This is a genomic window from Dokdonella sp. (genome assembly GCF_019634845.1).
GTDB lineage: Bacteria > Pseudomonadota > Gammaproteobacteria > Xanthomonadales > Rhodanobacteraceae > Dokdonella_A.
Map to the genome: position 1 here is coordinate 1 of NZ_JAHCAQ010000003.1, position 57,671 is coordinate 57,671.

Sequence of the window (57,671 nt, forward strand, 5' to 3'; positions counted from 1 at the left end):
GCGCTGGACAGCCCACTCATCGTTCTGCTCGAGCAGCACGGCGCCGATGAGGCGGCGGATGGCCGCCTCGTTGGGGAAGATGCCCACCACGTCGGCGCGGCGCTTGACCTCGTGATTCAAACGCTCGATGGGGTTGGTGCTATGCAGCTTGGTGCGATGGGCGCACGGGAAGGTCATGTAGGCGAGGACGTCGGCTTCGCTCTCGTCCAGCAGCGCCGCGAGCTTGGGCACGGTGGGACGCAGCTGGTCGGCGATACGGCGCCATTGCTCCTTGGCGGCCTTCGGCGTGTCTTGTGCGAAGGCGGTGGCGATGAAGGCGGCCACAACGCGCTTGCCGCGTTTGCCTGCGTACGCCAGGGCATTGCGCATGAAGTGCACGCGGCAACGCTGCCATGCGCAAGTCAGCACTTTGGTCACGGCGGCCTTGATGCCGGCATGGTTGTCGGAGATGACCAGCTTGACGCCGCGCAGCCCGCGCCGGGTCAGGCTGCGCAGGAACCCGGTCCAGAACGGCTCGGCCTCCGAGGCCCCGACGTCCATGCCCAACACCTCGCGTCGACCATCGGCATTGACGCCCACCGCGATGATCGTGGCGACGCTGGCGATGCGACCTTCCTGGCGTACCTTCACGTAGGTGGCGTCGATCCACAGGTACGGCCAGTCGCCTTCGATGGGGCGGCCCAGGAAGGCGTTCACGCGCTCGTCGATCTCCGCACACAGGCGCGACACTTGGCTCTTGGAGACACCGCTGCCGCCCATGGCCTGCACCAGGTCGTCCACCGCCCGGGTGGACACGCCCTGGATGTAGGCCTCCTGGATCACGGCAGTGAGCGCCTTCTCGGTCATCCGCCGCGGCTCCAGGAAGCTCGGCAGGTAGCTGCCTTGCCGAAGTCGCGGGATCCTCAGCTCCACCGTCCCGGCGCGCGTCTGCCAGTCGCGCTCGCGGTAGCCATTGCGCTGGACAAGCCGCTCCGGATTCTTCTCTCCGTAGCCGGCCCCGGTACGGGCGGCGACTTCCAGTTCCATCCGCCGCCTCATCGGCGCCGTGCTGCTCGAGCAGAACGATGAGTGGGCTGTCCAGCGCGCCCGCTACATGCCGCGCGACACCATGAACGAGCTGCTTGCCGACCCGTCCACTGCGCAACTGTCTGACATGGCAAACTGAGCCCCGTAGCTCCGCCTGCACCCGAGTCCATCGGAACTGGAGTTACACCACGGAGTGGGACACGATCCGGACCCGTCCAATCGCACCACCCAAAAGCCGGAGTTGCTCCAGCCCGTTCCTGTGTTCAGGCGCCGTTCGAAGTGGCCGATCTGGCCACAACCCTTCGCCGGCTCACCAACCTGGTCAAGAATCGGGTCATATCGCTCGATGAGCGCAACGAGGTCGGCGTGGTCCCCTGGTTCAGAGATGCGATCATCGTCCTGGTAACGGTGAAGCAGGGCCTTGTAGTGGTCCAGTGCGCTTTTTTGGGTCCGGAAGCTGTGGGGGCCGATCTCGACGGGTTTTGCCATGCCTTCCTCTCCTCACCACTGATTCCAGAGATCAACCGCCACTTCGACCAGTGCATCACAGTCCGTCTGAGACCAGCAGGTGTGGTAGCCATCACGAAGCAAGTAATACTGTTCGTTGGCGCAAACCAAGTCTGTCTTGGCTGCATCCTGCCGATACCAGTTGAGGATGTTGGCCACGCAGTCCTGATAGCTGGTTGTGAACTCCTCATTCGGTACGTTGTACAGCAGGCCCTCGATGTAGTACGAGGGCGCAATACCGGCCTCGATCAAGCCACTTTCGACCAGTCTGCTGCGCATGTTCTTGAACACGCGGGCCATCGGCTTTAGCCACTTCGATGATGCCTGATGCTTCGCCGTCAGATTCGCCGAATGCTGCTTCGGGTAGTTCGCAATTCGTTCGCCGGCAGCGTTGAAGAAGCAGATGCCTTCGACGTACTCGGAGTCGCTCGCTGACCGGAACTTGAAGTACCGCCGGAATTGCGTCGCGACAATCACATCCGACTTGCGCCGTGAACCGCTCGCATCGATGGCAATTGCCTTGTCGCCAGTTTTCACCGCTGATCCGTATTGGTCTTCAAGCACCGACAGCACGTCCCGCTTGAAGTCGGTGTGCGTGTAGGTCGCGTCGCTGAATGCCTGCTTGTAGGCTGATTTTTCGTCATCGGACAGCGATTCGAGATCGCTATGGAAGCAGTCATCGAGCCGAATGACGATGTCCACGTCGCTCTCGGCATAGATATTCGTGTCGTTGCCGTATGAGCCTTGAAGGAACACCTTGAAATTCTTGCCGGCGTAGGGCGTGGTGCTCGCCTCCAAGACGCTTTTGATCGCGTTATAGGTGTTGCTCGACTGGGTAATTGATCCCTGATGGGACCACGTTTCGAGCTGTGATTCTGGAATAGGCATCTTCCCCCCCTGGCTATATCAAATACTCGCGAAGCTGATGCTCCCGTGACGCGAACGACTCCCGCCCTCGCTGGAACAAGATGTCCAGCTTATTGATGTCGTGCTCCAGAAGATCGGTCGCCATTTCAGGGGTGACATAGGAGTCACTGATCCGAATGGTCGGTATGTCATGGAAAAGGATCTGCCGCAGTTGGTCCATCGACTGCGTGTTGATTTCCAATGTTTTCTGCAGCAACTGCACGCTAACGAGATATTTCTTCGCGAGCCTCATCAGGAAGCTCGGCTTCGGGTCGGGGTAGACACCCACGCCAACGCTCACCAGCCGGATGTCCTTGCGGTCACTTTGCAGTGCCTGGACTGCGTCGGCGATCGCGTACAGCGTCGGGTTATTTGCGCAGTACCCGCCATCGATCAGTTCGATATCCTCGCCCATTGATGTTCTTACGATCGTCCGCTCAAAGAACGGGTAAGCCGAGCACGATGCCTTGACGGCGTCTGCGATGCTTACACCAAAGCCTGGGACGAACGTGCCGACACGCCCGTGCGCTTGGGCAACGCTGCCCTTGAAGATCATTGGGCGCTCGGTCAGCCACTTGGCTGTGACGATCCCTACGCCTGTCTTCACGTCACTGAACGTTGTATTGCCGAAGACATCGCTCGCCAGATTTTTCAATGCCTGCGACCTGGCCGGAGCGGTCTTCTGTGACATCACGGTAGGCACGTGCTTGCGGTAAAGCTGCAGGATGGAATCGATGTCGTGGCCGAGCGCAATCAGTGACGCGATGATCGCGCCTGTGCTGGTCCCAAAAACCAGATCGAATTTCTGGTGAAGTGGGCACCCGACCATAGCCTCGATTTCCTTGAGTACCCCCAGTGTGTAAAAGCCCTTGGCACCGCCGCCGTCTAGCGTCAGGACGCGCAGCAAGGTAGGTGACGTCGAGTCCTTCTTCGATTCCACCATTTTCAACGCCCTCACCAAAACTGATGAACACATGCAATGCCGGCGATCATCAGCGCAATCTCGGGCTGAAATCGTGCCGCGCCAGCGTCTCTGGCTTGAGGTGAAGCTCTGCGAAATCTTGCATGGCGCCCGTACCGATCCTTTTATCGCTGCGCCGCTTGTAGTTATCACAATACGACGCACACACAAATCAAAATGGAGTCATAGACAGATTCTATGGCAGACCATATACTTTCCGCAATAACCCGCACAAGCATTCGCTAACCCGAACGAGCCAGCCAGGATGTCGAACGAACAGCTTGCAGATCTAACCCAGCCACAACGCGACCGGCTCGCGTTCGTGGAGTTGCGCGTGCGCTTCATCGGGGAGATACGCCGCCAGGACTTGGTCACGCGGTTTGGCATCCAGTCCGCCGCCGCATCCAGGGACCTGGCGCTGTACAAAGAGTTGGCCCCGGGCAATATCGACTACGACCCCAAGGGCAAGTCCTACGTCCTGGGGCCGGACTACCGGCCCGTCTTCGACTTTCCACCGGAGCGGGTGCTGTCGTGGCTGACCCAGGGCTTTGGCGACGGTGAGCCGATGCGGCTCAAGGCGTGGGTGGCCAGCGAGAGCCCGTCACGGCTCACGCATCCGGATCTGGATGTGCTGGCGAGCGTGACCCGGGCGATCCACCAGGAGTGTCCGCTCGGCATCGAGTACCACTCCATCTCCAGTGGTCGCACCGAGCGGGAGATCGTCCCGTTCGCGCTGATCGACAACGGTCTACGCTGGCATGTCCGCGCCTTCGACCGGAAGTCCCAGGAGTTCCGGGATTTCGTCATCACCCGGGTCAAGCGCCCGGTCCTCATGAGGGATGCAGATGTGCAGCCCCATGAGCGCAGTGATCAGGACATCCAATGGACCCGAATCGTGGAGCTGGAGATGGTGCCGCACCCGGACCAGCCCCGTCCTGAAATTACGGAGATGGACTACGGCATGGTTCGTGGGTCACTGCGGATGAAGCTGCGTGCCGCCACGGCTGGATACATCTTGCGGCAGTGGAGTGTGGACTGCTCTCCGGACCACAGCATGCGCGGTTACGAATTCAGGCTCTGGCTGAAAGATCATCTGGCGCTGTACGGCGTCAAGAACGCTGTGTTGGCGCCTGGCTACAAGGTTCCTAATGGCATCAATTGTGATGTTAAAAATGGTGGTTATTGAATGAGCGACTTCTTTTCGGAAAAAACGCAGATAAGAATAGGCGAATACATGCTCGTCGTAACTCCCAGAAGTTACGATTCTGACTCATTCAGCTGGACCGACACCAGTTTGTCGTGTGTTAAATACGATATAGGCGAAGTGGTTTCAGATCTGGTCATTTCTCCTGGCTCAGATTTCGTGAAAGTGATCACGTCAGACGACAGCAATAACATTGCCGTCGTTTGCGAATCGCAGTGGTATGAAGACCTTTATGTTCTTAGGTTTCCATCTCTGGAAATAATCACGTGCTACGAGGGAAATGATTACAAAGATGGTTCTTCAGAAGGTTTTTTTGATGGTTCATATTTTTTTGCGTTACCTACATTTTCGTTTGAGGGCGGCTGCGGCGGGTTGCGGAGAATCTCACTAATAGATGGCACTGCAGTTGAGCTTTTGCCGCCAAAAATTTTGGATGATCTACGCGTTTGGCTTCGGCCAGTAAACGCTCTTGCTGAACAGGGAGAGTCGTCTCGAGTAATATTGCCAACACCCTATGGCCTGCTTGGATACTCGTATGACAGAAATGAAAAAATACTAGACTTGGACTACGTTCCTGGTCGATTGCGAGTATTCATTGGCGGTTTTTCTTATTCGACGAATAAGTGTGTGTATGAATTCACTGCCAAACCTGGCGGCACAAGGTTTCTTGATTCGGACGGCCAAGAATGGGTCACCACTCGCCCGACCAAAACAAGGGAGAGCAATAAGGTGGCCTACGACCCAAGACGCGCGCTGGAACTGCTGCGGACCGGCTCCGGACGCGCCGATGCCACTTTCCGCGACGGCCAAGAAGATCCCGTTCGTCACATCGTCGAAGGCAAAGGCCGCTTGCTGGTCGTGCAGAAGACCGGGTGGGGTAAGAGCTTTGTCTACTTCATCGCGACCAAGTTGCTGCGGGAAGCGGGAGCCGGCCCGGCGTTATTGATTTCGCCGCTGTTGGCGCTGATGCGCAACCAGATCGCTGCGGCAGAGCGCATGGGCGTTCGCGCCGCCACGATCAACTCCGACAACGTCGACGACTGGACCCAAGTCGAGGCCACCCTTGCGCGTGGGGAAGTCGACATCCTCTTGATCTCACCCGAGCGCCTGGCGAACGAGCGCTTCCGCACGCAGGTCCTGGCCGGCATCGCCGCACAGATCTCGATGCTGGTCATCGACGAAGCGCACTGCATTTCCGACTGGGGCCACGACTTCCGTCCTCACTACCGCCTGCTGGAGCGGATCGTCAAGACGCTGCCGCAGAACCTGCGGCTGCTGGCCACCACGGCAACGGCGAACAACCGCGTGATGGAGGATCTCGCTGCTGTGCTCGGTCCGAAACTGGACGTCTCGCGCGGCGACTTGAATCGGACGTCGCTCACCCTGCAAACCATCCGCCTACCCAGCCAGGCGGAGCGCCTTGCCTGGCTGGCAGAGCAACTGACCACACTGCGGGGCCACGGCATCATCTACGCGCTGACGGTGCGTGACGCCAATCAGGTCGCCGACTGGCTCAAGACCCGGGGATTCAACGTCGAGGCCTACACGGGCGAAACGGGCGATCGTCGGGAGGCGTTGGAACAGGCGCTGCTCAACAATGAGGTCAAGGCGCTGGTCGCCACAACGGCGCTGGGCATGGGTTACGACAAGCCCGATCTGGCCTTCGTCATCCACTACCAGATGCCAGGCTCGGTCGTCGCCTACTACCAGCAAGTCGGCCGTGCCGGGCGCGCGCTTGACTCCGCCTACGGCGTGCTGCTCAGCGGCCAAGAAGAGTCTGACATCACTGACTGGTTTATCCGGAGTGCCTTCCCAACCCGACAAGAAGTTGCCGACGTCCTGGGAGCGCTTGAAGACGAGCCCAATGGGCTGTCTGTCCCCGAACTACTGAGTCGAGTCAATCTGAGCAAGGGCCGCGTCGACAAAACGATCGCGCTGCTATCCCTCGAAGCGCCGGCACCCATCGCCAAACAAGGCAGCAAGTGGCAGCTCACCGCCGCCACCCTGAGCGAGGCTTTCTGGGAACGAGCCGAGCGCCTCACGGCCCTGCGACGCGACGAGCACCAGCAGATGCAGTACTACGTCAGCCTGCCGTTTGGTGAGCACATGGGCTTTTTGATTGGCGCGCTCGACGGCGATCCAAGTGTTGTCACAGAGCCTGCCTTACCGCCATTGCCTGCAACCGTGGATACCGAGCTGGTCAAAGCCGCCGTCGAATTTCTGCGTCGAACCAGCTTGCCCATCGAGCCCCGGAAAAAATGGCCCGATGGTGGAATGCCCCAGTACGGTGTCAAGGGATTCATCGCCCCTGCCCATCAGGCCGAATCCGGCAAGGCGCTATGTGTCTGGGGCGATGCCGGTTGGGGTGGCTTGGTTCGACAGGGCAAATACCACGACGGCCACTTTTCCGATGACCTCGTTGCTGCGTGTGTGAAGATGATTCAAGAGTGGAATCCACAGCCGAGCCCGACTTGGGTGACCTGCGTTCCTTCACTTCGGCACCCCGAATTGGTACCGAATTTCGCGCAACGCTTGGCTGCTGCGCTGGGTCTGCCGTTTCATATGGTCATCGCAAAAACAGACGCAAGGCCCGAACAGAAAACGATGGCAAACAGTACACAACAGGCGCGCAACATTGATGGTTCGCTCGCACTCAACGGTCAGCCCATTCCTCCCGGACCAGTCCTCTTGGTGGATGACATGGTCGACTCGCGCTGGACGCTAACGGTGTCTGCATGGCTGCTGCGCAAAAGCGGCAGTGGCGCAGTTTGGCCTATGGCCCTTTCACAGACGGGGCACGACGAATGACGCCAGTCCTCTCACCCAACACCCAGGCGATCCTGCTGCTGACTGCGCCACTCATTGCCGGACGAGGCACTGCTTCATCGGATCTGCTCTCGCCTGGTGAGTACAAACGTCTCGCGCGTCATTTGCGCGAAATCCAGCGTCAGCCTGCGGATCTCCTCTCGCCGGATGCAGCTGAGATCCTGCGTGCGTGCCAACCGGTGATTGACGAGAGCCGCCTGCAGAAATTGCTGGGGCGCGGATTCCTGCTGAGCCAAGTGATCGAGCGCTGGCAGGCACGTGCCATCTGGGTAGTTAGCCGTGCCGATGCAGAGTACCCACGCCGCCTGAAGGCCCGCCTGCGCGAAGACGCCCCGGCAGTGCTCTACGGCTGTGGCGACATGGCTTTGCTCGAAACCGGTGGGCTTGCCGTCGTCGGATCGCGCCATGTCGACGACGCCCTCATCGACTACACCATGGTAGTCGGCCGGCTCGCTGCTCGGGCAGGGAGAACGCTTGTCTCCGGTGGCGCCAAGGGCATCGATCAGGCCGCCATGCGGGGTGCGCTTGAGGGAGGTGGAAAAGTTTGTGGCGTGCTGGCAGACAGTCTGGAAAAGACCGCCATGAACCGCGAGCACCGCAATCTGCTGCTCGATGGTCAACTGGTGCTGATTTCTCCCTACGACCCGAGTGCCGGGTTCAATGTTGGCAACGCCATGCAGCGGAACAAGCTGATTTATGCATTGGCAGACACCTCACTGGTGGTCAGTTCCGACCTCAACAAAGGTGGTACCTGGGCAGGCGCTGTCGAGCAACTCGACAAACTCAAGTTTGTCCCGGTCTTCATTCGATCAACGGGCGAGTCTTCCGCCGGATTAGATGGTTTGCGAAAGAAAGGCGCACTTCCCTGGCCTAACCCGCAAGACGTGGATTCGTTCGAGGATGTGTTCAACGTGGCGATGCCAACGCCGACGGCATCCCCACAGGTTGGTTTTGCGCTGTTTTCAAACGAAGAGCCAACGTCGGCTGATGCCAAGCCAACGGCGCCCGTGCCACCCGACGCCGCGCCATTGCCTCAGGCCGCGAGCGAGCCATCGGCGCCGGTCGACATTGTTTCCGATGCGCAGCCACCCGCTGCGGTATTGGAAGAACTGCCGCCAGTCACACCAGAGGCTGTGGCGCCGATAGACGAGGCCAAGGAATCTCCGCAGCTGGAATCGACCCCTGCTGAAGTGCTCTTCGCTGCCGTGCGCGCTGCGATTCAACAACTCTTGAGTGTGCCGATGAAGGACGCCGAAGTGGCCGCCGCGCTGGACGTGTCAAACGCGCAGGCCAAGGCATGGTTACAGCGTCTGGTTGACGAAGGCGTACTAGAAAAGCAGAAGAAGCCAGCGGGCTATGTCGTCAAGCAAAAACGGTTGTTCGAGTAAACCATGACGATGCATCGATTTAGTTGCCGCGCCCCGCACGCACCCGAAATAACTAAAGATCGGAGGCGTAGGTGATCGCAAAACTCGAACGACTCATCGGCGAAATCGGCGACCTCAACAGCAAGTTGATCCTGCTGGTCGGCCCCAGCCGCAGTGGCAAGACCCAACTGCTGCGCCAGCTCGGCGCCAAGCTCAACATCGAGCTGCTCAACGTCGGCCTTGAACTGGGGCGCAGGTTGGCTGCCACACCGAACAACAAGCGCGGCTTCTCGGCGGGCGAACTGCTGCGGGAGATCGCGGACAAGGAACGAACTGAAGATCCGCTGTTGCTTGACAACCTCGAGTTGTTGTTCGAGCCCAGCCTGCAGATCAACCCGCTTGACCTCGTCAGGCGGCTGGCTCACTCCAAGCGCGTCGTGGCCGTCTGGCCTGGCGAGCTGCGCGGTGATCGCTTGGTGTACGCCGACATGAGCCATCCAGAACATCGTGACTACAGCCGTGATGGCGTGGTCGTACTCGAAATTTGACCGAATTAAGAAACGGCGGGGAAGAGAGAATCATATGGCCAAGAACATGAAATACGGAGATCTGATCCAGTTCGAGCAGATCGAGTCAGTCATTCAGCTGCTCGATGCCGGGCGTCCGGACGAGGCCAAGAAGCTCGTCGCGACCTACGTCATCTCCGACGACATGGCCGAGCGGATCTCCAAGCTCATGGTTCCCCAGCTCAGTTTTGACGACTCGGTCGATCACAAGGGCGTGCTGATCGTCGGTAACTACGGCACCGGTAAATCGCACTTGATGTCGGTACTGTCGTTGGTGGCTGAAGACGCCGCCTACGCATCGATGATCCGCCACCCCAAGGTCGCCGAGGCGGTTGCCCCGATCGCTGGCCGCTTCAAGGTGCTGCGCATCGAGGTGGGCGGGCTGCAGATGCCCCTGCGCCAGATCATTACCCTGCAGCTTGAGCGCTTCCTCGAAAAGCTCGGTGTTGACTACACCTTCCCGACGGCCGACAAGGAGCTCAACAACAAGGACTCCTTCGAGGAGATGATGGCCGCGTTCGCGGAGAAATTCCCCGCCCAGGGCGTGCTGCTGGTGGTCGACGAGTTCCTGGAGTATCTGCAGTCCCGTCGCGACCACGAGCTGGTGCAGGATCTGGCCATCCTGCGTCAGATCGGTGAAGTCACCAAGCACCTGAAGTTCCGCTTCGTGGCTGGTGTGCAGGAAGCCATTTTCGACAGCGTGCGCTTCCAGCATGTGGCCGACAGCATGCGCCGGGTCAACGAGCGCTTCACCCAGATCCTGATCGACCGTCAGGACGTCAGCTTCGTCGTCTCCGCGCGCCTGCTCAAGAAAACGGCCGACCAGCAGAACAAGATCCGCGAATACCTCACGCCGTTCGCCAAGTTCTACGGCTCCATGAACGAGCGCATGGATGAGTACGTGCGGTTGTTCCCGGTTCACCCGGACTACCTGAAGACCTTCGAGCAGATCCACTTCACCGAGAAGCGAGGCGCGCTCAAGACCATCGAGACCGCCATGCTGGCCATCCTCGACCAGGAAGTGCCCGCAGACAAGCCGCTCTTCATCAGCTACGAGAGCTTCTGGAACACCATCAAGGCCAACTCGGTCCTGCGCGCTGACCCGAACATCAAAGAAGTCATGCGCGTGTCCGAGGTGCTGGAGTCCCGCGTGCAGCAGGCCTTTACGCGCCCGGCCTATAAGGCCATGGCGCTACGGGTCATCAACGCGCTGGCCGTCCACCGGCTGACCACGGGTGGCGACATCCATGTGCCCATCGGCCCTACGGCCGCCGAGCTACGCGACGCCCTGTGTCTGTTCCAGCCAGGCGTGGAGGACATGCCGGGCGATCCGGCCGAGAACCTGTTGTCGATGGTGCAGACCGTGCTGCGGGAAGTGCTCAAGACCGTCAACGGCCAGTTCATCTCCAAGGCACCTGACACCGAGCAGTACTACCTCGACCTGAAGAAGGACATCGACTACGACGCGCAGATCGAGAAGCGCGCCGAAGCCCTGTCCGACAACGCGCTGGACCGTGCCTACTACAGTGCCATCAAGGCGCTGATGGAGTGCAGCGACGATCTGCGTTACCCCGGCTTCCAAATCTGGCAGTACCAGATCGAGTGGCAGGAGCGCCGCGTCGAGCGCATGGGCTACCTGTTCTTTGGCGCACCGAATGACCGACCCACGGCCCAGCCTGAGCGCGACTTCTACATTTACTTCATCCAGCCCTTCGACAAGCCGAAGTTCAGCGACAACAACCTGGCCGACGAAGTGTTCTTCCGCCTGAAGTCACCGGACGAGGACTACAAGCGCTACCTGTCGCAATACGCGGCAGCACTGGATCTGGCGTCCACCGCCAGCGGTGGCGCGAAGGCCATCTACCTGTCGAAAGCCCAGGACTCGCTGCGATCCATGAGCAAGTGGCTGCAGGAAAAGCAGATGACCGCGTTCGAGGTCACCTATCAGGGCAAGACCAAGACGCTGCAGGACTGGTCCAAGGGCGTGTCCCTGCGCGACCGCGCGCGTCTTGGTCCTGACGAGCGCATCAACTTCCGCGACGTGGTGAACATCGTCTCCGGCCTGGCACTCGGCCAGCGCTTTGCCGACATCTCACCCGAGTACCCCACCTTTTCTGTGCTGATCACCGAGGCCAACCGCAAGCAACTGGTGGGCAATGCCCTGCGCGCACTGGCCGGCGGCACACGCACCAAGGACGCCGCCGCCATCCTCGATGCCCTGGAGCTGCTCGACGGTGACCGTGTCGATCCCGCCACCTCCCGCTACGCGCAGGAGGTTCTGAACCGACTCAAGGCCAAAGGGCACGGCCAGGTACTCAATCGCAGCGAACTGTTGTCGGGCACGTCTGATGTGGAGTATTTCGCCCCGATCAAGTACCGGCTGGAACCCGACCTGCTGGTTACGGTGCTGGGTGGCCTGGTCTATTCCGGCGATATTGTGCTGTCGATCACCGGCGACAAGATCGACTCCGGCAAGCTAGTGCAACTCGCAGAGCGTTCGCTGGAAGAGCTCAAGCAGTTCAAGCACGTCGAGGCGCCCAAGGAGATCAACCTCGCGGTCCTGCGCGCCTTGTTCGAGTTGTTCGACCTGCCGTCCGGCCTGGCCCAGAAGGCCAGCCAGGGCGATACCGAGCCGGTCATCAAGCTGCAGGAGAAAGTCAGCGCGCTGGTACCGCGTGTGCTCAAGGCTGGCTCCGACCTGCAGCAAGGCAAGCTCGGCTTCTGGGGCCAGAACCTGCTGCGTGAAGAAGAAGCCAAGGACTGGCACGCCCGGCTGGATTCGCTGAAGAAGTTCACCGAGTCGCTGGCGCCATACAACACCGTCGGCAAGCTCAAGAACCTGCGCGTCACGCAGGAAGACCTGGACAGCCAGAAGAAGAATCTGGAGATCCTCGCCGCCGTCGAGCGTCTGCTCGAACTGGTGGTCGAGCTGGGCAGCACAGCGTCCTACCTCTCGCAGGCCGAGATGGTGCTGCCCGCCGAGCACCCTTGGGTGAAGCAGGCCGAGGCGGCGCGCAAGGCGCTGCAGGACAAGCTGAGCCAGGACCGCACAGCCGAGCACGCCTCCGAGTACCGGCAGACGCTCAACCAGCTCAAGAAGGACTACATCACCGCCTACATCGCCAGCCACAGCAAGGCGCGGCTGGGTGTGGCCGAGGACAAGACCCGCAACGCCCTGCGCAAGGACGATCGCCTGCTGGCGCTGCGCGTGCTGGCCGGCGTGTCGCTGATGCCCACCAGCCAACTCACCGCGTTCGAGGAGTCGCTCAACGGTCTGAAGAGCTGTTCCTCACTCGATGAGCCGACGCTGGTCACGGCCGCCGTCTGCCCGCACTGCCAGTTCCGCCCGTCTGCCGAGCAGTTGGAGTTGATCCCGGCGGCCAACCGCCTGCACAAGCTGGATGACGATCTGGACGAGCTGCTGGCCAATTGGCAACAGACCCTGCTGGAGAACCTGGAAGACCCGTTCACGCAGGACAGCCTGGGCCTGTTGCCGCCCGCGTCCAAGAAGCTGATCGACGCCTTCCTGACCTCACGCAAGCTCCCGGACCCGATGACCAGCGAGTTTGCCAACGCCGTGCAGGAGGCGCTGTCGGGGCTGGAGAAGATCGCGGTCAAGGGCGACGAGATCAAGCAGGCGCTGCTGCAAGGCGGCTCGCCGGCCACGCCGGACGACCTGCGCAAGCGCTTCGACACCTTCATGAACGAGCGCTGCAAGGGCAAAGACGCCACCAAGCTGCGCTTCGTGATCGAGTGACACAAAGTGATCGCCCGACCATGACAACAAGAATTTGAGGACCGACTGATGAGCGATCTTTTCCAGAACCATGCGGCCAAGTCAGGCCCGGTTGAATGCCTCGGGCAAACGTTCCCGAGCGATGAGGCTCGCCGCGAGCACTACCTGAAGCTGCTTGCCGAGAAGCTCAAGGACCCCGCATTCCGGAAGATCGAAGGTTTTCCTGTCGGCTCGGACGAAGACATCCTGGCGCTGTCTGATCCGCCGTATTACACGGCATGTCCGAATCCGTTTATCGGGGTCTTTGTCCAGCACTACGGCAAGCCTTATGACTCGTCTGTTCCGTACAGCAAAGAGCCGTTTGCAGCCGATGTTAGCGAAGGTCGAAATGACCCGATATGTAACGCTCACAGCTATCACACCAAGGTTCCGCCAAAGGCTGTAATGAGGTACATCCTTCATTACACAAACCCTGGCGATCTCGTATTTGATGGCTTCTCTGGAACTGGGATGGCTGGGGTTGCTGCCCAGCTGTGTGGCGACCAATCCGCAGTCCAATCCCTTGGCTACAGGGTGGATGCTAACGGGGATATTTTTGGAGAGACCCGGAACGAACAGGGCGAAACAAAGTGGGAGAAAGTTTCAAAAATTGGCGTTCGCAAATCGATCCTGAATGATCTTTCCCCAGCTGCGACATTCCTTGCACACAACTTCAATTCCGCGTCAGACCCGATTGCATTCGAAGCCAAGGTCAAGAAGATATATGACGAGGTAAGAGCAGAGTGCGCCTGGCTTTATGAGACCTCTCATACGGATGGCGTATCGAAGGGGCAGATTAATTACGCTCTTTGGTCGGACGTCTTTAACTGCCCTGAGTGCGCAGGGGAAATAGTCTTTTGGAATGTGGCAGTTGACCCGGATGCTGGCGAGGTCAGAGAGCGATTTGATTGCCCTCATTGCTCAAAGAATCTAAACAAGAAAGCGCTTGAGCGCGTCTGGATCACGAAACACGACCGGTTAATCGGTGCGACCGTCAAGCATGCAAAACAGATCCCGGTGCTAATTAATTACACCCTTAATGGACGACGGTACGACAAGAAGCCAGACCTGGGTGATTTTGCGTTACTCGAAAAAATAGAAGAGAAGGACATCCCCTATTGGGTTCCAATAGATGAGTTGCCAGATGGTTTTAACACCAGGCAACCGAAGTACTCCCACGGGATTACGCATGCCCACCATTTTTTCTACAAAAGAAATTTATGGGCGCTAGCGGCATGCTGGAGTCGAGCCGATTCGCCAGAGTTGAAGTTTATGTTCACATCCATGATGTACAAGTCAACTCAACTCTGTGCGCCGCTCATGTCGAATTATTTCGCTGCGCTTAAAGGACAGAATCGGGGAGGCTGGGTAGGAAAGGAAAGAACGGGAACACTCTATTGCCCCTCAATTCACAGCGAGGTTCCTATATTTCCGCAGATTTCTTCGAGGTCATCTTCGGCATTTGTCAATGTTGGAAAGATTGAGAACGTTGCGATTGGCACATCATCGACATCAGTCTTGGATATCGATTCCAACTCTTTAGACTATGTTTTTATTGACCCACCTTTCGGCGCAAACATCAATTATTCAGAAATGAGCTTCCTCTGGGAGGCATGGCTAAAGGTGCGGACGAACAATAAGACTGAAGCCATTGAAAACGACATTCAGGGAAAAGGTGCCAACGAGTACCGTCAAATAATGACGACTTGCTTCAAAGAGGCTTATCGCATTCTGAAGCCAGGAAGGTGGATGACTGTTGAGTTCTCTAACACGAAGGCTTCGGTTTGGAACAATATTCAAACCGCTATATCTGAGGCGGGATTTATTGTTGCCAATGTCTCCGCGCTCGACAAGAAGCAGGGAAGTATCAACGCATACATTTCGACAATTGCAGTCAAGCAAGATCTTGTTATTTCTGCATACAAGCCGAATGGTGGACTGGAGAATAGATTTGAATCCTCCGGTGGAACAGAGGACTCAGTTTGGGACTTTGTTCGAACTCATTTGAGTTATCTGCCAACCGTAAAGGTAAGAAATGGCAGTTTGGAGTTCATCGCCGAGCGAGATCCAAGGATCATTTTCGATCGAATGGTCGCGTGGTTTATTCGGCACAATGTCCCGGTTCCCATGTCCACGCATGAATTTCAAGCAGGCCTGCTGCAGCGCTTTGTTGAGCGGGACGGGATGATTTTTCTGCCTGATCAGGTTTCTGAATATGACAAGAAGAGGATGCAGGTCTCAGTCGCTCCTCAGATGGAAATGTTTGTTTCCGATGAGCGCAGCGCAATTGATTGGTTGACCGATTTCTTGAAACGGCGTCCTTCAACATATCAGGAGATTCATACTGATTTCATCAGCCAGTTGGGTGCTGGTTGGAAAAAGCACGAATCAAAACCTGAGCTTGCCGCCCTTTTAGAGGACAACTTTATCGAGTACGACGGTACTGGCGAGGTTCCGAGCCAGATACACAGTTATCTGTCTACCAATCACAAAGATCTTCGCGGGCTGGAGAAGAACAGTCCGGCGCTTGTGGCCAAGGCCAAGGATCGTTGGTACGTCCCAGACCCTAACAAGGCGCAGGACTTGGAGAAGAAACGCGAGAAGGCGCTGCTCAAGGAGTTTGACCACTACCGAGCGTTCACGGGGCGCCGTCTGAAGGAGTTTCGCCTGGAAGCGCTGCGCGCTGGCTTCAGGGCCGCGTGGGGTAATAAGGACTACCAGACGATCATCGACATTGCGAAGAAGGTTCCCGATGAGGCACTGCAAGAGGACGAGAAGCTGCTCACCCTCTATGACCTCGCGCTGACCCGTACCGAAGACGGGATCTGATCGTGGCCGGTAGCGGGTTCACCATCGGCGATTGGTGCTGGTTGACGCGGCAGGCATCGCCATGCCGCGTGATCGAGCGTCAAGACGTGTGGGGTGAGGTGGCATATCGCGTCTGGCTGCCGGCCAAGGACGCGGTGGTGCGTGCGCGGGCCGTGGATCTGGCCTCGTTGGAAAGCGTGCGCCCGAGCGTGGAGCAGATCCTGCACACCACAGCGGCCGCCAAGCTGCTGGATGCGCTGGAGGACAACCTGCTGTTGGCGCCCATCCAGTCCAGCGTGGTGCCGCTGCCGCACCAGCTCTACGCGTTGAACCGCGCCATCAGCCGCGACCGCATTCGCTACCTGCTGGCTGATGAGGTGGGCCTGGGCAAGACCATCGAGGCAGGCTTGGTGCTGCGCGAGTTGAAATTGCGTGGCCGAGTGAAGCGCATCCTGGTGGTGGCGCCCAAGGGTCTCGTGCGGCAGTGGCAGGCCGAAATGCGCCTGCACTTCGGCGAAAAGTTCCAGTTCATCGAACCGTCCGAGCTGGCGGCCTTCCGCCAATGGCGCAGCGGCGGCGCGGGCGAGGAAGAGAACCTGTGGCGCATGCACGATCAGGTGATCTGCTCGCTGGATTCGGTGAAGCCGCTGGAAGGCCGTCGCGGCTGGAGTCTGGAGCAACTCAACACCTACAACCGCGAGCGCTTCGAGGACCTGATCTCGGCGTCGTGGGATCTGGTCATCATCGACGAAGCCCACCGCATGGGTGGCAGCACCGAGCAGGTGGCCCGCTATAAGCTGGGCGCCGCGCTGGCAGAGGCCTCGCCCTATCTCTTGCTGTTGTCGGCCACGCCGCACCAGGGCAAGACCGACCAGTTCATGCGGCTGATGCAGCTGCTGGACCGCGAAGCCTTCCCGGATGAAAGCAGCGTCAGCCGCGACCGAGTGCGTCCCTTCGTGATCCGCACCGAGAAGCGCGCATCGATCAACGCCGAGGGCCAGCCGCTGTTCAAGCCGCGTGCCACCCGGCTGCAGGCGGTGGCGTGGCAGGCACGGCACGGCTCGCAACAGCGCCTGTACGAGGCGGTGACCGACTATGTGCGCCACGGCTACAACCAGGCCATGGCCGCCAAGCAGCGCCACATCGGCTTCTTGATGATCCTGATGCAGCGGCTGGTGACGTCCAGTACGGCAGCCATCCGCACCACGCTGGAAAAGCGTCAGGCCCTGCTTGAAGCACCGCAGCCGCAGGCCAACCTGTTCGAGAACACCAGCGCCGACGAGTGGGCAGATCTGGACGGCCAGTCCCAGGTGGATCTGGCGATGCAGTCCAGCGGCTGGGAGCTGGAGAAGTCGGAAGTCGAGATGCTGCTCGACTTGGCGCGGGAAACCGAAGCCGCCGGCACCGATGCCAAGGCCGAGGCGCTGCTGGAGCTGATCTACAAGCTGCAGCAGGAGGAAGGCGATCCGGCGCTGAAGGTGCTGATCTTCACTGAGTTCGTGCCCACGCAAGCGATGCTGGCCGAATACCTGGAGAGCCGTGGCTTCTCAGTGGCGACGCTCAACGGCAGCATGGATCTCGAAGCCCGCACGCGCGCCCAGCAGGTGTTCTCCAAGGATGTTCGCGTGCTGATTTCGACGGATGCGGGCGGTGAAGGTCTGAACCTGCAGTTCTGCCACGTCATCGTCAACTTCGACATGCCGTGGAACCCGATGCGGATCGAGCAGCGGATTGGCCGGGTAGACCGCATCGGGCAGAAGCACGTGGTTCGCGCCATCAACTTCGTGCTCGAAGACACCGTGGAGCACCGCGTGCGCCAGGTGTTGGAGGCAAAGCTCGAGGTCATCGCGCAGGAGTTTGGCGTCGACAAGGCGGCCGACGTGATGGATTCGGTCGAAGCCGACCCGATCTTCGACGAGCTGTTCGTGCATGGCCTGCAGAACCCGGATGCCATCGAACAAGAGTGCGACGCGGTGGTGTCGCAGCTGCGCTCCACGCTGGCGGAGTCGAAGAAGAACAGCGATCTACTCACCACAGAGCACGATCTGGACGCTGACGACGCCCGCAAGTGGCGCGACCACCCGGCGCAGTTCTGGCTGGAGCGCGCCATCACCAGCGGGTTGGCTGCGCGCGGCGGCTCGGCAGCAAAGGTTGGCAAGGCGTGGCGCGTAAAGTGGGCGGACGGCAGCGAGTCGGCACAGGCTTGTTTTGACGCCCGCACGGCGGATGAGAACCCGGAGTTGGAATGGGTCACGATGGAAGACCCACGCGCCCGGGCAGTGATCAGCGAGCTGCCGCGCTTTGTTGCCGGCCAGCCACTGCCGGTGATACGGGTGACCGGGTTGCCCGACTCTGTGCGCGGCATCTGGTCGCTGTGGGAGATCAGCCTGGCCGCTGAAGGCTTGAGCCGGAAGCGCTTCCTGCCGGTGTTCGTCAACGAGGAAGGTCGCCCCTTCGTACCCACTGCCAAGCGCGTGTGGGACCTGCTGCTGACCGAGACCGTGGATGTTCATGCCGTGACCGGCGCCGAGGAGTCGGTGAAGTGGTTCGAGGCCTCGCACGCGGCCGCCAGCGCCCAAGGCGAACGGATCTTCACCGAGTTGCTGAACGAGCACCGTGCCCGACTGAAGGAAGAACGCGAGCGTGCGGTGTATGCCTTCGAAGCCCGAGGTCAGGCGATTGGACGGATCGGCCTGCCCGCCGTGCGCGAGCATCGGCGCAAGCGACTGCAACAGGAACACGATGCGCGCATGGCCGCTCTCGATGACATGGAGGCCAGCGTGCCGGATTTGAATGCCGTGATGATGGTGCGCGTCTCCGGCGATGTGATGCCCGGAGGACAGGTGGGATGAGCCAGTGGTCAGAACGCATTCTCAGCCACTTCACGGCCGATCTTACCCAGCTATGGGTGGCGTGCGACCCTGATGATGTGTTGCTCGACGAGAAGCTGCTGACCGAGCTGCGCGGTCGCGGCTTCGAGTTGATGCTGTACGAGGACCCGTTTGCCTTTCGCGCGGAGTATGAGGAGCGTTACCGCGCCGCATGGGATCGCGGTGAGCAAGGGCCTGCGCCCTCGCTGGTTCTGCATCTGCGCAGCGCCGATGCGAATGTCTTGCCGTGGGACATCGTGCATCACGGTCGTGTGGTCCGGCTCAGCCTTGCGGAGCTATTCCCGAAGCTGGCTTACAGCGCGGTACAGCAAGTCGAGCCGGAGCACTTTGCCGGGCTGTTTCATGCCCATCAGACCGAGCTGCAGTCGGCCAGGGGCGAGAACGAGTCGAAGGACTTCATCCTCGAACACGTCTACCAACTGGCGCCCAGGTCGATTCGCAACCCAGTGGACTTCTGGCGCGAGCTGCTGCGGATGCACTTCGCCAACCGCTCGTTGCCACCCCTGTTCGCCCAGCACGCGGCAGGCATCATTCAGGGCAAGGGGCTGTTCACGGATCTGCCCGTCGCCACATGGCTGGCATCCAAGAGCGCGCTGCTGCGCGTGGTGCAGGATGCGTGGTACCGCTATCTGAAGACCCAGGGGCTGGACGGAACCCGCACTGGCGAACCGCCACCACCAGACTACGTCGCCAAGATCGAGATTCCGTTCGATCACTCCGATGTGCAGGTGCTGGTCGATTCCATGTTCCTCGACGGCAGCTTGCATCCGTTGGCGGTGCACAGCGTTCCGGCGGGGATGCCGAGTTGGATCAAGGCCGGGATCGTCCAGGACCCGGCGGCACTGCAGGCATTGGTGCTCAAAGGCATCGATGGCCTGATCGAAGCGACACCAACAGCGACCTCTTCGCACAAGGACTGGAGCGAGTTCGCCAAACGCTACGGTGAAATCCTGGCCCGCACGCATGGTTTGCCAGGCACGGAAGGCAGTGAACACCTGCCGGTGATTCGGGAGCGGATCAAGACCTTGCAGGCGCAATCAGACGAGGGTCTGCGAGCTTGGGTCGCAGCCAAGCATTACGCCGACCTGATCCTGCAGCCGGTAACCAAAGGCCCGGTGATGGTGCACCACGTGCCGCGCTTCTTGCGGCATCGGCGGTCCGCAGGGGAAACCAAGGTGGCTCTGCTGGTATTCGACGGGCTGGCCTTCGACCAGTGGGTACAGATCCGCGAGCGCCTGATCGCCACCACGAAACGTTTCGCGTTCGACGAGGGAACCGCGTTCGCATGGCTGCCGACCGTGACATCGGTGTCGCGCCAGGCGCTGTTCTCCGGCCTGAAACCGCGCGAGTTCGACGACTCCATCGACAGGACGGACAAGGAGGAATCCTTGTGGAAGACGTTCTGGCAGAACGAAGGCGTCAACTCGAATGAGGTGATGTATCGACGTGCGCTGCGTCAGACCCATCAGCTCGACGCGCTGGAAGCGGATTTGATCGACCGGCGCCCGAAGGTGGTGGGCCTGGTCATCGATGAGGTTGACGATCGGCTCCACAAGGAGCGGTCCAAGAAGGATGTGGCGATGTGGATCGGCAACTGGCTGACGACCGGTTTCGTCGACCGGTTGTTCTCGCTGCTGCTGGACAAGGGATACCACATCTATCTCACGGCTGACCACGGCAACGTGGAGTCCACCGGCGTCGGCAGACCCAGCCAGGGCGTGATTGCCGAGACGCGCGGCGAGCGTGTTCGGGTCTACCGGAGTGAGTCATTGCTGGCCGATTCCGCTGCGGCCTATCCCACCACAGTGAGGTTGGACATCGCTGGACTACCCGCGAACTTCATGCCCCTATTCGCAGGCGGACGAACCGCCTTTGTGCCGGAGGGCGAGCAGGTGGTGGTCCACGGCGGGGTGTCGATCGAAGAGTTGATCGTGCCCTTTGTGAAAGTCAGTTATGTGATTGGTACCGAATGAATTCATCAGCCCCAAAAATAGGCTTTGATCGGTTCATTCAGCTTGATTGGGCGGCTGCGGCACTGAATGTTCGTGCAGGCGTGGCTGGGCTAGATGATCTGAATGCACTGCTCGATGCAGCCGAGCTTGGCGTGGAAGCCAAGAAGAAAACACGCACCGTCCTGAATCGGTTGTGGCTGGAGCCGCGCGCTGAACTGGTTGACTTCGCGGATCGCGGCGCGGCCATCCACCAGGCGCAGCCGGACATTCCGGTCGCCGCGTTGTGCTGGGGCATGTCCGTGGCGACGTACCCGTTCTTTGGCAAGGTGGCTGAGCTGGTGGGCCGCCTGTCCGCCATTCAGGGCGACTGCGCGTCCGCCGAGGTCCATCGGCGCATGAGTGAAACCTATGGGGAGCGCGAAGGCACCCGGCGCATGACCAACATGGTCATCCAGAGTCAGGCGAGCTGGGGCGCAGTGGAGCGGGTCGAGAAAGGCAAGCGCGTTATCCGGCTGGCAGCAACGGCCGTCGACAACGACGAGCTCACTGCCTGGTTGATCGAAGCGGCGGTGCGCTACGCCGGCAAGCCCGTTTCCGTCCCGAGCCTGCAGTCGCTGCCAGTGCTGTTCCCATTCACCCTGACGCGGCCCCTGGCCTACGTGGTGTCGAGCAGTGCGAACCTGATCCTTCGGTCGGAAGGACCGAGTAACCAGTTCGTCGCTCTGCGCAGCACGATTTGAAGAAGAAGGAAGAATATGGCTCGCATCGAAAACCACAAATACAGTATCGAGGAGGCATTCAGGGAGTGCTTCTATCGTCCCGGACTACCAGCGCGAGTACGTCTGGACGGATAAGGAAGTGCATCAGCTGCTGGAGGATATCGGCGAGCAGATCGATGCGGGCACCACGCGGGAATACTTTATCGGTACTGACCTGCTCCCCATTTTCAGGGCCAGTCTGATTTAAGTAGAGTCCGCCAACCCAGCGAGGCGGACATGAAGAAGCGGTTGACCGAAGAACAGATCATTGGTTTCCTGAAGCAGGCGGCGGGCGCGCCGATCAAGGAGCTTTGCCGCAAGCACGGCTTCAGCGACGCGTCGTTCTACCTGTGGCGTCGGAAGTTCGGCGGCATGGACGTACCTGATGCCAAGCGTCTGCGGGCGTTGGAGGCAGAGAACTGCAAGCTCAAGAAGCTGCTGGCCGAAGCGATGCTGGACAACGAGGCATTGAAGGTCGTCGCGCGGGGAAAATTCTGAGCCCGCAGGCACGACGCGACGCCGTCGTTGTCATGCGGGCCGAGACTCATGTGTCCGAGCGGCGCGCCTGCCGCGTATTGGGCCTGTCGCGCAGCGTGCTGAAATACACCTCCCAGCGAAAGGACGATGGCCTGCAGCAGCGCCTGATCGAGCTGGCCGGCGAGCGACGGCGTTTCGGCTACCGGCGGCTGCACATCCTGGTGGAGCGCGAAGGGTTCGAAGTCAATCACAAGCGCGTCTGACCTACAGCGATGCTGGACGTGGGTGTATCTCTCGCAGTTGGTCGGAACGGATCTGACTCGGGACGCGCACTACGCCATCAACGAGGACGGTTCGGACTACGACGATGGCGTCGGCGGTCCAGCCTACGTCGCAGGTCGAGACGGGGTAGATCTTGAACCGCTTGCTTCGGCGCAAGACGCCGCTGCCAGGCTCGCTGCGCAGAAACTGTTTGAACAGATCGAATAGAACGCACGGTAAGACTGCTGGCTTTGCGCTAGGGACGTTTGCCCACTCCGATAGCCAATGCTGCAATCCAACCGCTTGATTCGTCCGCGCGTAACTCTTTGATCTGTATGGCGCTGACTTATGGCCACTGCGGACTTCGGGCCAGTTTCAGGGAGTGAGGTCGGAGCGAGGAATGGCCAGGAGAGAGTGGAATATGGCCCGGAACGGGCTGGAAGGCTGACCGGTGCAGTCCGCAGGCTTCCGCAGGAACCCCCAAGAACACGCGGGAACCGGCGCGATCGGGCAAGAAAAAACCCCAACCGAGAACGGTTGGGGTTTCATTATTGGTGGAGGCGGCGGGAATCGAACCCGCGTCCGAAGGCGCTCCGCGCCAGGCGCTACATGCTTGTCACGCTGTTTGGTCTCATCCGGCGGCAACACAACGTGCGAGGCGCACCGCCGGACCAGCCTCTTGGATTTGATCCGCGACCGAAAGGCGCCGGTGCGGACGATCCCGTGATAGTGACCCTACATCCACGAGCACGGGCACAAGTGGGTTCGGGGCTAGGCCTTAAGCGGCCAGAGCGTAGACGTCGTCGTTCGCGTCTAGTTTTTTGCCATCGGATTAACGAGGAAGATGACGCCCTCGGCATGCTCCCAGCTACTTCACGTCCCCCGTCGAAACCAGGTCGCCCCCGGGGTCGTCCGATGGTGGTGGCGATCGTGGCGAAAATCAAGTCGCGGCGTCAGGCTTCGCGGTTCCTGGCGCGCATCGCGCGCTGCTTCTCGCGTTGCCAATCGCGCTCGCGCTCGCTGTCGCGCTTGTCGTGCTCCTGTTTGCCGCGGGCGACGCCGAGGTCGAGCTTGACGTGGTTGTTCTTCCAATACATGGCCAGCGGAACCAGGGTGTAACCCTTGCGCTCGATCGCGCCGATGATCTTGTCGATCTCCTCGCGATGCAGCAGCAGTTTGCGCGTGCGGCGGTCGTCGGCCACGACGTGGGTGGAGGCCGAGATCAGCGGCACGATGGAAGCGCCGAACAGGAAGATCTCGCCACTCTTGACGATCGCGTAGGCATCGCCGAGATTGACGCGGCCGGCGCGCAGGCTCTTGACCTCCCAACCTTGCAGCGCGATGCCGGCTTCGACATGCTGGTCGATGTGGTATTCGTGGCGCGCACGCTTGTTGAGCGCAATCGTGGCGCTGCCGCGTTTGTCCTTGTCGTTTGCTTTTGCCATGGGGAAGTACGGGGCTTGTTCCTGTGATCGGGATGCGTCGCCAGTTCGTGGAACGCCTTGCGTGCGCAGCACGCTGCGCCGGGCGCAGTATTGCCGCAGCATACCCGAGGCGGTGTGCGGGCGAGGGCGGGGTGGTCAGCTGATGGCGGCTGTCGACGACATCCTGGTCGAGGTGGCCTATGCCGAACCCGGGCGCCAGTTCCTGCGCGCGCTGCGGCTGCCGGTTGGCAGCACGGTGGCGGCGGCGCTTGCGGCGTCGGGTGTGGCCGAGGTCTGTAGCATCGATCCGGCGCACTGCGCGGTCGGCATCTGGTCGCGCCGCGTGACGCTGCAGAGCGTGCTGGCCGATGGCAACCGCGTCGAACTGTACCGGCCGCTGCGGATCGATCCCAAGGAGGCGCGCCGGCTGCGCGCGCAGCGCAGGCGCTGAGCCAGGTCAGCCCTCGCCGCCGCGTTTCTTCTTCTTCTTGTCTTCGTCGGAGCGCTTCTCGTCGGGATACTGGCGCTTGTACTTGCGCGCATCCGCCATGAGCTGCTCGGGATTTTCCGGAAAGTAGTCGCCTTCGATGCTCGCCAGGGTGTCGTTGTCGAAATGCAACACGAGATCCTTGCGATCCATCTTGTCGCGACCGCGACGCATCGTCGACACGTAGTCCCAGCGGCTCTGGTCGAACGGGCTGATGACCGACGGCGAGCCCATGATCAGCAGCACCTGGCGCTTGCTCATGCCCGGTTGCAGAGCCTCGACCGAACCCTTGTCGAGCAGGCTGCCCTGTTGCGCGTCGACCTTGTAGATGAGGCCGCAGCCGGTGAGCGGGGCGAAAGCGAGGAGGGCGAGCCAGCGCATGCGCATGCAGGGCGGTTCCGAAGCGGTGAAAGGGGCGATGATACACTAGCGGGCGCGCCGGCAAGGCTCGAATCAAACCAGGGCATGAACGCCGCAGCGGGAGGCATGTGATGGAATCCAACGAACTGCGCAAGGCCGGCCTCAAGGTCACCCATCCGCGCATTCGCATCCTGGAGATCCTCGACAAGCACGAGGGCAAGCATTTCACGGCCGAGGACATCTACCGCCAGTTGCTCGACAACGAGGACGACATCGGCCTGGCGACCGTGTATCGGGTGCTGACCCAGTTCGAAGCCGCCGGCATCGTGCTCAAGCACAACTTCGAGGGCGGCCAGGCCGTCTACGAGCTCGACCGCGGCAAGCACCATGACCACATGGTCGATGTCGAGTCGGGCAAGGTGATCGAGTTCTCGAGTGAGGAAATCGAGCGCCTGCAGCACGAAATCGCGGCCAAGCACGGCTACGTGATCGAAGATCACAGCCTCGTGCTCTACGTGCGCCCGCTGGCGAAGAAATAGCGGGCTACGGGCCGCTTGTCGACAGCGTTTGCGCGTCGCTTGCGGCGCGCAGAAAGCTGCGCTGTTCCGGCCGTCGGTGGGCGCACGATGGCGCTGCGCAGGCCGCCCGGCCCACGCCGTCCCGCTCAGCTCTTCTTCCCCAGCATTTGCCTGGCATGGGCGCGGGTTTCGCGGCTGATTTCGACGCCGCCGAGCATGCGGGCGATCTCCTCCTCGCGCGCGGCCGCATCGAGGGTGTCGATGCGCGTGTGCGTGGTCGCGCCATCGCTGGCCTTGGCGACGCGCAGGTGGGCGTGGCCTTGGGCCGCGACCTGGGGCAGGTGAGTCACGCACAGGACCTGGCGCTGGTCGCCCAGTGCGCGCAGCTTGTGGCCGACGATCTCGGCGACCGCGCCGCCGATGCCGGCATCAACCTCGTCGAACACCATGGTGCCGATCGCGTCGCTGCCGAGGGCGGCGACTTCGATGGCCAGACTGATGCGCGCCAGCTCACCGCCCGAGGCGACCTTGCGCAGCGGGCGCGGCGCCTGGCCCGGGTTGGCGCTGACGAGGAACTCGACGCGCTCGCTGCCCTGCGGATGCGGTTCGCCGCCGGCTGTGGATTCCAGCGCCACTTCGAGGCGGCCACCGGCCATGCCGAGTTCGGCCATCAGCGCACTGACATCGTCGCCAAGGCGCTGCGCGGTTGCGCTGCGGGCCTGCGTCAGTCGTTGTGCGGCCCGTGCATAACGCTGCGCGATCGCTTCCTGCTCGGCGAGCAGACTGCTGATGCTTGCGCTCGCGCCTCGCAGGTTGGCCAGTTCCTCCTGCAGACGCCGCGTCAGCGCCGGCAGTTCGTCCATGCGCACGCGATGCTTGCGCGCGAGTTCATGCAGCCGGCCGAGTTGCGCCTCGGCTTCGGCCAGTTGCGCGGGATCCAGTTCCAGTGCCGACTGGTAGCGCGCCAGCGCGTCGGTGGCCTCGCCGAGCTGGATCTGCGCCGAGTCGAGCAGCTCCGCCAGCGGCGCCAGACGCGTGTCGAGCGTGGCGAGATGACTGGCCTCGCCATGGGCGCGGGCGAGCAGGCGCGCCAGCGCCAGATCCTCGTCGCCGTCGAGCCGTTGCGTCAGCGTGGCGCAGCCGCGCATGAGTTCGCCCGCATTGGCGAGCCGGCGATGGCGCTCCTCCAGCTCGGCCAATTGCTCGGCGCCGAGCGTGTGGCGTTCGAGCTCGGCGACCTGATGGCCAAGCCATTCGATGCGCTCGCCGGGGTCGGCGCCGCGCGACAGCGCATCGATGCGCGTCGCCAGTTCGCGCCATTGCCGTGCCAGGTCGGCGACTTCGTCGAGCATCCGGGCATGGCTGCCGAAGCTGTCGAGCAGGGCGAGCTGCTGGACGCGCTCGAGCAGGGCCTGGTGCTCGTGCTGGCCGTGGATTTCGATGAGCCCGGCCGCCAGTGTCTTGAGCTGACCGAGCGTGACCGGTCGCCCATTGATCCAGGCGCGCGAGCTGCCTTCGCTGCGCAGCACGCGGCGCAGCTGGCAGGCGCCATCCTCCTCGAGGTCCTCGGCCACGAGCCAGTCACGCAGGTCGGCGCGGCCGGTCAGGTCGAACTCTGCCGATAGTTCGGCGCGCTCGCAGCCGTGTCGCACCATCGTCGCGTCACCGCGCCCGCCGGCAAGCAGCAGCAGGGCGTCGACCAGCAGCGATTTGCCGGCGCCGGTCTCGCCGGTGACCACGGTGAGGCCGGGACCGAAGCTGACATCGGACTCGCCGACGATCGCGAAATCCTTGACGTAGAGGCTTTTCAGCATCGCATGGGTGTTGCTGCGGAAGGCGCCGCACGCTAGCACGCGTGGCGATGGCGGCCAAGCCGCGCGCAGGCATGGAAATCACCCGGCGGCGGGCTTATTGTGTAGGCAATGCAGCTGCGCGTCCCGTCGATGGGCACACGCACCGGAGATTGATGAACGCGGTATCCCGACATCTCGATGCACGTGCGCGCCATCTGCTGCGTTCGTTGATCGCCCAGTACATCCACGAGGGCCAGCCGGTCGGTTCGCGCTCGCTGTCCAAATCCTCGGGTCTGGACGTGAGCCCGGCGACGATTCGGAACATCATGGCCGATCTCGAGGATTTCGGTCTGGTCGCCGCGCCGCACACTTCGGCCGGACGGGTGCCCACCGCGCAGGGCTATCGGGTGTTCGTCGACAGCCTGCTGGAAATGCAGCCGCTGGGCGAGGGCGAGCTGGCGCAATTGCGCCGCGAGCTGCCCACCGAGGCGGCCACCCCAGACCTGCTCGGCAGCGCCAGCGCGCTGCTCTCGCAGATGACCCATTTCGTCGGCGTCGTCAGCGTGCCGCGGCGCGAAGAGTTCCCGTTCCGCCAGATCGACTTCGTGCCGCTCGATGGCGGCCGCGTGTTGGTGATCCTGGTGTTCACCGACGGCCAGGTGCAGAATCGCGTGATCGTGCCGCAGCGTCCCTATGCGCCATCCGAGCTCGAGCAGATCGCCAACTTTCTCAACGCCAATTTCAGCGGCCTGCGCATCGACGAGATTCGCACGCGCCTGCTGCGCGAGATGCAGGACGAGGGCGCGCGCCTCAACACTTTGCTGACCGCGACCATCGAGGTGGCCTCGAAGGCATTCCAGGACAGCGGCAACGACATGCTGGTGGCCGGTCAGACCAACCTCATGGGCCGTCAGGACGGCGCCGACGTCGATCGCCTGCGCGAACTGTTCGAGGCTTTTCAGCGCAAGCGCGACCTGCTGCAACTGCTCGAGCGCTGCGCACATGCCGACGGGGTGCGCCTGTTCATCGGTGAGGAATCCGGTTTTCCCGCACTCGATGGCTACAGCCTCGTGACCGCGCCCTATGGCGTGGACAGTCGCGTGCTCGGCGTGCTGGGCGTGATCGGCCCAACGCGCATGGCCTACGAGCGGGTGATCCCGGTGGTGCAGGCCACCGCGCAGATCATTTCCAGCGCGCTGCGCCGCGCCTGATACGCCTGCGGGTCTACGAATCGGCTACCATCGGCGGCTTTGCGCCCGGCCATGGGCCAGAGCGGCCTTGAAGCTGGTTCCGAAGGCCGCATTAAGCGGTTTCGTGCAGGTCGGATACATCAGCGCAGGCTGCTGCCGCCATTGGCGGGGCAGGCGCGATCGAATGGGAGGAAGGAATGCAAAGCACCACGCCGATGCCGGAGGCGACGCCGGCGGATGCGACCGATGCGGTCGATCAGGGCATCCAGACACTCAGCCGCCAGTTGGGCGAGGCCGAGGCCAAGCTCGCGGAAATGCGCGAGACGGTGTTGCGCGAGCGCGCCGATCTCGACAACCAGCGCAAGCGCCTGCAGCGCGATCTGGATCAGGCGCGCAAGTTCGCCAACGAAAAGCTGCTTGCCGACTTGTTGCCGGTGCTCGACAACCTCGAGCGCGGGCTCACCGCCGAGACCGGCGATGCGGCGGCGCTGCGCGGCGGCGTGGAACTGACCCTGCGCGAATTCGAGCGGGTGGTTGGCGCGCATGGGCTGTGCGCGGTCGGTGTGGTCGGTGAGGCCTTCGATCCCGAACGCCATCAGGCGATGGCGATGGTCGAGGCGCCCGGGCTGGGTGCCGGCAAGGTCGCGCTGGTAATGCAGAAAGGCTATGTGCTCAACGAGCGCCTGCTGCGACCGGCGATGGTGTCGGTGAGCAAATGAGTCGGGCGCCGTTGCGCGGCGCTTGAAAGCGGCCATACGCCCCATATTTTCGAGACAGCGCGGCATTCGGCCGCAACCAGATCAATCGCGGGAGACAACACAATGGGCAAGATCATCGGTATCGACCTTGGCACGACCAATTCGTGCGTGGCGGTGATGGAAGGCAGCACGGCGCGCGTCATCGAGAACTCCGAGGGTGATCGCACGACCCCATCGGTGGTCGCCTTCAAGGACAACGAAGTCGTCGTCGGCGCCACTGCCAAGCGTCAGGCCGTGACCAACCCCAAGAACACCTTCTACGCGGTCAAGCGCCTGATCGGCCGCAAGTTCACCGATGCCGAAGTGCAGAAGGACGTCGGCATGGTGCCCTACGGCATCGTCGCGCACGGCAATGGTGACGCCTGGGTGGAAACTTCCGACGGCAAGAAGATGCCGCCGCCGGAGATTTCGGCCAAGGTGCTGATGAAGATGAAGAAGACCGCCGAGGATTTCCTTGGCGAAGCCGTCACCGAGGCGGTGATCACGGTGCCGGCCTACTTCAACGACAGCCAGCGCCAGGCGACCAAGGATGCCGGCCGCATCGCCGGTCTGGAGGTCAAGCGCATCATCAATGAGCCGACCGCGGCCGCGCTCGCCTATGGCCTGGACAAGAAAGGCGGCGATCGCAAGATCGCGGTGTATGACCTGGGTGGCGGCACCTTCGACATCTCGATCATCGAGATTGCCGAAGTCGATGGCGAGAAGCAGTTCGAAGTGCTCGCCACCAATGGCGACACCTTCCTCGGCGGCGAGGATTTCGACAAGCGCGTGATCGACTACCTCGTCGACGAGTTCAAGAAGGACCAGGGCGTGGATCTCAAGAACGATCCGCTCGCGTTGCAGCGCCTCAAGGACGCGGCCGAGCGCGCCAAGATCGAATTGTCGTCCTCGCACCAGACCGAAGTGAACCTGCCCTACATCACGGCCGATGCCTCGGGCCCGAAGCATCTCAACATCAAGCTCACGCGCGCCAAGCTCGAAGCGCTGGTCGGCGACTTGGTCGAGAAGACCATCGCGCCGTGCCGCACCGCGCTCAGCGATGCGGGGCTCAAGGTTTCGGATGTCAACGAGGTGATCCTCGTCGGCGGCCAGACGCGCATGCCCAAGGTGCAGGAAGTGGTCAAGGACTTCTTCGGCAAGGAGCCGCGCAAGGACGTCAACCCCGACGAGGCGGTTGCGGTCGGTGCGGCGATCCAGGGCGGCGTGCTGTCTGGCGCGGTCAAGGACGTGCTGCTGCTCGATGTCACCCCGCTGTCGCTGGGTATCGAGACGCTCGGTGGCGTGATGACCAAGCTGATCGAGAAGAACACCACCATTCCAACCAAGGCCAGCCAGGTGTTCTCGACCGCCGAGGACAACCAGAGCGCCGTGACCGTGCATGTGCTTCAGGGTGAGCGTGAGCAGGCGCGTTACAACAAGTCGCTCGGCAAGTTCGACCTCACCGGCATCCAGCCGGCGCAACGCGGCATGCCGCAGATCGAAGTCGGCTTCGACATCGATGCCAACGGCATCCTGCATGTCTCGGCCAAGGACAAGAACACTGGCAAGGAGCAGCGCATCGAGATCAAGGGCAGCTCGGGTCTGTCCGAGGACGAGATCCAGCGCATGGTGCGCGACGCCGAGAGCAACAAGGAAGAGGATCGCAAGTTCCACGAGCTCGTGGCTGCGCGCAACAAGGCCGATCAGCTCATCGCCGCCACGCGTGCGGCGATCAAGGAACACGGCGGCAAGGTGGCCGGCGAGATCGGCCGCATCGAGGAAGCGCTGTCGGAACTGGAGAAGGTCGCCAAGGGCGAGGACAAGGCGCAGATCGAGGCCCGCACGAGCGCGCTCGAGCAGGCCGCCCAACCGCTGTTCGCGGCGGCACAGGGGGCGCCGGGTGGCGCCGACGCCGGTGCTGCGCATGGCGCCGGTTCGGCCGCGCAGGATGACGTGGTCGACGCCGAATTCACCGAAGTCAAGGACGACAAGAAGTAAGTCACACACGGCGCCGCCCGCCTCGACTGCAGGCGGCGCCGTCACGGCGCGCGGCTGGCGCGCGGCGTCGGGGGACGCGGGGAGGAGACGATGGAAAAGAACCGCGCCGAGGCGTTTTCCGATGGCGTGATCGCCGTGATCATCACGATCATGGTGCTCGAGCTCAAGGTGCCGCACACGCCGGACTGGGCGGGCCTGCTCGCCAACGCGCACGCGTTCCTGAGCTACGTGCTCAGCTTCGTCTACGTGGGCCTGTACTGGAACAACCACCATCACCTGTTCGCCTCGTGCAAGCATGTCGACGGCAAGGTGATGTGGGCCAACCTCCATTTCCTGTTCTGGCTGTCGCTGTTTCCATTCACGACCTCGTGGCTCAACGAGGCCACGCCGCGGCCCGCTGCGCTGCCGACCGCGGCCTACGGTTTCGTGCTGCTGATGACCGCGTTGGCGTGGTTGCCGCTCGGGCGCGCCCTCATCACCTGCAATGGCGGGGCGCAAGGGCCGCTCTCACGCGCGATCGGCGGCGGCCGCATGGATCGCAAGGCCGTGCTGTCGGCCGCGCTGTATCTGGTTGCGCTTGCATGCGCGCCGTTCGTACCCATTGTGTCCTGCGTGATCTACGCGGCGGTTGCGTTGCTGTGGATCGTTCCTGATCGTCGCATCGAACGCGAATTGACCGACCGATGAAGAAAACCTGTTACTACGAAGTGCTCGGCGTCGCCCGGAGCGCAGGCGATGACGAGCTCAAGAAGTCGTTCCGCCGGCTGGCGATGAAATACCACCCGGACCGGTGCCCGGACGATCCCAAGGCGCAGGACAAGTTCAAGGAGGCCAAGGAGGCCTACGAGGTGCTCGCCGACCCGCAGAAGCGCGCGCTGTACGACCAGCATGGCCATGCCGCCTTCGAGCACGGCATGGGCGGTGGTCGCGGCGGTTTCAATGGCGATGTCGGCGACATTTTCGGTGACATCTTCTCCGACATCTTCGGCATGGGCGGCGGTCGCGGCCGCGCGCGGCGCGGCTCCGACCTGCGCTACCTGCTCGAGCTCGACCTCGAAGAAGCCGTGTTCGGCATCGACAGGACCATCGACGTGCCCACGCTGGTGGAGTGCGCGACCTGCCACGGCGCCGGCTCGGCCGACGGCAAGACCTCGACCTGCGCGACCTGCCAGGGCCATGGTCGCGTGCGCATGCAGAACGGCATCTTCTCGATCCAGCAGGCGTGCCCGCATTGCGGCGGCGCCGGCAAGGTGGTGAAGAATCCGTGCCGCGACTGCCATGGCGAAGGCCGCGTGCGCGACGAACGCACGCTGGCGGTGAAGATCCCGGCCGGCGTCGACAACGGCGATCGCATTCGCTTGGCGGGGCAGGGCGAGGCCGGACCGGCCGGCACCGTGCCGGGCGACCTCTACGTGGAGGTGCGTGTGCGCGAGCACCCGATCTTCCAGCGCGACGGCGACGACCTGCATTGCGAGATCCCGCTGCGCTTCGGCCAGGCTGCGCTCGGCGCCACGCTCAAGGTGCCGACGCTCGATGGCGAGGCCGAACTGGCGATCCCGTCCGAAACCCAGACCGGCAAGCTGTTCCGCCTGCGCGGCAAGGGCGTCAAGTCGGTGCGCAGCGGTCGCGCCGGCGACCTCATCTGCCGCGCCGTGGTCGAAACGCCGGTGCGGCTCACCGCCGAGCAGCGCGAACTGTTGCAGCAGTTCGAGGCGACCTTCGGCGACGATGCGGCCGCCCATTCGCCGCGCGACAGCAGTTGGCTCGATGGTGTCAAGCGCTTCTGGGATCGCGTGACCTCGTAAGCCCGGCGTGGCGGCATTCGTCCGCGCCGCATCTGGGCTACCATCGCGCTCCGATTCCATGGAGCGCGCGATGCCAGCATCGATTCCCGTGGTCGTCCACGGCGCCAGCGGCCGCATGGGGCAGCAACTGCTGCGGATGCTTGCGCACAGCCCGGGCCTGCAGCTCGCCGCCGCACTGGTGCGCAGCGAGTCGGCCGTCTGCGGTGCATGCGTGGATCCATTGCGACCCGACGGCCTGCGCTACACGAGCGCGCTGACGGCGGCCGTCGCTGGCGGCGTCATGGTCGACTTCAGCAGCGCCGCCGCCTTCGACGCAGCACTTGCCCTCGCGCGCGAACGCGGACTCGGCTTCGTGAGCGGCACCACGGGACTCGATGCGCGCCAGCGCCAGGCCTTGCAGCAGGCCAGCGGCGAGATCGCCGTGCTGTGGAGCGCCAACTTCAGCATCGGCATCGCCGTGTTGACGCGACTGGTGCGCGAAGCGGCGCGCACGCTGCAGGGATGGGACTGCGAGATCATCGAGGCGCATCATGGCCGCAAGCTCGATGCGCCATCGGGTACCGCCCTCGCGCTCGGGCGTGCCGTGGCCGCCGCGCGCGGCCAGGATTTCGACACGGTCGCGGCGATCGCGCGCAGCGGCAGCCAGGCGCCGCGGCAGGCGGGCCAGATCGGCTTTGCCGCGCTGCGTGCCGGCGACATCGTGGGCGAGCACGAAGTCTGGCTGGCGACCGCAGGCGAGCGGCTCGAGCTGGTCCATCGCGCCAGCGATCGCAGCCTGTTCGCGCGCGGCGCACTGACCGCCGCGCGTTGGCTCGCGGCGCGTCCGGCCGGTTGCTATGACTTCGGTGCGGTGGTGGCCGATCCGGGGGCCTGAACCGGCATGGCCCCGACCGGCGCCTGCAGCTGCCCGCGCCGGAAGCCGGCGATGGCCGTCCAGGTCGTGCCGAGGCGGTCGATCCCGCCATGCCGTGGCGTTCCCCGGCGAAGGACAGCATCAGCGGCGGCGGTCGCCCACGCCTGCACGGGAATCGCTGCCCATCATCAGAACTGCAGCTGCAGGCGCGCCGCGATTACCGTGGGGTCAAGCACGACGGACTGTTCGCCCGCGCCGCCCGGCTGTCTTCGGCTGTGTACGCGGATGTAGTTGGCTTGCAATTTCAGGTGCTGGCCGATGTACCAGTTGGCGCCGATCGTCCAGTCGCCTTGGGTGCCGCCGTGGACCGGACCGTCGTCGAGGTCGAGGCGGCTGTAGCGCAACGCGACTTCGAACGCGCCAATGTCGCGCAGCGGTCGCACGTTGCCGATCGTACCCTTGCCATAGGGGCGGCTTTCGCCGGTCAGCACCCAGGAGCCTTGCACGTAGTAGCCCGCGCCGTCGAACGCGGGCCTGCCCCGCGGGCTGGCACTCATCCGCAGGTACTCGCCCTGCAGCAGCAACGGACCGTCGATGTAGGCCGCCTCGAGGCCAAGGCGCTTGATCGGACCGGGGAAGGCGAGGCTGCCGGTGTCGACCAGGCGCGTGGTGATGAGACCCGCCTCGGGCTTGGCGCGAAAGCGCGCGGCGGGATTGGCGACAACGCCACGGCCGTCGGTCACTGCGTCGCGATCTTCGCTCGAATAAGCCAGCCCCAGATGCAGCACCGTGGCGCGCTCGCGCGGCTTCGCGCCGGGCTCGCGCCTGATTGGTGTCCACACGATGCGCGCGGCCGGTCCGTTGCCATCGTTGTCGCCGCCCAGATCGCCGCCGTGGAAATAAGCGAGCTGGAACAGCCAATGCGGCACGCCGGCATAACTCCAGTCGGCGCCGATACGGCGACCCATGTTGGCCGCCTGCACGGGCAGTGCGCGCTCCAGGAAGGTCGTCGCGCCCGAGCTGATCGTTTCTTCCCAACCAACCGGCGTCTTGAACTGGCCGATGCGAAAGTCGCCGAGCCGCTTGCTGCTGTAGCGCACGAAATTGTCGAGCCACTGGCCATGCACGCCGGCGCCCGAGGGCGTGGTCTTGAAGCCGCTGACGGTGAAGTCGTAGCCGATGCTGAGATCCCAGCCGTCCGGCAGTCGGGCATTGAAGCTGAACTCCTTGCGCCGCCACGCATTGGCGTCGGCGAGCAACGGCGCGCCGGTCGACGGGTGGGTGGTGGCGCCGGAAAATCCGTTGTAGTCGTACTGGTAGAGGCCCTTGAAGGCGAACTCGTAGCCCTCGGCCGGTTTCCATCGCGTGGGCCAGTCGCCGAGCAGGCTGGCAGCGGGCAGGGAGGCGGTATGCAGCGCGAGCAGCAGGCTCGCGCTCAACAGTCGTCGTGCAGTCATGGCAGGCAGGTCGCTATGCAGGAAAGGGCAATGCCTGCCAGCGTGCCGCTGCCTCGTTGCAGCCGGGTGACGGCTCGGTGTCGGCCGCGTGTCGGCACGCTCGCCCAACAAGCTCACTCGGCCGGCGTCTTGTGCGGATACGCGCACAGATCGCTGATCACGCAATGCGGGCAGTCGGGCTTGCGGGCCTTGCATACGTAGCGGCCGTGCAGGATGAGCCAGTGGTGGGCGTCCTTCAGGTACTCCTGCGGCACCACCTGCATGAGCCGGTCCTCGACTTCGCGCACCGTCCTGCCCGGTGCCAGGCCGGTGCGGTTGGCAACGCGGAAGATGTGGGTGTCGACCGCGATCGTGGGCTCGCCGAAGGCGGTGTTGAGCACGACGTTGGCGGTCTTGCGGCCGACGCCGGGCAGCGCTTCCAGCGCTTCGCGCGAACGCGGCACGACGCCGTCGTACTGGTCGACCAGCATGCGGCAGGTGGCGATGATGTGACTGGCCTTGGCATTGAACAGGCCGATCGTGCTGATGTGGCGCTTGAGTTCCTCCTCGCCGAGCCTGAGCATGGCTTGCGGCGTATTGGCCAGCGCGAACAGCTTGCGGGTGGCCTTGTTGACGCCGACGTCGGTCGCCTGCGCCGACAGGATGACCGCCACCAGCAGTTCGAACGGCGTCGTGTACAGCAGCTCGGTCGTGGGCCGTGGGTTGAGCTCGTGCAGGCGCCGGAACAGCTCGCTGACCTGCCTGGCTGGCATGCGGCGTGGCGGTTTCGGCTTCGACATCGCGGTCGTGCGCCGGGCGCTCAGCGCGGCTTGCCGTCGGGCGCGGCGCCGCCCTGCCGGGCGGCCTTGCGGGCGCGACCGCGGGCGATCGCTTCGAGCACGGCGGCGTGGCTCAGTGGCGCCACCGGACCCGGCCCCGCGGGCGCCGGGTTGGTCGGCGCCGCTTGTGTCGGCGGTGGCCGGGCGATGCCGGCATGGGCTGGCCGCAACGATGTTTCCGCAGCGACCGCGAGCCGAAGCGTGCGTGCCTCGAAGCGCGCGCGCGCCTGCTCGGCGCGCGCCAGCAGCGCGGGGCGCGGCAATGGCGCGGCGCCAGCGTCGAGCAGGGCGATGCAGTCGACCGGACAGGCCGGCACGCACAGTTCGCAGCCGGTGCATTGATCGGCAAGCACCGTGTGCATGTGCTTGGCGCTGCCGATGATCGCGTCGACCGGACAGGCCTGGATGCACTTGGTGCAGCCGATGCAGACCTCCTCGTCGATGACCGCAAGCTGCGGTGCGCGCTCGCTGCCACAGGCCGGATCGAGCGGCTTGGCGGCGCGGCCGAGCAGGGCGGCGAGCGCGGCGATGCCGGCACTGCCGCCCGGGGCGCAGCGGTTGATGTCGCTGCGGCCGTCAGCGACGGCCTCGGCGTACTCGCGGCAGGTCGGATAGCCGCAGCGGCCACACTGGGTCTGCGGCAGCAGCGCATCGATGCGCAGCACGAGTGGAGCGGCGACCGGCATGGCTCAACCGGCACCGACCATGGCGGGCGTCTTGCGCGATCGCGGTACGGACTTTCGCGCAGTCGCGCCCGTGGCTGGCCGGCGGACGTGGCGCATGCTCGGCATGCCTATTTGACGCTCGCGCCGGGCTGCGCGCCGTCATCGGCGGCGAGCAGGAACAGGTCGCTGCCGCCGCTGCCGGCCGACAGGATCATGCCTTCGGAAATGCCGAAGCGCATCTTGCGCGGGGCGAGGTTGGCGATGAACACGACGTTGCGCCCGACCAGTCGCGCCGGCTCGGCATAGGCGGCGCGGATGCCCGAGAAGATCTGGCGCCGGCCGAGTGCGCCGGCGTCGAGTTCGAAGCGCAGCAGTTTGTCCGAACCCTCGACGAAGTCACAGGCGAGCACCTTGCCCACGCGCAGGTCGAGCCTGGCGAAGTCGTCGATCGAGACGGTCGCAGCCGCGGCCGATGGTGCGGGGCTGGCCGGACCGGTGCCGGCGTTGCCCGCTGCGGCGGCATTGGGTGTGCCGACCTCGGGAGCGGTCGCGGCGGCGGGCTTGAGGGATTCCTTCGAGGCTTCGATCATCGTTTCGATCTTGTTGGGGTCGATGCGCACGGTGAGTGCGGAGAACTCGGCGATGCGCGTGCCGAGCGCGGGGGTGGCGGCAGCGGCAAAGCGCGACCAGTCCTCGGCGAGGAAGGCACGCGCGCGCGCGGCGATCGTCGGCACGATCGGCTCGAGCCAGATCGACAGCAGGCGGAAGCCATTCAGCGCCAGCGTGCAGGCGACGTGCAGCTCGTCGCGCCTGGCTGGGTCCTTGGCAAGCAGCCACGGTGCCTTGGCGGCGACGTAGGCATTCGCTTCGTCGGCGACTTCGACCAGCAGCCGGACCACGCCGGCGTAGTCGCAGCCATGGTAGAGCTCGGCGCAGCGCGCCAGTTTCGCCACCCAGCCGTCGTAGAGCGCGCGCTCGGCCGCTGGCAGCGTGGCGGCGAGTTGGCCGTCGAAGAACTTGTGCACGAAGCCGGCGCAGCGGCTGGCGAGGTTGACCCACTTGCCGACCAGATGCGAATTGACGCGATCCTCGAACGCCTTGAGGTCGAGGTCGAGATCGACCGGCGCCGCGGTCAGCATGGTGGCGAAGTAGTAGCGCAGGGCGTCGGGTTCGAGCCCGGCGTCGAGGTAGGTGCGCGCCATGACGAAGGTGCCGCGCGACTTCGACATCTTCTCGCCGTTGACGGTGAGGTAGCCGTTGACGTGCAGCGCATCGGGCGTGCGCAGGCCGGCGCCATGCAGCATCGCGGGCCAGAACAGGCCATGGAAATTGACGATGTCCTTGCCGAGGAAGTGGTGCATTTCGGCGCTGGCGTCGAAGGCCGGGTGCGCGGTCTGCATGAACGCATCGAACGCGGCCGGCCCGAGTCCGTTGGCCGCGCCTGCAGCGCTGGCGCAGTAGTGCTTGAAGCTGGCCAGATAGCCGATCGGGGCATCGAGCCAGACGTAGAAGAACTTGCCCGGCGCGTCGGGGATCGGAAAGCCGAAATACGGTGCGTCGCGCGAGATGTCCCAATCGCGCACGCCGCCATCGGCATCGAGCCATTCGCGCAGCTTGGCCGCGACCGAGGCATGCATGACCGGCGTGCCGCCGGTCAGCCTGCCGCCGATCCAGTCGCGCAGCAGCGCCGTGAAGTCGCCGACCTTGAAGAAATAATGTTCCGACTCGCGCAGCTCGGGCGTGGCGCCCGACAGCACCGAGCGCGGCTCCCTCAGCTCGGTCGGGGCGTAGGTGGCGCCGCAGACCTCGCAGTTGTCGCCATATTGGTCGGGCGTGCCGCAGTTGGGACAGATGCCCTTGACGTAGCGATCGGGCAGGAACATCTGCCGTTGCGGGTCGTAGAGCTGGCGAATCGGGCGCACCGCGATGTGGCCGGCCGCGCGCAGCCGCGAGTAGACCAATTCGGCCAGTTCACGGTTCTCGGTCGAGTGCGTCGTGTAGTAGCAGTCGTGGACGATGCCGAAGTCGCGGAAATCGCGCACGTGACCGGCGTAGATCGCCTCGATGAAGGCCTCGGGCGTGGTGCCTGCCTTCTCGGCGGCGAGCATGATCGGCGTGCCATGCACGTCGTCGGCGGCGACGAAGTGCACGCGGTGGCCTGCCATGCGCTGCGCGCGCACCCAGATGTCGGTCTGGATGTAGCCAAGCAGGTGGCCGAAATGCAGCGGACCGTTGGCATAGGGCAGGGCGTGGGTGACGAGGATTTGTCTGGATGCCGGCGCGCTCATGCGTCGAGGATTCCGCGTGCGTTGCTGCAAAGCGCAAATTATGACACGCCCACGCGACGACGGCCCCCGGCGCGTGGGCACGGGAGCCGTCGCAAAACGGTCAGTGGCGGTTGGCGCAGCCGATCAGGGCGACTTGCGCTCCCAGGTCTGGGTGCGGCCCAGCAGCGAGAAGCCGATGTAACCGCGCACGTCGAGCTTGTTGCCGCCGTCGGCCGGCGTCAGGGTGACCTTGTAGATCTTGCCGGTCTTGGGATCGAGGATGCGCCCGCCGCTCCAGCTGGCGCCGTCGCGGGTGACGTCCCAGAGGATCGTCATGCCTTCCACCGGCTGATCCTTGCGCTCGCCGGTGCAGTTCTTGCACAGCGGATGCGGGCCGTCATCGGACTGCAGCACTTCGAGCACCTTGCCCTGCAGCTTGCCGCCATCGTCGGTGATCTGGACGATCGACTTGGGCTTGCCCGTGCTGTCGTCGATCGTGGTCCAGGTGCCGACCGGCGTGAGCTCGGCGGCGAATGCGGGCACCACGAAGGCAAGGGCCAGGGCAAGCACAGCGCAATTGCGGTACGACATGTTGCGAACTCCGTACGGATTGGAATGGTTAGCCTTGCCGAGCCGGCCGCGTGAGGTCAAGCGGCGGCGCGACATCGACGCCCGCTGCTATCATGGCGCTCTCGCAGGTTCCCCCGTCCGCCCCATGACAGACTCGCTCGAACAGCGCGTGCGGCAATTGCTTGCCGGCATCGTCGATCCGCACTCCGGCAGCGATCTCGTTGCCGCCGGCGCGGTGCGTGGCGTGGGCGTGGCTGGCCGCGACGTCGCGGTCGACCTGTTGCTGGCGTATCCCGCGCTGGGCGCGCGCGAGGCGCTCACCGCGCGCGTCAAGCAGGCGCTTGAGGCCGACCCGGCGATCGATCACGCCGCGGTCGGCATCGAATGGCGCGTCGCCGCCCACGAAGTGCAGAAGGGACTGGGGCCGCTGCCCGGCGTCAAGAATGTCATCGCGGTGGCCTCGGGCAAGGGCGGCGTGGGCAAGTCCACCGTCGCCGCCAACCTGGCCCTGGCGCTGCAGGCCGAAGGCGCCACGGTCGGCGTGCTCGACGCCGACATCTACGGGCCCAGCCAGGTGCTCATGCTCGGTCTGAACGGCAAGCCCGAGAGCCGCGACGGCAAGCGCATCGAACCCAAGATGGGCCACGGTCTGCAGGTCATGTCGATCGGTCTCATGGTCGAGGACGACACCGCCATGGTCTGGCGCGGACCGATGGCGACCCAGGCGCTGACGCAGATGCTCGGCCAGACCAATTGGCGCGAGCTCGACTACCTCGTCATCGACCTGCCGCCCGGCACCGGCGACATCCAGCTCACGCTGTGCCAGAAGATTCCGGTCTCGGGCGCCATCATCGTGACCACGCCGCAGGACCTCGCGCTGCTCGACGCGCGCAAGGCGCTGCGCATGTTCGACAAGGTCAATGTGCCGGTGCTCGGTGTCGTCGAGAACATGGCCACCCACGTCTGCTCGAAGTGCGGCCACGAGGAACACATCTTCGGCGAAGGCGGCGGCGCGCTGATGGCGGCGCAGTACGACGTGCCGCTGTTGGGCAGCCTGCCGCTCGACATCCGCATCCGCGAGCAGGCCGATGGCGGCACGCCAACGGTGGCTGCATTGCCCGACTGCGACCTGACCGCGCGCTATCGCGCCATCGCGCGCAACGCAGCAGCACGGCTGGGCCTGCGCGCACGCAACCAGGCCGGCGCGATCCCGCGCGTGGTGGTCAAGGACGACTGACGCCCGGTGCGCCTGCAACCGACTTCCCGATTTCCCCACTCAGTTCCCGCACCCATGTCCATCAAGAGCGACAAATGGATCCGCCGCATGGCGCAGCAGCAGCGCATGATCGAGCCGTTCGAGCCTGCCCAGGTCAAGCGCAGCGGCGAGCGGCGCCTGATTTCCTATGGCACCTCCAGCTACGGTTACGACGTGCGCTGCGCCAACGAGTTCAAGGTGTTCACCAACATCAACTCGACGATCGTCGACCCCAAGTCCTTCGATGCACGCAGCTTCGTCGACGTGGTGGCCGACGAATGCATCATTCCGCCCAATTCGTTCGCGCTGGCGCGCACGGTCGAGTACTTCCGCATCCCGCGCAAGGTGCTGACGGTGTGCCTTGGCAAGAGCACATATGCGCGCTGCGGCATCATCGTCAACGTGACCCCGCTGGAGCCCGAATGGGAGGGCCACGTGACGCTGGAGTTTTCCAATACCACGCCGTTACCGGCGCGCATCTACGCCAATGAAGGCGTGGCGCAGATGCTGTTTTTCGAATCCGACGAGGAATGCGAGACCAGCTACAAGGACCGCGGCGGCAAGTACATGGGCCAGACCGGCGTGACGCTGCCCAATGCGTGAATCCGGCCTGACGCCAGTGCCGTTCGCATGCGCCGCCGTGCCCGGCGATGGTAGGCTAGCGGTCTGCGTGACGGGCGCTCCCGCGGGTGGCCAGGCACGGCGCGGTCCGCAGCGTGGTGGGCTCCCGGCGCGTGTTTCGTTGCCGACCCTTGAACCATCGCACAACCGGCCTCGCGCGTGACGCTTTCCGCTACCAGCGCGCAGGCCATGCAGGCTTCCAGTCCGCCCAATTGGAGACACACCCAGTGATGCGCAGCATTTTCCCGATCCGCGGCCTGACCCGCGCCGCCGCGCTGGCGATCGTGCTGGCCTTGATGGCCGCATGCCACCGCAATGCCAATGTCATGCCGACCGCCGTGCAGGCCGCCAACATCCCCGCGAGCTTCGACGTGACGCTGCTCGCCGACAAGGATGGCCAGTTCGACTTCGACGGCGCTCCGCTGACGCCCGAGGACCTGCGCGGCGCGTTCCGCTACCGGCTCGAAGAACACCTGCCGCTGTCGACCGTGCTGCTCAAGCGCGGCGAGAAGCAGAAGATCAAGAAGGAACACATCGCCACGCTGGCGCGCATCGCGCTGGAGATGAAGTTCAAGGCGTTCATGCTCGAACACGACGGCGCGATCTCCGAGCTCGTCGCAACCGGCAAGAATGCCGACGCCGCGGCTTCGGACTGACCGATTCCGCACAACAGCTACCAGGAGCAGATCGTGAACAAGATCATCGTTGGACTTGCGGCGCTGGCGCTGGCCTTCGCCGGTGGCGTGGCCAGTGCCCGTTCGGACATCAAGGACGGCAACGCCATGGTGAAGCCCGAGAAGAATGCGCGCTATTCGATCGACGGCGCGACGATGGGCAAGGCCGAGCTGTACGGTTACATCGGCGACCTGCGCGACACCGACCACATCACCGGCATCGTGCTCAAGAAGGGTGGCGACGACGAACAGCGCCACATCATCGCCACGATCGCCAAGACGCTGGGCCTGAAGTCCTATGAGCAGGACGGCCGCGAGCTGCGCGAGTTGCCGCAGCCCGAAACGGCGCCCCCGGCACCGGCCGTCGATGCCGCGCCGGCGACCGACAGCGAGACCGGACACTGAAGACGAGTTGCTGCCGCGCGCGCATCGTGCCGCCGCAGTCGCGGCGGCACCGCGCGCGGGTGATGATGGCGGCATGGGCGCTCGCGATGGCGTGTACCGCGTGGACCACCGTCGCCGCCGCAGGACCGATCGGGTTCGTCGGTGAAACCTTCCACGACTGGAAGGAGCGCCTGTTCGGCAAGGGTCATCGCGTGGCCGAAGTGGTCGACGCTGCGCCGAGCGGCCCGATCGTGCTCACGCCGGGCCAGCCGCTGCGCGTGCGCATCGACGCCAGAGCGCCGCAGCGCGAATTTGCCAAGGGCAGCAGTCACTATCGCGAGATCGTGTTGCCGCAGACGCTGGCCCACGCCTCGTTGCGCCTGCAGGTGGTGACCCAGCGCCAGCACGGGATCGGCAACACCGTGCTCAAGCCGTTGCTGTACGTGCACGGCGAGGGCGATACGTTGCGCGACCCGGTGGCGGTCAAGCCGCTGCATCTGGACATCCGCCCGTTCCGCAAGTCGCGCTTGCTCGGTTGCGTGCGACTGGACGACGTGCGGCGCTTCATCCTTGCCGCCGATGCCGGCGCCATCGGCAAATCCTACGAAGCCGAGGTGCGCGATGCGGTCAAGGCGCCGACCGCCAGCGGCTTCTACTACACGACCGACACGATCAAGGCGCGCCTGCCGTATGCGGGCACCGGCACCGTGATCCTCGACATCAGCGCCGAAGACTCCAGCAAACCGGCTTGCTGACGCGCAGCGCTGCCGCGGCGGCGGGGTCGGCGGCCAGGCGCGCCGACGCATCCGCTCACGGCAGTGCGTCGAGCGCCGCGCGCAGGGCCCGGTCCAGCCGCAGGTCGAGCGCAGGCACGGCCGGAGCAAGCCCGCTCCAGCGTTCGAGCAGGCCCGTCAGCTCGTGCGCGGCATCGCTCGGCGCGCGGCCGCCCATGCGGGCCGACAGGCGCTCGACCTGGCGCGCCCGGCGGCGTTCCTGGTCCTCGGCCGGTGAATCGATGCCGGCGAGCGCTTCGAGCTCGACCATTACGTCGCGGTGTGCATCCGTGGCCTCGGCCGCGCGCGACTGGCCTGCCAGCGCCTGCTCGAACCGTTGCGTCAGCGCGATGCTTGCGATGTCGCTGGCGGCGACCTGCGGCCACTGCGTGCGGGCGTCGTCACCCGTGCCGGTTTCGGCGTTGCGGCACAACCGATAGCGCTCCTGCCAGGTGAGGAAACGGGCCTGGCGCCGCGCGCGCTCGCGCGCGTGCGCTCGGTCACGCAGGCGAGCCTGTGCCGCGGCATGGCGTTGGCGCAGGCCGGCATCGTCCACACGCAGCGCGTTCCACGCGGTCTCGATGCGCGTCACGGCGCCGCGCTCGGGTTCGGCCTCGGTGCTGGCGATGGCCTCGAGTTCGGCGCACAGCGCGAGCGCCTGGTTGCGGGCCTCGTCCTCACGCTGGCTGCGTTCGGCACGCTGCGCATCGAGTTGGCCAAACACGCGATCGAGGGCGCTGCGGAACTCCTGCCATTGGGCCTGGTCGCGTGCGCGCTTGCCGTTGCCGGCCTCGCGCCAGCGCGCCTGCAGGTCGCGTGCGCTGGCGGCAGCGCCGCGCGGCAGCTCGCCGGCCAAAGCCTGGGCCTGGGCGATGAGCCCGCTCTTGAGCGCGGCCACGGCGTCGTCGCGCCGCGCGATCTGCGCATCGAGCGTACGCAGCGCGTCCTTGAGCGATTGCGCCAGCCCCTTGCGCTCGCGCGGCTCGATGCGGTCGAGATCGCGCAGTGCGTCGGCACTGGCCTGGCGCAGCGTGCGCACGAGTGCCGGGTCGGTGGCGTCGGTTGGCAGCGCGGCAATCCGGGCGAGCAGGGCGGCGACCTGCGCCGCATGCCCTTCGCGCAGTTCCTGGCGCTTGCGGAAGTAGCCGCGGGCCGGTTCCAGCGCGGCGCGGCAGGCACCGTGGAAGCGCCGCGCGAGCCCGCCCACGCGCGCACTGCCGCCTTCGACCTTGTCGAGCAGTTGCCACTCGCGCTGCGCATCGCGGACCTTGGCGGCGACCGCATCGGGATGCAGGCCGGCAGCCGGCAGCGCCTCGAGGTCCTCGCACAGCTGGCGCCGGCGCTGGTTGTCGGCCCAGTGCTGCCAGCGAGCGAGTTCGGCGTAGCGCTCCTGGGTGGCGGCCAGCGCCTGTTGCAGCGCGCCGGGCAGGGCGCCTTCGATCTGTTCGCGCAGGGCGTCGGTGCGCGCCTTGGCCTGGTGCGCCTGCGCGGCGGCACCCGCATCGAGCGCCTGCGCGCAGTCGCGCTGGGCCTGCTGCAGATCATGCAGCAGCGCCCGCTGGTGTTGCTGACGTTCGCGCTGTGCGGCCTGTGCTTCATCGAGCGAGGCCGCGAAGCGTGCCTGGGCAATCAGGTTGGCACTGAGGTCGGCGGCGGCCGCGTCGTCCGCGCTCGCCTCGCTGTCGGCAGCGGGCGCCGCCACGGTGGCTGCGCTGGCAGTGTCGGCACCACCGGCAACGGCGGGCGCGCTGCTGGCCGCTGCGGGCGGTCGCGGCGCGCGGGCGGCTGCGATGAGTTCGAGCGCGGTGGCAAAGCGCGTGCGCAGCGACGCCGGGGCGAGCGCTTCGACCGCACGCCACTGCGCGATCAGTTCGGCCTCGAGCGTGGCGGCTGACGGCACGCGCAGGCTCTGTTCGATCTGTTCGCACAGCTTGCGTGCGCGCTGTTCGACGGCCGCATCTTGGCCGCTGGCGATGCGCAGCGCCTCGATCCGTTCGCGCGCGCGACGGCTCACCGCCTTGTCGGACTTGCGCGCGCGTTCGGCCAGGCGTTCGAGCTGTTTCTCGTCGTCGATCCGCTCGACCAGTGCGAGGCGGATCGCGGGATCGGGATCCTCCAGCGCGCGAGTCAGCAGCAGGCTCGGCTTGTCGATGCGCGCGAGCGCGGCCTGGCGCAATGGTGCTTCGGTGGCCCGGTTGGCGACGTGCTCGTCCAGTTCGGGGTCTTCTTGCGCGCGCAACAGGCGCAGCCGCTCGGCCACGCTCGGTGCCTTGGCATGGCGGCCGGCGAGCAGGTCCAGCCACAGGCTGCGCGCCTGCTTGCGCACCTCGGCGTCGGCGTCGTCGTGCGCCATGCGTTGCGCCATGGCCGGGTCGGCCAGGCGCTGCAGGGCGGCCAGGCGCACCTGCGCGTCGTCGTCCTCGCGGGCGAAGCGGGCGAGCTCGGCGATGAGTTCGGGGGTCTGGTCGCGTGCTACCGCGTCGCGCCGCTCGCTCGCGTTGCGTGATTGCCAGCGGGGCTTGTTGAACAGGGCGGTCAGTTTCATGGCGATACGCAGGGTCGTTGGCCGGAGCAGCCCTTCGCGGGCCGGACGGCGCGGCTCAGAACAGGGTACGGATGATGTGGATGCCGGCGGTGTATTCGCCCAGCACGGTGCCGAGCGTGACGAACATGAAATTGAGCAGGGTGCGTGCGATGCGGTTCTTCCACCAGCCGCTCCAGTGGGCGACGTCGTCGCGCAAGGCGTCGAAATCGGCGACCCGCGGCTTGCGCAGCCAGGCCTCGACGCCGGCACTGATCGCCGACGCCGGGATGCCGGGCCGGAACGGTTTGAGCGGGGCGGCGATGAATGCCGCCAGCACGCTCAGCGGGTGGGCCGCGGCCGCGATCGCGCCGAGCGCGGCGAAGCCGCCCGTGAACAGCACCCAGGCGAGCAGGGCGTCGGTGCCGGCGCGGGCGCCGCGCGTGAACGCAAAGCCGATCGCGCCGGCGATGACGATGAAGACGATGGCGGCGAGCACCTTCGGCCAACGCGAGGGCGGCGGCGTGGTCGCCAGGCGCTCGATCAGCGGCTGCGGCGCATCGCGCTGTGCGAGCAGTTCGTGCTCGATGCCGCGCAGATGGCCAGCGCCGATCACGACGAGCACCTTGCGCGGGCTGCCGTCGCCGGCGTGCCGGCGCAACTGCGCGGTCATGAAGCGGTCACGCTCGGCGATCAGCGCCTCGTACAGGGGCGGCGATTCGCGCGCGAATTCGTTGAACATGCTGCCGAGCAGGTCGCCCTGCTTGAGCTTCTCGATTTCGTCCTCGCTCACCTCTTCGCGCGTGAGCAGACTCGCGCCGAGTCCGCCGACGATGGCCATGCGGTCGAGGAAACCGACCGCACGATGGGCGCGCTTGAGCGTGGTGCCGATCTCGCGGTCGATCAGCCACAGCGGCAGGCCGCGTTGCTCGGCGCCGTCGATGGCCGCCTTCATCTCGGCCCCCGGCTCGATGTGGAACTGTTCGGCGAGGCGGCGCTGGAAGGCCGACAGTGCGAGATTGGCGGCGACCAGCCCGACCTTGCGCTGCCGGATCACCTGGAACAGGTCGAGATTGCGGAATGCCTCGGGGTTGCGGATCGACTGGTAGCGCGCCTGGCACAGCTCGACCGCGACCGCGTCGAACGATTCGCGCGTCAGCATCTCGCGCACCGCATCGGCGCTCGCGCGCGAGACATGCGCGGTACCGAGCAGGACATATTCCACGCCATCGCGCTGGACGCGCGCCAGCGGCTGCGCGGCCAGCACGTCGTCGGTCCCGGTGGCCACTTCGGCGGCGGTGTCGGTCATGTCAGTCGCGGTAGCGGCGTGTGAGGTCGGCATAGGCGTCGATGCGGCGATCGCGCAGGAACGGCCAGATGCGGCGCACGTCCTCGCTGCGCGCCAGATCGATCTCGACCAGCAGCAGTTCGGCAGCCTCGCTGCCGGCGCGGGCGAGGAATTCACCCTGCGGCCCGGCCACGAAACTCGTGCCCCAGAACGCGATGCCGCGTCCGCCGTCGGGTGCGGCCTCGAAGCCGGTGCGATTGCAGACCAGCACGGGCAGGCCGTTGGCGACCGCGTGGCCGCGCTGCACCGTGATCCAGGCGTCGCGCTGGCGCTCGCGCTCGGCAGCGGTGTCGGCCGGATCCCAACCGATCGCGGTCGGGTAGAGCAGGATGTCGGCGCCGGCCAGCGCCATCAGGCGCGCCGCTTCCGGATACCACTGGTCCCAGCACACGAGCACGCCGAGCTTGCCGAGCGAGGTTGCGATCGGCTCGAAGCCGAGGTCGCCAGGCGTGAAGTAGAACTTCTCGTAAAACGCCGGGTCGTCGGGAATGTGCATCTTGCGATAGCGGCCGGCGATCTGCGCGGAGCGGTCGAACACGACCGCGGTGTTGTGGTAGAGGCCGGCCGCGCGCCGCTCGAACAGCGAGGCGACGACGACGAGCTTGAGTTCGTCGGCCAGCGCGCCAAGGCGCTGCGTGCTCGGCCCGGGGATCGGCTCGGCACGGTCGAACTCGGCCACACTCTCCTGCTGGCAGAAATAGGGGCCGTTGTGCAGCTCCTGCAGCAGCACGAGCTCGGCGCCGGCGGCCGCGGCGCGGCGCAGGCCGGCTTCGATCGCGTCGAGGTTGGCCTCGCGACTGCCGCGGTCGATTTCCTGCAGCAGCGCGGCCTTGAGTGTGTGTGCCATCGCCATCGGGTCCAGCAACAAGACAATCGTCGATGGTAGCGCGAATCGCCGCCGCGCAGGCTGCTAGGCCGCCAGCGTGCCGGCTGGCAACTGCATGGTCAGGCAGTGGACGCTGCCGTTCTGCCAGATGAGCTCGCGCGCATCGACGGCAACGACCTCGCGCCCCGGATGCGCGGCGGCCACCACGGCCTGCGCGGCGGCATCGGCAGCATCGGCGTAGGCCGGCATGATGACGCCGCCGTTGACGATGAGGTAGTTGGCATAGGACGCCGCCAGGCGCCGTTCCCCGTCGTGGATCGGGCGCGGCCACGGCAGTGCATGCAGGCGATAGGGGTGCCCCGCCGGCGTGCGCAGCGCCGCCAGTTCGGCGTGCATGCGCGCCAGCTCGGCGTGGTGGATGTCGCCCGCATCGTCGCAGGACTGGAACACGATCGCATCGTCCGGCGCGAAGCGGGCGAGGGTATCGATGTGGGCGTCGGTGTCATCGCCCTGCAGATAGCCGTGTTCGAGCCACAGCACGCGCTCGGCATGGAAGGCGTCACACAGCGTGCGGTCGAGCTGTGCGCGCGACAGATCAGGATGCCGTTGCGCAAGACAGCGCAGCGTGGTCAGCAGGCTGCCGCGACCGTCGGATTCGATTGCGCCCCCTTCGAGCGCCCAGTCGATGCGACGATGGCGCGTGCCGCCGGCGAACAGGCCAGCGGCGATGAGCCGGCCGACCAGCGCGTCATCACGGTCGGCGCCGTACTTGCCGCCCCAGCCCGTGAAACGGAAGTCGAGCAGCTCGCGTGCGCCGTCGGCGACCAGCGTGAGCGGCCCCGAATCGCGCAACCAGGTGTCGTCATAGGGCGCCAGTACCCAGCGCAGGCGCTGCGGCGCCACGCCGGCCGCGGTCAGCCGCTGGCTGGCACGCGCCTGCACCTCGGCATCGGCCACGCACAGCACCACGGGTTCGAAGCGCGCAATGGCGGCTGCGAGCGCGGTGTAGGCGGTTTCGATGCGCGACAGGCGCGGGCCCCAGTCGGTGGCGGCATGGGGCCAGGCAATGACGACCGCTGCCTGCGCTTCCCACTCCGCAGGCAGGCGCCAGGACTGCGCGGTCATCAGGACGTCGGGTTGGCCGCGTCGACCACGGTGTGGATCACGTGGTTGCGTTCGAAGTACACGGTGTAGCCCGCATAGCGCCAACGGTTGATCGTCGGGTGCCTCGGCGCATCGCCGCCGGCTGCCGGCAGCTTGTCGACCGGTGCGCCGAAGCGGCGTTCGACCTGGGCCATGCTCATGCCGCGCGTGGGCACGCTGCTGCCGGTGTCGGCTGGCGCACGATGGTGGCGCGCACGGGCCGGCTTTTTCGCAGCCGGCGCCGCCTTGACCGTGTCAGTGGCGACGGCGGCGTCCTGTGCCTGCGCCAGCGGCATCGCCAGCGCGCCGACGAGGAGTGGCAGCGTCATCAGAATGGACTTGCGGATCATGCTTCAACTCCTTGTCAATCAAGGGAAAGCCTCGGACCACGGGCCTTGCGCTTTGTAGCAGAAGCGGCCGCCGGATTCCATCGTCCCGCGCAAGGAATGCGGCGAACGGCACGCTTCGGGCAGCAAAAAGGGCCGCATGCGGCCCTTTTGCGTGAACCCGTGACACCAGGCGCTCAGCGCTGGCGCGCCTTGAACCGCGGGTTGCTCTTGCAGATCACAAACACCTTGCCACGGCGGCGCACGACCTTGCAGTCGCGATGGCGGCTCTTGGCAGACTTGAGGGACGACAGCACTTTCATGGGACGCCTCGCAACGCAATACGGAACGGGAAACGCGGGATTCTACTTGAATATGCTCGGAAAATGGAAGCCCCGCGCGCACGGGTGTGGGTGGCCGGCACGCTGTCGGCGATTTCCTACAAACGATCACGGCGGATGACGATGGCTTGGCGGTTGCCGCGCGCCGAGCATGACCTGGCACGGTGGCTGCTGGCGCGGCCCGTGTGGACTGGGCTGTGGCGGCAGCGATCGCCAGGCCAGTCGCAGGCGCCAGTCAGCGGGAATGACCATGGACAGCGAACGATCATTGAACGAGGTCATGGCGGCGCTGCGCCGCCTGCAGGCGACACGCGCCAGTTGCACCGCGATCAGGCCGGTGTATGCGAAGCTCAGCGCCGAAGAGCTGGCGCAGCGCGCGCGCATCATCGACACCGTGGTGCGCACGCGCAATCTGCTGCACTCGTTGCAGACGCGCGACGACGAGCTCGAGGGCACGGTCTCGGCGGCGGCGCTGCGGCGGGCCGAGGCGGCGCTGCGCTGTTGGTGACTACCCTGTATGCGCCTAAAAGATGGCGTATGTATATTATGTCAAATACGATCAGCCGCCCAACGCTTGGCGATCGTTACCCCGATGGTTCGCCGCGGCCGGTACCCCGGGTCGACGACCCTCGCCCAGCGTCGTCGCCGGCATCACCTTGGCGCGGGCGCAACGTGCCCGCGGCGCGCCGCTGAACGCCTACAGCGCACCGAACCGGCGCGCCAGCGCGCTCTTCACGACCTGTGTCAGCGCCATGTACGCCGCGAGAATCGGCACGAGAAACAGCCAATACGCCCCCGGCAGCGGCCGGAAGCCGAATTCATCGGCGAGCGACGAGTACGGCAGCAGCGCGCCGACGACGCAGACCGCGATGCCGGTGACGGTCAGCGGCAGGCTGGCCCTGCTCTGCACGAACGGCAATTTGCCGGTACGGATCACATGCACGATGAGGGTCTGCGACAGCAGCGACTCGATGAACCAGCCTGTCTGGAACAGGTCCGCCTGCGCCGGCGTGTTGGCCTTGAGCACGAACCACAGCAGCGCAAACGTCGCATAGTCGAAGATCGAGCTCACCGGGCCGATGCACAGCACGAAGCGCGTGATCGAGCGCATGTCCCATTGCCGCGGCTGCGCGAGATACTCCTCGTCGACGGCATCACTGGCCACGGCCGTCTGCGAGAAGTCATACAGCAGGTTGTTGAGCAGGATCTGCACCGGTGCCATCGGCAGGAACGGCAGGATCAGGCTCGCGCCGAGCACGCTGAACATGTTGCCGAAGCTCGAACTGGCGGTCATCTTGATGTACTTGAGGATGTTGCCGAATACCTTGCGGCCTTCGAGCACGCCCTCTTCCAGCACGCGCAGGTTCTTGTCGAGCAGGATGATGTCGGCCGATTCCTTGGCGATGTCGACCGCGGTATCGACCGAGATGCCGACATCGGCGGCGCGCAGCGCGGGACCGTCGTTGATGCCATCGCCGAGGAAGCCGACCACGTGGCCGCCGCGGTGCAGCGCCTCCACCACGCGCACCTTCTGCTGCGGACTGAGCCGCGCGAACACCTGGGTGTCGCGCACCGCGGCGGTCAGCGCCTCGTCGCCGAGTTGGTCGATCTCGGGGCCGACCAGCAGGCGCTGCACGTCGAAACCGACCTGGCGGCACACGTTGCGCGTCACGGTGTCGTTGTCGCCGGTCAGCACCTTCACCGCGATGCCGTTCGCATGCAGCGCGGTGATCGCGTCGGCCACGCTGTCCTTGGGCGGATCGAGGAAGGCGAGAAATCCCATCAGCGTCAGCGCGGATTCGTCGGCGATCGAATAGGCGGCCTTGGCTGTGACCTCGCGGATGCCGACTGCGATGACGCGGAAGCCATCGTCGTTGAAGTCGCGCGCCACGTCACGCGCGTGGCTGGCGGCGTCGGCGTCGAATGGCGTATCGACGCCGGCGCGGTGCAGCCGCGTGCAGTTGTCGAGCAGTTCGGCCACCGCACCCTTGGCGATGAGGAAGTGCCGCCCGTGTGGATCGCGCACCACCACCGACATGCGTCGGCGCGAAAAATCGAACGGCACCTCGTCGACCAGCGTGTAGTGGCTCTGCAGGCGCTGGCAGGTGTCGGCGTCGGCGGCGCCGAGTACGGCCACGTCGAGCAGGTTCTTGAGGCCGGTCTGGTAGTGGCTGTTGAGCCAGGCGAATTCGAGCACGGCCGCATCGTCGTGGCCGGTGGTGTCGACGTGACGTTCGAGGATCACGCGGTCCTGGGTCAGCGTGCCGGTCTTGTCGGTGCACAGGACGTCGATCGCGCCGAAGTTCTGGATGGCATTGAGACGCTTGACGATGACGTCCTTCTTCGCCATCGCCAGCGCGCCCTTGGCGAGGTTGATGGTGACGATCATCGGCAGCATCTCGGGCGTCAGTCCCACTGCCACCGCAACGGCAAACATCAGTGCTTCGAGCCAATTGCCCTTGGCCACGCCATTGATGAGAAACACCAGCGGCACCATCACCGCCATGAACCGGATCATGAGCCAGGCAAAGCGCCGCACGCCCTTGTCGAAGCTGGTCGGCACGCGCTGCCCCACCAGCGATCCGGCGAGGGCGCCGAAGTAGCTGCGGGCGCCGGTACCGAGCAGGATGCCGCTGGCGCTGCCGCTGATCACGTCGCTGCCCATGAAGCACAGGTTGCGCGCCTCCAGCGGCGTGTTCGCCGCGCCATCGGCTTCGGCGAACTTCTCCACCGGCATCGATTCGCCGGTGAGCGCCGCCTGGTTGACGAACAGGTCCTTGGCCGCGAGCAGGCGCAGATCGGCCGGGATCATGTCGCCGGCCGACAGCTGCACGATGTCGCCGGGCACGAGTTGTTCGATCGGCACTTCGGTGCGCTGCGCCAGCGCTGCGGCATCGGCCGCGTCGGCACCTGGCTTGCGTCGCGCGCTGGCCGTGTTGCTGACCATGCGGCGCAGCTTCTCCACCGCCTTGCCGGTGCGCGATTCCTGATAGTGGGACAGGAATACCGACATCGACACCATCGCCATCATGATGATCGCGCCGACCAGGTCGTCGCTCAGCCACGACACGGCCGCGAGTACGCTCAGCAGCACGTTGATCGGATTGGTGACGAAACGCAGCGTGAGTTCGATCAGCAGCGGACGCTTGCGTTCCTGCGCGATGACGTTGGGGCCTGCTTCCTGCAGTCGTGCGGCGACTTCGCCCGGATCCAGGCCGCTGCCGTCGACACCCAGGCGCGCGAGCACGGCCGGTGCATCAAGGCGGGCGAACTCGAGCAGCGGCTGCGCGGTCGGCGCGGCAGGTGCCGTCGCCCCCAGACGCAACGTGACCGGTGTGCTCGCCGCAGCCGCGACGATGGCCCTGATCGGGAGCCTGGGCATGGACAGTCCTCGCTGCGACAGGGGCATGGACGCTGCCGCTTGATCCTCGATCCGGGTGCGCGCCGATGCGGCGGCGCAGCCCGCGCGGGGCCAGCGATGGCAGGTGGCAGCGCGACTTCGTCCAGGACGGTTGCGGTCGACGACGCCCGCTCGGTCGCCGGTCTGGCCAATGCCGTCACCGCCGCGCCTGCCGATTGTGCAAAGCGGTGCTTTCAGGCAGCTTTCCCGCCACCCAGCCGCGTGCTCACGGCATCGGCGAGCGCTGCCGGCAGCAGCGCCGTGATGGGCACGTACCAATGCCCGGCGCGCGCGAAGGCGGCGCATTTGACGGCGTCCTTCTCGGTCATGAGCACGGGCAGGTTGTCGCCGAAGTCGAGGTCGGCGGCGGCGAAGGCGTGGTGGTCGGCAAAGGCATGCTCGCAGACCTCGAGTCCCGCCGCGCGCAGGCTGGCGAAGAAGCGGGCCGGATCCCCGATCGCCGCGACGCCATGCACGCGCTGGCCGGCGAAGTCGGTTACTGGCCGCGGTGGCGCCGTGCCCGCCAACGGCACGGCCTGGCTGCCGACCAGTTGCATCCCGATCTCGCCAGCATGCGCTTGGTTGCCGTTGCAGACGCGGAAATCGACCTCGTGCAGGCGTGTCAGCGGCTCGCGCAAGGGACCGGCCGGCAACAGGCGCCCGTTGCCGAAGCGGCGCCGGCCGTCAATGACGCAGATCTCGATGTCGCGGGCCAGGGCCGGATGCTGCAGGCCATCGTCGGCGATCACCACGTCGGCGCCCTGCTCCAGCACGAGGCGCGCCGCCTCGGCCCGGTTGCGCCCTACCGCAACGGGCACGCCGCAGCGCCGGCGGATCAGGCAGGGCTCATCGCCGGCGAGCGTCGGCGACGTCGCATCGTCCACGCGCATCGCCACACGCGCGCTGCCGCCATAGCCGCGGCTCACCACGCCAGGTCGCCAGCCGCGCTCGCGCAGGGCCGCGACGAGCGCGATCACGAGCGGCGTCTTGCCGCTGCCGCCGACCACGAGGTTGCCGACCACGACCACGGGCACGCCGATGCGCGCAGGCCGGCGCAGACCGAGCGCGTACGGCAGTTGCCGCAGCGCCGCCAGCGCGCGGTACACCGGCACCAGCGCCGCCAGCCACCACGGCACGGCGGCCGACTCGTACCAGATGCGGTTGAGGCGCTGAGCCAGGTCCATGCTGTCGCTTGCTGCTCGCACGTGGTTCATTCCGGGCCGTCACGATACCCGAGACCCTGCCTGCGCAGGGCCTGCCGCAGCCGCGGCGCTGGCGGCAGGCCGCTCAATCGCTGGCCAGCGGCGCTGCACCGTTGTCGCGGAACTGCAACCGATGCAGCGCGGCATAGTGGCCCTGGCGGGCGATGAGCTCGCGGTGCGTGCCCTGCTCCACCACGCGCCCGGCGTCGAGCACGACGATGCGATCGGCGTGTTCGATCGTCGACAGCCGGTGCGCGATGACGAGTGTGGTGCGGTCGCGCATGAGACGCTGCAGCGCATCCTGGATCAGCCGTTCCGATTGGGTGTCGAGGGCGCTGGTCGCCTCGTCGAGAATGAGGATCGGTGCGTTCTTGAGCAGCGCACGCGCGATCGCAATGCGCTGACGCTGGCCGCCCGACAACAGCGCGCCACCTTCGCCGATGCGGCTGTCGATGCCCTCGGGCAGCGCGCGGATGAACTCCATCGCGTTGGCGGCCTCGGCCGCGGCGATGATGTCGGCCCTGCTGGCGCCGTCGAGCGCGCCATAGGCGATGTTGCGCGCGATCGTGGTATCGAACAGCGTGATGCCCTGCCCGACCCAGGCGATCTGCCGGCGCAGGCTTGCGAGCGTGTAGTGGGGCAACGGCACGCCATCGAGCAGGATCTGCCCGCTGCCGGGTTCGTGGAAGCGCGGGATGAGGCTGGCCAAGGTCGACTTGCCGCTGCCCGAGCGTCCCACCAGCGCCGTCACGCTGCCACGCGGGCAATCGATGCTGACCGCGTGCAGTGCCGCGCCGGACGCGCCCGGATAGACCATGCCGACCTCGCGCAGCGACAGGTCGCCGCGGCACTGCGTCAGTTCGATGTGGCCGGCGTCGGTTTCGGGAGCGCGATCGATCAGCGCGAAGATCTCGTCGGCTGCGGCCAACCCGCGCTGCAGGTTCGCCTGCACCGTGGTCAGGCGCTTGAGTGAAGGCAGGATGCCGCCCATCGCCATGATGAGGGCCGTGAAGGCGCCGGGGGTGAGCGTGCTCAACATGCCCGGTCGGGTGGCGAAGAACACGATGAGGGCGAGCGAGATCGCGGCGATGAGCTGCACCAGCGAACTGGCCAGGCCATTGGTGGCGGCAACCTTGACGCCAAGCACACGGGTCTGTTCCGACACCGCGTTGAAGCGTGCCGATTCGTAGGCCTGGCCGCCGTAGACCTTGACCTCGCGCTGCGCCGCGATGGTCTCCTCGACCACTCCACTGACGGTGCCCATCGAGGCCTGAATGCGCCGGCTGATGCGCCGGTAACGGCGCCCGACGTAGACCACGAGCGTGCCGACCAGCGGCACCATGACCAGCAACGTCAGGGTCAGCGGCACGCTCGCATTGAGCATGACCAGCACGTAGAAGATCACGCTGAGACCGTCGACGACGGCCACCTTGAGCGAGTCGGTGGATGCCTGCGCCACTTGCTCGGCCGTGTAGGTGATGCGCGCGATCTGGTGGCCCGACGGCTCGCTGGCGAAGAAGTCGCTCGGCAGGCGCAGGTACTGGTCGAACACCTGCTGGCGCAACTGCTGGACCACGCCTCGGCCGATGTAGGCCGTACCGTAGTCGGTGGTGTAGACGGCGATGCTGCGCACGAGGAAGATGGCCACGATCACGATCGGCATCCATAGGATCATGCGTGCATCGTGGGCCACGAACAGGTCGTCCAGCATCGGCTTGATCGACTGCGCGAACAGGCCCATGCAGGCCGCATCGACGATCATCGCCAGCACCACCAGCAGCGCCAGCACCCAGTAGCGGCGCGCGTATCCGAGCAGCCGCGCATACAGCGCCAGACCCGAACGCAGCGCGGCGCGCGGTGCGCTCACTTGGCCGCCGCGGCCGGCGTCTGCGTGGTGGCGATCGACAGGTGCGTGAAGCCGAGCTGGGCCAGCGCATCCATCGCCGTCACCACCGCCTGGTGCGGCGTCAGGGCATCGGCGCGCAGGATCACGGGGCGGGCGCGATTGTCGCCGCCAAAGCGTTCGATGCTCTCCTTGAGTGAATCCAGCCCGGGATTGAGCACCTCGTTGCTGTCGATGTAGTAGCGCCCGTCGCGGTCGATCAGGATCACGAAGGCTTCGCGCGCGACGTCGCTGTCGTGGGTGTCGGCCTGTGGCAACGTGACCTGCATGCGCGAGTGCTGCACGAAGGTCGTGGTCAGCACGAAGAACATGAGCAGTGTCAGCAGCACGTCGATCAGCGAGATCACGTTGATCTCGAAGTCGTCCTCGCGGCGCCCCGCTGCAATGCGCATGGGCGGCCTCAGGCCTTGGCTGCGGCGGGTCGCGCGGCCACGCGCGGCGCCGCAACCGGCGCCGCGGCAGTGCTCTCGCCGGCCACGGTCAGCTCGTCGGTGAGCAGGAACACCTGACGTTCCATCTCGACCACGAGATCCTGCACGCGGCCACGGAAGTAGCGGTGGAAGGCGTAGGCCGGGATCGCCACGCACAGGCCGGCCGCGGTACACACCAGCGCCTCGCCGATGCCGCCGGCCATCTTCATCGGATCGCCCACGCCGCTGACCATGACCGCGAGGAACATGCGGATCAGGCCGAACACGGTGCCGAGCAGGCCCAGCAGCGGCGACACCAGCGCGATCGTGCCGAGGGTGTTGAGAAAGCGCTCGAGGCGGTGCACCACATGGCGGCCGGTATCCTCGATGCGTTCCTTGATCACCTCGCGCGGCCGGTTGCGCACGGTCAGCGCCGCGGCCAGCAGTTCGCCCAGCGGCGAGTTGGCGCGCAGCGCTTCCAGATGGCCGGGATCGAGCGCGCGCGAGCGCGCCCATTGCCGCACCTCGTCGCCGAGCCCGGCCGGCACGATCGCCTTGCGGCGCAGGGTCCAGAAGCGCTCGAGGATGATCGCCAGCGCGATCGCCGAGCAGAACAGGATCGGCAGCATGGCCCAGCCGCCGGCAATCAGGAGTTCAAGCACGCCACACCCTTGTCCAATCGATCGGTCATCGCCGCGCCGATGGCGCGCCGACCGCAGCGATGATACCAGTGCCGTCGGCGCAATCAGCCCCTGCCGCGTGGCGACCCCGGCACGGTTCACTCGCGCCAGTAGCGGCGCTGCCGCTCGCGCTCGCGCCGCGTGATCCGCGGCGGCCCGGCACCGGCCAGCGCCAGCGTGATGGCGCCATCCTGCGCGGTGTTGGACAGGCTGACGCCAGCGGCGGCATAGCGCGCCAGCGTGCGCGGTGAGGGATGGTGGAAGCGGTTGCGCCAACCAGCCGATACCAACCCCAGCCGCGGTGCGAGCGCGGCGAGGAAGGCGGCGCTCGATGATCCGGCGCTGCCATGATGCGGCACCACGAGGGCCAGCGCCGGGCCTTCGCCGACCCGTGGCGCGATGCCGGCCTCGGCGCCCGCGCCGATGTCACCGGGCAGCAGCAGGCGCCCGCCGCTGGCGGTGACGAGCAGTACGCAGGAGCGGTCGTTGCTGCTGGCGGCGGCCGGTTCGTCCGCACTCGGACCGAGCATGCGGAACTCGACCCCATCCCAGTTCCAGCCCTGCCCCGCCCGGCACGGCTGGGCCGCGACCTCGCCGCGATCGGGTTCGCCGGCCAGCACCTGCGGCGGCGCGAATG

At 65.2% G+C, this 57,671-nt stretch carries 47 protein-coding genes, 1 other RNA gene and 2 pseudogenes (1 of these 50 running past the window's edge); 25 read left to right on the plus strand and 25 right to left on the minus strand.

The genetic code is table 11. The features are described 5' to 3' along the window. The 4 genes and pseudogenes from KF903_RS02630 to KF903_RS02645 all read right to left on the minus strand — a co-directional run. Window positions 1-1,032 (minus strand): annotated as a pseudogene (locus tag KF903_RS02630) (IS256 family transposase); the annotation flags it as partial. A 57-nt stretch (window positions 1,033-1,089) separates the two neighbouring features. Next, the gene (locus KF903_RS14260) at window positions 1,090-1,515 is read right to left on the minus strand and encodes a DUF3223 domain-containing protein (protein ID WP_345777729.1); all 426 of its coding nucleotides are present in this window, start codon (window positions 1,513-1,515) and stop codon (window positions 1,090-1,092) included. A gap of 12 nt (window positions 1,516-1,527) precedes the next feature. After that, window positions 1,528-2,421: a nucleotidyltransferase gene (locus KF903_RS02640; protein ID WP_291210653.1), complete on the minus strand. Its 894-nt coding sequence runs from the start codon at window positions 2,419-2,421 to the stop codon at window positions 1,528-1,530. A 13-nt stretch (window positions 2,422-2,434) separates the two neighbouring features. Next, complete coding sequence (locus KF903_RS02645) at window positions 2,435-3,382, minus strand: patatin-like phospholipase family protein (protein WP_291210655.1); 948 nt, start codon at window positions 3,380-3,382, stop codon at window positions 2,435-2,437. 283 nt (window positions 3,383-3,665) lie between these two features. Between KF903_RS02645 and KF903_RS02650 the strand changes: the two genes are divergently transcribed. The 11 genes and pseudogenes from KF903_RS02650 to KF903_RS02700 form a co-directional block, all read left to right on the plus strand. Further along, on the plus strand, window positions 3,666-4,586 hold the full coding sequence (locus KF903_RS02650) for a WYL domain-containing protein (protein WP_291210658.1): 921 nt from the start codon (window positions 3,666-3,668) through the stop codon (window positions 4,584-4,586). After that, window positions 4,587-7,412 (plus strand): RecQ family ATP-dependent DNA helicase, encoded by a 2,826-nt coding sequence (locus KF903_RS02655; protein ID WP_291210660.1) that lies wholly within the window; start codon window positions 4,587-4,589, stop codon window positions 7,410-7,412. Next, window positions 7,409-8,818 carry a DNA-processing protein DprA gene (locus KF903_RS02660; protein WP_291210663.1) on the plus strand — a complete coding sequence of 470 codons (1,410 nt, stop codon included), beginning with the start codon at window positions 7,409-7,411 and terminating at the stop codon, window positions 8,816-8,818. Before KF903_RS02655 ends, KF903_RS02660 begins: the two co-directional genes overlap by 4 nt. A 71-nt stretch (window positions 8,819-8,889) precedes the next feature. After that, window positions 8,890-9,345, plus strand: a complete 456-nt coding sequence (brxF, locus tag KF903_RS02665) for a BREX-3 system P-loop-containing protein BrxF (RefSeq protein WP_291210666.1) — start codon at window positions 8,890-8,892, stop codon at window positions 9,343-9,345. A gap of 34 nt (window positions 9,346-9,379) precedes the next feature. Next, window positions 9,380-13,120, plus strand: coding sequence for a DUF6079 family protein (locus KF903_RS02670; RefSeq protein WP_291210669.1), 3,741 nt, complete (start codon window positions 9,380-9,382; stop codon window positions 13,118-13,120). A 48-nt stretch (window positions 13,121-13,168) separates the two neighbouring features. Then, window positions 13,169-15,967 carry a DNA methyltransferase gene (locus KF903_RS02675; protein WP_291210672.1) on the plus strand — a complete coding sequence of 933 codons (2,799 nt, stop codon included), beginning with the start codon at window positions 13,169-13,171 and terminating at the stop codon, window positions 15,965-15,967. 68 nt (window positions 15,968-16,035) lie between these two features. Further along, window positions 16,036-18,798 (plus strand): helicase-related protein, encoded by a 2,763-nt coding sequence (locus KF903_RS02680; RefSeq protein WP_291210675.1) that lies wholly within the window; start codon window positions 16,036-16,038, stop codon window positions 18,796-18,798. Continuing rightward, on the plus strand, window positions 18,795-20,810 hold the full coding sequence (pglZ, locus tag KF903_RS02685) for a BREX-3 system phosphatase PglZ (RefSeq protein ID WP_291210678.1): 2,016 nt from the start codon (window positions 18,795-18,797) through the stop codon (window positions 20,808-20,810). Before KF903_RS02680 ends, pglZ begins: the two co-directional genes overlap by 4 nt. Next, window positions 20,807-21,529, plus strand: coding sequence for a hypothetical protein (locus KF903_RS02690; protein WP_291210681.1), 723 nt, complete (start codon window positions 20,807-20,809; stop codon window positions 21,527-21,529). The genes pglZ and KF903_RS02690 overlap by 4 nt, the downstream gene beginning before the upstream one ends. A 73-nt stretch (window positions 21,530-21,602) precedes the next feature. Then, window positions 21,603-21,755 carry a DUF262 domain-containing protein gene (locus KF903_RS02695; protein WP_291211155.1) on the plus strand — a complete coding sequence of 51 codons (153 nt, stop codon included), beginning with the start codon at window positions 21,603-21,605 and terminating at the stop codon, window positions 21,753-21,755. A 29-nt stretch (window positions 21,756-21,784) separates the two neighbouring features. Continuing rightward, window positions 21,785-22,284: pseudogene (locus KF903_RS02700) on the plus strand (transposase); the annotation flags it as partial. A gap of 553 nt (window positions 22,285-22,837) precedes the next feature. On the opposite strand, the gene ssrA reads toward KF903_RS02700, so the two are convergent. Both ssrA and smpB read right to left on the minus strand, forming a co-directional pair. Then, window positions 22,838-23,189: a transfer-messenger RNA gene (ssrA, locus tag KF903_RS02705) on the minus strand. A gap of 49 nt (window positions 23,190-23,238) precedes the next feature. Further along, entirely contained in the window at window positions 23,239-23,730 is a 492-nt protein-coding gene (gene smpB, locus KF903_RS02710) for an SsrA-binding protein SmpB (protein WP_291210684.1), read from the minus strand. A gap of 142 nt (window positions 23,731-23,872) precedes the next feature. On the opposite strand from smpB, the gene KF903_RS02715 reads away from it, so the two are divergent. Then, complete coding sequence (locus KF903_RS02715; RefSeq protein ID WP_291210688.1) at window positions 23,873-24,160, plus strand: RnfH family protein; 288 nt, start codon at window positions 23,873-23,875, stop codon at window positions 24,158-24,160. A 6-nt stretch (window positions 24,161-24,166) separates the two neighbouring features. On the opposite strand, the gene KF903_RS02720 is transcribed toward KF903_RS02715, so the two are convergent. Beyond that, window positions 24,167-24,583, minus strand: a complete 417-nt coding sequence (locus tag KF903_RS02720) for an outer membrane protein assembly factor BamE (RefSeq protein ID WP_291210690.1) — start codon at window positions 24,581-24,583, stop codon at window positions 24,167-24,169. 104 nt (window positions 24,584-24,687) lie between these two features. On the opposite strand from KF903_RS02720, the gene fur reads away from it, so the two are divergent. Continuing rightward, window positions 24,688-25,095, plus strand: a complete 408-nt coding sequence (fur, locus tag KF903_RS02725; protein ID WP_291210693.1) for a ferric iron uptake transcriptional regulator — start codon at window positions 24,688-24,690, stop codon at window positions 25,093-25,095. A 125-nt stretch (window positions 25,096-25,220) separates the two neighbouring features. Here fur and recN read toward each other — a convergent pair whose 3' ends face one another. Beyond that, a complete protein-coding gene (gene recN / locus KF903_RS02730; protein WP_291210695.1) occupies window positions 25,221-26,888 on the minus strand; it encodes a DNA repair protein RecN in 1,668 nt (555 codons plus the stop codon). A 152-nt stretch (window positions 26,889-27,040) separates the two neighbouring features. Between recN and hrcA the strand changes: the two genes are divergently transcribed. The 6 genes from hrcA (at window position 27,041) to dapB (ending at window position 33,471) form a co-directional block, all read left to right on the plus strand. Further along, on the plus strand, window positions 27,041-28,078 hold the full coding sequence (gene hrcA, locus KF903_RS02735; protein ID WP_291210697.1) for a heat-inducible transcriptional repressor HrcA: 1,038 nt from the start codon (window positions 27,041-27,043) through the stop codon (window positions 28,076-28,078). Window positions 28,079-28,254: 176 nt separating this feature from the next. Further along, window positions 28,255-28,776, plus strand: a complete 522-nt coding sequence (gene grpE / locus KF903_RS02740; RefSeq protein WP_291210699.1) for a nucleotide exchange factor GrpE — start codon at window positions 28,255-28,257, stop codon at window positions 28,774-28,776. Window positions 28,777-28,878: 102 nt separating this feature from the next. Further along, complete coding sequence (gene dnaK / locus KF903_RS02745) at window positions 28,879-30,792, plus strand: molecular chaperone DnaK (RefSeq protein ID WP_291210701.1); 1,914 nt, start codon at window positions 28,879-28,881, stop codon at window positions 30,790-30,792. A gap of 90 nt (window positions 30,793-30,882) precedes the next feature. Beyond that, window positions 30,883-31,479, plus strand: coding sequence for a TMEM175 family protein (locus KF903_RS02750; protein WP_291210703.1), 597 nt, complete (start codon window positions 30,883-30,885; stop codon window positions 31,477-31,479). Further along, the gene (gene dnaJ / locus KF903_RS02755) at window positions 31,476-32,597 is read left to right on the plus strand and encodes a molecular chaperone DnaJ (RefSeq protein WP_291210704.1); all 1,122 of its coding nucleotides are present in this window, start codon (window positions 31,476-31,478) and stop codon (window positions 32,595-32,597) included. Before KF903_RS02750 ends, dnaJ begins: the two co-directional genes overlap by 4 nt. Before the next feature lie 70 nt (window positions 32,598-32,667). Next, window positions 32,668-33,471, plus strand: coding sequence for a 4-hydroxy-tetrahydrodipicolinate reductase (gene dapB / locus KF903_RS02760; protein WP_291210706.1), 804 nt, complete (start codon window positions 32,668-32,670; stop codon window positions 33,469-33,471). Between the two features lie 167 nt (window positions 33,472-33,638). On the opposite strand, the gene KF903_RS02765 is transcribed toward dapB, so the two are convergent. The 5 genes from KF903_RS02765 to KF903_RS02785 all read right to left on the minus strand — a co-directional run bounded on the left by KF903_RS02765 (window position 33,639) and on the right by KF903_RS02785 (window position 39,248). Next, window positions 33,639-34,907, minus strand: a complete 1,269-nt coding sequence (locus KF903_RS02765; RefSeq protein WP_291210708.1) for an OprO/OprP family phosphate-selective porin — start codon at window positions 34,905-34,907, stop codon at window positions 33,639-33,641. A 113-nt stretch (window positions 34,908-35,020) separates the two neighbouring features. After that, entirely contained in the window at window positions 35,021-35,686 is a 666-nt protein-coding gene (gene nth / locus KF903_RS02770; protein WP_291210710.1) for an endonuclease III, read from the minus strand. Between the two features lie 20 nt (window positions 35,687-35,706). After that, on the minus strand, window positions 35,707-36,411 hold the full coding sequence (locus KF903_RS02775) for an RnfABCDGE type electron transport complex subunit B (protein ID WP_291210712.1): 705 nt from the start codon (window positions 36,409-36,411) through the stop codon (window positions 35,707-35,709). Between the two features lie 107 nt (window positions 36,412-36,518). After that, entirely contained in the window at window positions 36,519-38,678 is a 2,160-nt protein-coding gene (metG, locus tag KF903_RS02780) for a methionine--tRNA ligase (RefSeq protein ID WP_291210714.1), read from the minus strand. Between the two features lie 123 nt (window positions 38,679-38,801). Continuing rightward, window positions 38,802-39,248, minus strand: coding sequence for a DUF2147 domain-containing protein (locus KF903_RS02785; protein ID WP_291210717.1), 447 nt, complete (start codon window positions 39,246-39,248; stop codon window positions 38,802-38,804). 124 nt (window positions 39,249-39,372) lie between these two features. Here KF903_RS02785 and apbC point away from each other — a divergent pair, with 124 nt between their 5' ends. From apbC to KF903_RS02810, 5 genes are all read left to right on the plus strand, one after another. Beyond that, on the plus strand, window positions 39,373-40,464 hold the full coding sequence (gene apbC, locus KF903_RS02790) for an iron-sulfur cluster carrier protein ApbC (RefSeq protein ID WP_291210720.1): 1,092 nt from the start codon (window positions 39,373-39,375) through the stop codon (window positions 40,462-40,464). Window positions 40,465-40,518: 54 nt separating this feature from the next. Continuing rightward, the gene (gene dcd, locus KF903_RS02795) at window positions 40,519-41,085 is read left to right on the plus strand and encodes a dCTP deaminase (RefSeq protein ID WP_291210723.1); all 567 of its coding nucleotides are present in this window, start codon (window positions 40,519-40,521) and stop codon (window positions 41,083-41,085) included. 245 nt (window positions 41,086-41,330) lie between these two features. Further along, window positions 41,331-41,759, plus strand: a complete 429-nt coding sequence (locus tag KF903_RS02800) for a hypothetical protein (protein ID WP_291210726.1) — start codon at window positions 41,331-41,333, stop codon at window positions 41,757-41,759. Window positions 41,760-41,792: 33 nt separating this feature from the next. After that, the gene (locus KF903_RS02805; RefSeq protein WP_291210728.1) at window positions 41,793-42,182 is read left to right on the plus strand and encodes a hypothetical protein; all 390 of its coding nucleotides are present in this window, start codon (window positions 41,793-41,795) and stop codon (window positions 42,180-42,182) included. 86 nt (window positions 42,183-42,268) lie between these two features. Then, complete coding sequence (locus KF903_RS02810; protein WP_291210730.1) at window positions 42,269-42,916, plus strand: hypothetical protein; 648 nt, start codon at window positions 42,269-42,271, stop codon at window positions 42,914-42,916. A gap of 55 nt (window positions 42,917-42,971) precedes the next feature. On the opposite strand, the gene KF903_RS02815 is transcribed toward KF903_RS02810, so the two are convergent. From KF903_RS02815 to ykgO, 6 genes are all read right to left on the minus strand, one after another. Further along, window positions 42,972-45,479: a DUF349 domain-containing protein gene (locus KF903_RS02815; protein ID WP_291210732.1), complete on the minus strand. Its 2,508-nt coding sequence runs from the start codon at window positions 45,477-45,479 to the stop codon at window positions 42,972-42,974. A gap of 55 nt (window positions 45,480-45,534) precedes the next feature. After that, on the minus strand, window positions 45,535-46,764 hold the full coding sequence (locus KF903_RS02820; RefSeq protein ID WP_291210734.1) for a TraB/GumN family protein: 1,230 nt from the start codon (window positions 46,762-46,764) through the stop codon (window positions 45,535-45,537). A 1-nt stretch (window position 46,765) separates the two neighbouring features. Beyond that, window positions 46,766-47,650: a carbon-nitrogen hydrolase gene (locus tag KF903_RS02825; RefSeq protein ID WP_291211158.1), complete on the minus strand. Its 885-nt coding sequence runs from the start codon at window positions 47,648-47,650 to the stop codon at window positions 46,766-46,768. Between the two features lie 63 nt (window positions 47,651-47,713). Continuing rightward, window positions 47,714-48,754: an agmatine deiminase family protein gene (locus KF903_RS02830; protein WP_291210736.1), complete on the minus strand. Its 1,041-nt coding sequence runs from the start codon at window positions 48,752-48,754 to the stop codon at window positions 47,714-47,716. Next, window positions 48,754-49,122, minus strand: a complete 369-nt coding sequence (locus KF903_RS02835; protein ID WP_291210738.1) for a hypothetical protein — start codon at window positions 49,120-49,122, stop codon at window positions 48,754-48,756. Before KF903_RS02835 ends, KF903_RS02830 begins: the two co-directional genes overlap by 1 nt. Before the next feature lie 173 nt (window positions 49,123-49,295). Continuing rightward, window positions 49,296-49,421 (minus strand): type B 50S ribosomal protein L36, encoded by a 126-nt coding sequence (gene ykgO, locus KF903_RS02840; protein ID WP_029213509.1) that lies wholly within the window; start codon window positions 49,419-49,421, stop codon window positions 49,296-49,298. 268 nt (window positions 49,422-49,689) lie between these two features. Here ykgO and KF903_RS02845 point away from each other — a divergent pair, with 268 nt between their 5' ends. After that, window positions 49,690-49,947, plus strand: coding sequence for a hypothetical protein (locus KF903_RS02845; protein WP_291210749.1), 258 nt, complete (start codon window positions 49,690-49,692; stop codon window positions 49,945-49,947). 189 nt (window positions 49,948-50,136) lie between these two features. Here the strand turns inward: KF903_RS02845 and mgtA are convergent, their stop codons facing one another. The 6 genes from mgtA to KF903_RS02875 all read right to left on the minus strand — a co-directional run. After that, window positions 50,137-52,821, minus strand: coding sequence for a magnesium-translocating P-type ATPase (gene mgtA / locus KF903_RS02850; RefSeq protein WP_291210751.1), 2,685 nt, complete (start codon window positions 52,819-52,821; stop codon window positions 50,137-50,139). Window positions 52,822-53,033: 212 nt separating this feature from the next. Further along, on the minus strand, window positions 53,034-54,023 hold the full coding sequence (lpxK, locus tag KF903_RS02855; protein WP_291210752.1) for a tetraacyldisaccharide 4'-kinase: 990 nt from the start codon (window positions 54,021-54,023) through the stop codon (window positions 53,034-53,036). 103 nt (window positions 54,024-54,126) lie between these two features. Further along, complete coding sequence (gene msbA, locus KF903_RS02860; protein ID WP_291210754.1) at window positions 54,127-55,908, minus strand: lipid A export permease/ATP-binding protein MsbA; 1,782 nt, start codon at window positions 55,906-55,908, stop codon at window positions 54,127-54,129. Continuing rightward, the gene (locus KF903_RS02865; RefSeq protein WP_291210757.1) at window positions 55,905-56,336 is read right to left on the minus strand and encodes a biopolymer transporter ExbD; all 432 of its coding nucleotides are present in this window, start codon (window positions 56,334-56,336) and stop codon (window positions 55,905-55,907) included. The genes msbA and KF903_RS02865 overlap by 4 nt, the downstream gene beginning before the upstream one ends. Before the next feature lie 8 nt (window positions 56,337-56,344). Beyond that, entirely contained in the window at window positions 56,345-57,016 is a 672-nt protein-coding gene (locus KF903_RS02870; RefSeq protein WP_291210759.1) for a MotA/TolQ/ExbB proton channel family protein, read from the minus strand. 116 nt (window positions 57,017-57,132) lie between these two features. Continuing rightward, window positions 57,133-57,671, minus strand: the 3' portion of a protein-coding gene (locus KF903_RS02875; RefSeq protein WP_291210760.1) for a DNA internalization-related competence protein ComEC/Rec2. The gene runs 1,798 nt beyond the window's last position; 539 of the gene's 2,337 nt are visible here — the last part of the coding sequence; its start codon lies off the right edge, out of view — the gene reads right to left on this strand; its stop codon occupies window positions 57,133-57,135.

Excerpts from the sequence above, each read along its gene's own strand:
- fur (WP_291210693.1), top strand. The coding sequence starts at position 24,688 with ATGGAATCCAACGAACTGCGCAAGGCCGGCCTCAAGGTCACCCATCCG.
- apbC (WP_291210720.1), top strand. The coding sequence starts at position 39,373 with ATGACAGACTCGCTCGAACAGCGCGTGCGGCAATTGCTTGCCGGCATC.
- KF903_RS02670 (WP_291210669.1), top strand. The coding sequence starts at position 9,380 with ATGGCCAAGAACATGAAATACGGAGATCTGATCCAGTTCGAGCAGATC.
- KF903_RS02640 (WP_291210653.1), bottom strand. The coding sequence starts at position 2,421 with ATGCCTATTCCAGAATCACAGCTCGAAACGTGGTCCCATCAGGGATCA.
- KF903_RS02835 (WP_291210738.1), bottom strand. The coding sequence starts at position 49,122 with ATGATCCGCAAGTCCATTCTGATGACGCTGCCACTCCTCGTCGGCGCG.
- pglZ (WP_291210678.1), top strand. The coding sequence starts at position 18,795 with ATGAGCCAGTGGTCAGAACGCATTCTCAGCCACTTCACGGCCGATCTT.
- KF903_RS02715 (WP_291210688.1), top strand. The coding sequence starts at position 23,873 with ATGGCGGCTGTCGACGACATCCTGGTCGAGGTGGCCTATGCCGAACCC.
- KF903_RS02865 (WP_291210757.1), bottom strand. The coding sequence starts at position 56,336 with ATGCGCATTGCAGCGGGGCGCCGCGAGGACGACTTCGAGATCAACGTG.
- KF903_RS02785 (WP_291210717.1), bottom strand. The coding sequence starts at position 39,248 with ATGTCGTACCGCAATTGCGCTGTGCTTGCCCTGGCCCTTGCCTTCGTG.
- KF903_RS02655 (WP_291210660.1), top strand. The coding sequence starts at position 4,587 with ATGAGCGACTTCTTTTCGGAAAAAACGCAGATAAGAATAGGCGAATAC.
- dnaK (WP_291210701.1), top strand. The coding sequence starts at position 28,879 with ATGGGCAAGATCATCGGTATCGACCTTGGCACGACCAATTCGTGCGTG.
- lpxK (WP_291210752.1), bottom strand. The coding sequence starts at position 54,023 with ATGGACCTGGCTCAGCGCCTCAACCGCATCTGGTACGAGTCGGCCGCC.
- KF903_RS02830 (WP_291210736.1), bottom strand. The coding sequence starts at position 48,754 with ATGACCGCGCAGTCCTGGCGCCTGCCTGCGGAGTGGGAAGCGCAGGCA.
- KF903_RS02690 (WP_291210681.1), top strand. The coding sequence starts at position 20,807 with ATGAATTCATCAGCCCCAAAAATAGGCTTTGATCGGTTCATTCAGCTT.
- ykgO (WP_029213509.1), bottom strand. The coding sequence starts at position 49,421 with ATGAAAGTGCTGTCGTCCCTCAAGTCTGCCAAGAGCCGCCATCGCGAC.
- KF903_RS02650 (WP_291210658.1), top strand. The coding sequence starts at position 3,666 with ATGTCGAACGAACAGCTTGCAGATCTAACCCAGCCACAACGCGACCGG.
- smpB (WP_291210684.1), bottom strand. The coding sequence starts at position 23,730 with ATGGCAAAAGCAAACGACAAGGACAAACGCGGCAGCGCCACGATTGCG.
- KF903_RS02645 (WP_291210655.1), bottom strand. The coding sequence starts at position 3,382 with ATGGTGGAATCGAAGAAGGACTCGACGTCACCTACCTTGCTGCGCGTC.
- KF903_RS02675 (WP_291210672.1), top strand. The coding sequence starts at position 13,169 with ATGAGCGATCTTTTCCAGAACCATGCGGCCAAGTCAGGCCCGGTTGAA.
- hrcA (WP_291210697.1), top strand. The coding sequence starts at position 27,041 with ATGAACGCGGTATCCCGACATCTCGATGCACGTGCGCGCCATCTGCTG.
- KF903_RS02825 (WP_291211158.1), bottom strand. The coding sequence starts at position 47,650 with ATGGCACACACACTCAAGGCCGCGCTGCTGCAGGAAATCGACCGCGGC.
- metG (WP_291210714.1), bottom strand. The coding sequence starts at position 38,678 with ATGAGCGCGCCGGCATCCAGACAAATCCTCGTCACCCACGCCCTGCCC.
- KF903_RS02720 (WP_291210690.1), bottom strand. The coding sequence starts at position 24,583 with ATGCGCATGCGCTGGCTCGCCCTCCTCGCTTTCGCCCCGCTCACCGGC.
- KF903_RS14260 (WP_345777729.1), bottom strand. The coding sequence starts at position 1,515 with ATGGCAAAACCCGTCGAGATCGGCCCCCACAGCTTCCGGACCCAAAAA.
- KF903_RS02810 (WP_291210730.1), top strand. The coding sequence starts at position 42,269 with ATGGCGTGTACCGCGTGGACCACCGTCGCCGCCGCAGGACCGATCGGG.
- KF903_RS02845 (WP_291210749.1), top strand. The coding sequence starts at position 49,690 with ATGGACAGCGAACGATCATTGAACGAGGTCATGGCGGCGCTGCGCCGC.
- KF903_RS02660 (WP_291210663.1), top strand. The coding sequence starts at position 7,409 with ATGACGCCAGTCCTCTCACCCAACACCCAGGCGATCCTGCTGCTGACT.
- dapB (WP_291210706.1), top strand. The coding sequence starts at position 32,668 with ATGCCAGCATCGATTCCCGTGGTCGTCCACGGCGCCAGCGGCCGCATG.
- dnaJ (WP_291210704.1), top strand. The coding sequence starts at position 31,476 with ATGAAGAAAACCTGTTACTACGAAGTGCTCGGCGTCGCCCGGAGCGCA.
- KF903_RS02815 (WP_291210732.1), bottom strand. The coding sequence starts at position 45,479 with ATGAAACTGACCGCCCTGTTCAACAAGCCCCGCTGGCAATCACGCAAC.
- nth (WP_291210710.1), bottom strand. The coding sequence starts at position 35,686 with ATGTCGAAGCCGAAACCGCCACGCCGCATGCCAGCCAGGCAGGTCAGC.
- KF903_RS02750 (WP_291210703.1), top strand. The coding sequence starts at position 30,883 with ATGGAAAAGAACCGCGCCGAGGCGTTTTCCGATGGCGTGATCGCCGTG.
- dcd (WP_291210723.1), top strand. The coding sequence starts at position 40,519 with ATGTCCATCAAGAGCGACAAATGGATCCGCCGCATGGCGCAGCAGCAG.
- KF903_RS02775 (WP_291210712.1), bottom strand. The coding sequence starts at position 36,411 with ATGCCGGTCGCCGCTCCACTCGTGCTGCGCATCGATGCGCTGCTGCCG.
- KF903_RS02820 (WP_291210734.1), bottom strand. The coding sequence starts at position 46,764 with ATGACCGACACCGCCGCCGAAGTGGCCACCGGGACCGACGACGTGCTG.
- recN (WP_291210695.1), bottom strand. The coding sequence starts at position 26,888 with ATGCTGAAAAGCCTCTACGTCAAGGATTTCGCGATCGTCGGCGAGTCC.
- grpE (WP_291210699.1), top strand. The coding sequence starts at position 28,255 with ATGCAAAGCACCACGCCGATGCCGGAGGCGACGCCGGCGGATGCGACC.
- mgtA (WP_291210751.1), bottom strand. The coding sequence starts at position 52,821 with ATGCCCAGGCTCCCGATCAGGGCCATCGTCGCGGCTGCGGCGAGCACA.
- KF903_RS02765 (WP_291210708.1), bottom strand. The coding sequence starts at position 34,907 with ATGACTGCACGACGACTGTTGAGCGCGAGCCTGCTGCTCGCGCTGCAT.